The sequence below is a fragment of the Faecalibacterium sp. IP-1-18 genome (assembly GCF_023347355.1).
Classification (GTDB): domain Bacteria; phylum Bacillota; class Clostridia; order Oscillospirales; family Ruminococcaceae; genus Faecalibacterium; species Faecalibacterium prausnitzii.
The window spans coordinates 1949323-2006993 of sequence record NZ_CP094472.1; the positions used below are offsets into that span (position 1 = coordinate 1949323).

Sequence of the window (57671 nt, forward strand, 5' to 3'; positions counted from 1 at the left end):
GCCAGTGCGGCGGCAGCGGTCAGCCAGCCGGCATTGCGGCCCATGATCTCCACCACGGTAACGTACTTGGTGCCGTACACGGTGGCATCGCGGATGATCTCTTTCATCACAACGCCAATGTACTTGGCGGCAGAGCCGTAGCCGGGGGTGTGGTCGGTGACCATCAGGTCGTTGTCGATGGTCTTGGGCACACCCATAAAGCGAATGTCACTGCCAACGCGCTGGCCATAGTCAGCCAACTTGCCGATGGTGTCCATGGAGTCGTTGCCGCCGATATAGAAGAAGTAACCGATGTTCAGCTTTTCCAGAATGGCGAACAGCTTTTTGTACACCGCCTCGTCATCCCGCCAGTCGGGAAGCTTATAGCGGCAGCTGCCCAGAAAGCTGGACGGGGTGCGCTTGAGCAGCTCGATGTCCAAGTCATCGGTCAGCAGGGTGGAAAGATCCACCACCCGCTCCTCCAGCAGACCGGCAACACCGTTGCACATACCGTACACGATGTCTGCGCCGCGGTTCTTGCAGCTTTCAAAGACACCCGCCAGACTGGCATTGATGACAGAGGTGGGGCCGCCGGACTGACCGACGATTGCATTTTTTCCCATGATGATTTCTCCTTTTTTGTTTTTTCTGTTTCGGCTATAAAAACGTGCAGTCGCACGAAAACAGACGCGGAAGGGAAAGGCAGATCACAGACGGATGTGGCGGGGGGTACCGTTCACATACACGGGGGTCACCTCATCCAAAATCAGCGGACGGGCGTACTCCTCAAAAGCTTCGGTCACCTGCATCCCGTCCGGAGTGATCCATTCCAGCGGAACCTTCTTTTCCAGATTTGCCACCTGCTGCACATCCACAGACTCGGTGATGCACTGGTACGGGTAGTTGGAGACCCGCTTGAGGGCGATCATGCGGCCGCTCTCGCCTGCAAAGGCAGCAGCGGCGGCGGCACCGCCAACGGCGTAGGCCTCGTTCACATCCGTGCGGCTGGCCAAATGGCTGGCGCAGCGCTGCAGGGTGGAGAACTCGATGGCACGGCTCTTGCACTGCAGCTTGTCGTGGATGAGCTCCGAAAGGTAACGGCTGGTGCCGCTGAGGATGGCCTTGTGGCCAAAAGCGTCCAGCTGGCCGGCGGTGGACACCAGATCGCACAGGTAAGTACCGTCTGCGGTCTTTACGCCCTCGCTGGCTGCGATGATAACGTTGGACTTTACCCGCTGCAGCTCGTCCACCCGGGCAAGGAACTTGTCCTGATCAAAGGGCACTTCTGGCAGCAGGATCAGGTCGGGGCCTTCGCAGTCCTCGCCGCCCGCCAGACAGGCCGCACCGGCCAGCCAGCCTGCGTGACGGCCCATGATCTCGGCCACCGTCACGCTGCGGATGTTATACACCGAGGAGTCGCGGATGACTTCCTTTAAGATGGTAGCAATGTACTTTGCGGCAGAACCGTAGCCGGGGGTGTGGTCGGTGAGGCACAGGTCGTTGTCGATAGTCTTGGGCACACCGATAAACCGCACATTGCTGCCCACCTGCTGCCCATAGCGGGACAGTTTTGCGATGGTATCCATCGAGTCGTTGCCGCCGATGTAGAACACGGCACAGATGTCGTACTTGTCAAACAGGGTGAACAGCTTGACGAACGGGGTGGCATCGGTGTCCGGGTCGGGCAGCTTGAAGCGGCAGCTGCCCAGATAGCTGGACGGAGTACGCTTGAGCAGCTCGATGCTCATGCGGTCGTCCAGCAGGACGTTGAGCTCCAGCAGCTCTTCCTTGAGCAGACCCTCGATGCCGTACTTCATGCCGTACACCTTGTCTGCACCCAGACTGCGGGCGGCTTTGTATACGCCCGCAAGGCTGGAGTTGATCACGGCGGTAGGGCCGCCGCTCTGACCAATGATGATATTCTTGGCCATGGAAACCTCCTTCAGATCATATAAAATGTGTCCGCTGCCGGGCAAACGGCTTTCCGCACCGTCCGGTAAAGTGGTCTGTCGGCCCTGCACTGCCAACGGACCGGGACGGCAAAACAGCCATCTGCCGCAACTGACACAAAAATATTTGCAGCTTGTGTATTTGCTTTTTGTAAAATGTGCAAAATAAGCTGCAATTCTATTGTACCCGTTTTGCCTGTTGTATGCAAGACCCAATTGGTTGCACAGGCAAAAAAAATATGATAAAATGGGTGCGCACTCCAAAATTACCGGGCAGAAGCACCTGCCTGTTGGGATAAATGCAGAAAGCTGGACAGAGAATATGGGCATTTCACACGAGTATCATTCGGCACCCCGGCGGCGCACACGCGGGGGCATCGGCGGCAAGCTGCGGCTGGTGGGGGTCATTGTGGCCATCCTGCTGGTCGCCTATGCGGTGACCGCTATCTTGGAAAAAGGAACCGTTGAAGAGGACAGCACCCCGCAGACCGGCGCAGGCGGCATTGCACAGAACATTCTGGCACCGCTGCCCATGCAGGGCGAGGCGGCTTCCGGCAGCGGCAGCGAGGGTGCAGCCGATAGCAGCGGCACGGCGCAGGCGGTACAGCTGGAAAGCTTCGGCCCTGCCCGGCAGACCGACGGTGCCTATACCATTAAGGCTTACGACGCCAGCGTCATCCGGCAGCCGGCCTGCGGTCAGGTAGACCTGAGCTATTTTTCGGACGCCGCCTTTCTGGGCGACAGCCTGACGGTGGGCTTCTCGGACTATCAGATCAATCTGAGCGGCGCGCTCATCTGCGGCTATACGGGTGTGGGGCCGGACGCCATCGTCAACCGCGCCGCCGTCAAGAGCCCCACCCGCGGGCAGGAGATAGCGCTGGATGTGCTGGCAGCGGCGCAGCCCAAAAAGCTGTATATCCTGCTGGGCACCAACACCTTGACCACCTTGGGCGCCGCCGACCGTTTTCTGGCCTACTACGGCCAGATGCTGGACGAGCTGCGCCAGACGCTGGGCGAGGACTGCATTATTTATGTGCAGTCCATCCCGCCGGTACGGCCTGCGGCAGCGGAAAAGAAGCCGGGGCTTGCCTCGGACGTGCTGCGCGGCGTGAACGAGCAGCTGGCACAGCTGGCCGCCAGCAAGGGCTGCGTTTATCTGGACCTGTGGGAGGCGCTGGCTGACGGCGAGGGCAACCTGAAGGAGATGATTGCCGCACCGGACGGCGTACACCTTTCGGCCGGCAACGGCTACGGTGCATGGGTCACCTACCTGCGCAACCACGCAAAATATTCCGCAAGTAACCCGTGGATCATGGGCAGCGCTTACAGCGCAGAATAAAAAACAAAAAGCAAGTGCACCACATCTTCATCAAAAGCGTTGGCTTTTGAAAAGGTGGTGCACTTGCTTTTTTATTACTTTTTATCTTTATCCTGTGGGTCATCCAGCCCTTTGAACATCACCATGCCCAGACTTGCAAAGCTGGCGCCCAGCGCAAAACCGACTGTTCCCAGCGACACGCTGAACAAAACGCCCATGGCAACGCCGAACAGGATGCCCGCGAGCTGACTTTTCTTCATTTTACTGCTCTGCCTTTCCGTACCATGCAACGGACAGCCGCCACGAGGCAGCATACAGCGCCAGCGCCGCCGCCAGCACGACCACTCCCACCAGCGCAGAGCCATGGGCGGGTAGGATGCTGTTCAGCAGAATCCCACCGGAGGACACCGTAATGCCCATCAAGGCTCCCAGCATACCAATGCAAAGATAATACACATATTTTGCCTTCTCGTAGCCAAAGCGGTAGGTCAACGGCAGCAGGATGATGTTGCCCAGCAGGGTCAGCATCGCCACCTGAAGCAGAGTCGCCACGGTGAGCTTCACCGTCACTGTACCCCAGAGCAGCTGTGCTGCTGCCAGCGCCGCCATACTCAGCAGCTCCGCCAGCGCCATACCGCACAGACCAATGAGGTATTTGCCGCCCACCAGCTGCTCTTTTGTCACCGGCAGGGCGGCACTGCAAACGCTGAACCGGCTGCTCTGGTCGTAAGCCAGTAAGGACATTGGCGACAGCCCCAGCAAAAGCCCGCCGTACAGCATAAAGAAATTAGAGCCTTCCTTCATGAAAAACGTTCCCATCAAGATCATGGCTACCGATGCCAGAATGATCCATCTGGTGTAGCTCCACATCTGATAGGCATCCTTTAATAGCAGACCCTTCATTGCACATCCTCCCCTTTCACCATCAACACAAACAATTCCTCAATGCTTACCGGGGCAAGCTCTGCTCCGGCGGGCATTGCGTCCCGGCGCACAAGCGCCTCTGCCCCGTAGGGGGTGACCCGCTTGCCGTACACCCGTACATCCAGTGCCGCCAGCTGCGCCGCCGTGCCGTGCCACAAGGCATATTCTTCCCGCAAAGCATCTTTTTCTTCGCACAGCAGCAGCCTGCCCTTGTGCAGGAATGCAATGGTATCGCACAGCTTTTCCAGGTCGCTGACAATGTGGGAGGAAATGAGGATGGAGCGTTCTTCATCCCGGGCAAAATCCAGCAGGATATCCACCACTTCATCCCGCACCACCGGGTCCAGCCCATTGGTGGCTTCATCCAGCAGCAGCAGCTTTGCGTGGTGGGAAAGCGCCACCGCAATGCACAGCTTCCTCTGCATTCCAGCGGAGTAATCCTTATACTTTTTGTCCGGCGGCAGGTCAAATTTCCGGCAAAACGCCGTGTAGTCACCAGCGTCCCAGTTGCGGTAGATGCCCGCCATCACCTTGCCCACCTCCACAGCGTTCAGGCACTGCGGAATGCCATCGCTGCCCAGCACCACGCCGATCTCCTCCTTGGCACGGACAGAAGCGGTGCGGCTGTCCCTGCCAAGAATGGTCACGGTGCCGCCGTCCCGCTGCACCATGTCCAGGATCAGCCGGATGGTGGTGCTTTTGCCCGCCCCGTTTTCGCCGATCAGGCCACAGATGGTGCCGCCGGGCAAGGTCAGGTCCAGCGGCCCAAGGGTAAAGTCCTTATAGTGCTTTGTAAGCCCCTGCAGTTCCAGTGCGTTCATATTCAGCCCTCCCATAGCAGTTCCAGCATCTCCCGCAGTTCTTCCCTGCTCAGCCCGCAGGATGCGGACAGGCGGACGGCCTCGGTAAGATGTTCTTCAATCTTTTTCAGGTTTTCTTCCCGCAGCAGCTCGGTGTTTTTCGGGGCTACAAAAAAGCCCTTTGCCGGTACTGCGTAAAGAAAGCCCTCTTTTTCCAGTTCATCGTAGGCGCGCTTGGTGGTAATGACGCTGATGCGCAGATCCCGTGCCAGCCCCCGGATGGAGGGCATAGCTTCGTCCGGCTGCAAAGCCCCGCTGATGATCTGCTGCTTGATCTGATTGTAGATCTGGTCATAGATGGGCGCGCCGCTTTTGTTGTTGATAAACAGTTCCATCGGCTGCTCCTTTGACACTTGTGTTTCGTCTGTATATGCACAGTATATACAGTAGATACGGATTTGTCAAGAGGGTGCGCAAAAAAAATACACCCGCCGCCCAAAACGGACAGCGGGTGCTATTTTTATAGGTTTTACAGTGCTTTAATAGCGGTCTTGATGCGCTCGGCGGCAAGCTTGGTCTTTTCCGCATCGCCGAAGGCGGTCAGGCGGAAGTAGCCCTCGCCGCACTCGCCAAAGCCCACACCGGGGGTGCCCACCACGCCGCAATTTTCCAGCAGCCAGTCGAAGAACTCCCAGCTCTTCATGTTGCCGGGGCAGCGCAGCCAGATGTAGGGGCTGTTCTTGCCGCCGCAGTACCACACGCCGCACTCGTCCAGTGCATCGGCGATCACCTTTGCGTTGCGGCGGTAGTAATCCAGATTGGACTGGATCTCGGCCATGCCGCTCTCGGTGAACACGGCGGCAGCGGCGCGCTGCACCACATAGGGCACGCCGTTGAACTTGGTGGTCTGGCGGCGCAGCCACAGCTTGTTGATGCTCATCCCCTCGCGCTCCAGTTCCTTGGGCACTACGGTGTAGCCGCAGCGGGTGCCGGTAAAGCCTGCGATCTTGGAGAAGGAGCAGATCTCCACAGCACACTCGCGTGCACCCTCGATTTCGAAGATGCTGCGGGCCAGCTCGCCGTCCGAGATAAAGCACTCGTAAGCGGCATCGTACAGGATGATAGCATCATTCTTGCGGGCGTAATCCACCCATGCCTTCAGCTGTGCGCGGGTGTAGGCAGCGCCGGTGGGGTTGTTGGGGCTGCAGATATAGATGATATCTGCCTTCACGTCCTCGTCCGGCATCCCGAGGAAGCCATTTTCCTGCCCCGTGCGGCTGTAAATGATCTTGCGGCCATCGGTGACGTTATCGTCCACATAGGTGGGATACACGGGATCCGGTACCAGCACGGTGTTGTCCACATCGAACAGACCCAGCAGGTTTGCAAGGTCGCTCTTTGCGCCGTCCGAGATAAAGATCTCGTCCTCGGCAAGCTGGGTGCCGCGGCTGGCGTAGTAGCCCTGAATAGCCTGCTTGAGGAAGGGGTAGCCCTGCTCCGGGCCGTAGCCGTGGAAGCCCTCTTTGGTGCCCATCTCCTCGGCGGCGTCGCGCATAGCCTGCACCACGCACTTCGCCAGCGGCTGGGTCACATCGCCGATGCCCAGACGGATGATCTCCTTTTCCGGGTGTGCTTCCTGATATGCAGCCACCTTGTGGGCAATGTCCACGAACAGGTAGCTGGCCTTCAGCTCGTTGTAATGCTTGTTCATCTTCATGATACTTTCCCTCGCTTCTATATTGTGGAACCCTCTCAGTCATCTCGCATCCGCTCGATGCCAGCTCCCCCGAGGGGGGAGCTTTTCATTTTGAAGGGAAACTTTTCCTCTTGATGCAGAAAAGCTCGCCCTTCGGGAGAGCTGTCGCCGTCAGGCGACTGAGAGGGTTCTTATTTACACTTCGGTCGTGCCCTCGCACACGGTCTCGGCAGCGCCGGTCATCAACAGCTGCTTGCCGGGCAGCACCCGGATGGTCAGCTCGCCGCCGCGCAGCTGCACATGGACATCCTCCCCGGCGGGGCAGATGCCCAGCTCGGTCAGGGCTGCCACAGTGGCACAGGTGCCGGTGCCGCAGGCCCATGTCTCGCCGCTGCCGCGCTCCCACACACGCATTTTCAGGTGGGTGGCGTCCACCACCTGCACAAACTCGGTGTTGATGCGCTCCGGGAAGTTTTCGTGGTGCTCAAAGCCCGGGCCGATCTGCTCCAGCTTCAGGCTGTCCACATCCGGCACAATGGTCACACAATGGGGATTGCCCACGCTGATACAGGTCACCCGCCACAGGTTCTCTTCCACCTGCAGGGGTAGGTCTACCAGCGGTCCTTCGCCCATGTTCACGGCGGGCAGCGCCGCTGCCATGGCGGTGTAGGTGCCCATCTCTACCTGCCACAGACCTTCGCCCATGCGTGCAACGGTCTTTAAGCCGCTCAGGGTGTCGATGGCAAGCTTCGGCTTTGCCGTGCCGTGGGTGTACAACCACTCGGCCACGCAGCGGATGCCGTTGCCGCACATCTTGCCCTCGCTGCCATCCGCATTAAAGATGCGCATCATGGCGTCTGCCCCGGCTGTGACCGGTGCGCAGATGCAGATAATGCCGTCCGCCCCGATGGAAAAGTGCCGCCGGGACAGCCGCTGTGAAAGCGCCGCGATATCCTCCGGCACGCCGGAGGTGCGGCAGTCCAGATAGATATAATCGTTGGCGCAGCCCTGCATTTTGGTGAATGAAAGCTTCATGCTTATCGCTCCTTATAAAAGGGACCGGTCAGTCCCCGTAAACTCATTACTTTATAATGATAAAAAAACCGGCACGAGATGTCAAGGGAAAAAGCAGCTTTCAGACAATTTTCTTCAGTTGCTGCAAAACAGGGCTTGACAATACGCACTGCATGGGATATAAAAAAAGAGAGCGCTTTGTACAGCAGGCAAGGCCGTGCCGGATACCGGAAGTTTTTCCGGGGCACGGCGGGCTGTACGCGTATGCAATACAACTGCAAAAAGGAGACCACAGGAATGGATACTTTTGAGAAAATCCGTGCATTGCTGGCTGAGCAGCTGGACGTTGACCCGGCAAAGATCACGCTGGAAAGCGATATCATGAGCGATTTCGAGGCTGACAGTCTGGATATCGTAGATATGGTGATGACGCTGGAGGACGAGTTTGGCATCGAGGTGCCGGACGACGCCATCGAGTCCCTGCGCACCGTAGGCGATGTGGTAAACTTTGTGGACAGCCACGCGCAGAACTGATTCTTTTAGGCAAAAGCCCCGCCTTTGCAGTGCGGCACACGGCCGTGCAGGCAGGCGGGGCTTTATTATGGTTCGTGCGGAACGCACAGCGTTTGGCGCACGGCCTTGGGAGGATAAAACAAAATGGCAAAAGACAACAAGAAGCTCGTGCAGGCGATCACCAGTCAGGAAGAAAACTTTGCACAGTGGTACACCGATATCTGCGTGAAGGCAGAGCTGGTGGAGTATTCCAGTGTGAAGGGCTTTATCATCCTGCGCCCCTATGGTCAGGCCATCTGGGAGCTGATCCAGAAGGATCTGGACACCCGGTTCAAGGCTACCGGCCATGAGAATGTGGCTATGCCGGTGCTGATCCCGGAGAGCCTGCTGCAGAAGGAAGGCGAGCTTGTCAATGGCTTCGCGCCGGAGGTGGCGTGGGTCACGATGGGCGGCTCCGACAAGCTGGAAGAGCGTCTGGCAGTGCGTCCCACCAGCGAGACCATGTTCTGCGACCACTGGTCCCGCGTGCTGCACAGCTACCGCGAGCTTCCCATGAAGTACAACCAGTGGTGCAGCGTAGTGCGCTGGGAAAAGACCACCCGTCCCTTCCTGCGCAGCCGCGAGTTCTGGTGGCAGGAGGGTCACACCATCCACGAGACCGCTGCCGAGGCCGAGGCTGAGACCCAGCAGCAGCTGAACTGCTATGCAGACACCTGCGAGCAGGATCTGGCGATCCCCGTGGTGAAGGGCCGCAAAACCGACAAGGAAAAGTTTGCCGGTGCCGAGGCCACCTACACCATCGAAGCCATGATGAAGGACGGCAAGGCACTGCAGAGCGGCACCAGCCACTACTTTGGCGATAAGTTCAGCAAGGCTTACGATGTCACCTTTACCGGCCGCGACAACCAGCTGCATCATCCGTTCCAGACCAGCTGGGGCGTTTCCACCCGTCTGGTGGGTGCCATCATCATGACCCACGGCGATGACGACGGCCTGATCCTGCCCCCGGCCATTGCCCCCATTCAGGTGGTGGTGGTGCCCATTGCCGCCCACAAGCCCGGCGTTTCCGAAAAGGCTGCCGAGCTGGCCGAGAAGATCAGCAAGTACGCCCGCGTGAAGCTGGACGACAGCGACAACGCCCCCGGCTGGAAGTTTGCCCAGTGGGAGATGAAGGGCGTGCCCCTGCGCCTTGAGATCGGCCCCAAGGATCTGGAAAAGAACCAGTGCGTTCTGGTGCGCCGCGACACCCGTGAGAAGGTCTTTGTAAGCTTGGACGAGCTGGAGACCGCCATCCCCGCCCAGCTGGAGGCTCTGCGCAAGGATCTGTACCAGCGTGCGCTGGAAAACCGCGAAAAGCGCACCTGGGCTGCCACCACCATGGACGAGGTGAAGGAGCTGGCCAAGGCTAACACCGGCTACATTAAGACCATGTGGTGCGGCGATCTGGCCTGCGAGATGAAGATGAAGGAAGAGGCTGGACTTTCCAGCCGTTGCATGCCCTTTGAGCAGGAACAGCTCAGCGATGTGTGCCCCTGCTGCGGCAAGCCCGCCAAGGCCATGGTCTACTGGGGCGTTGCTTACTAAGCAATCGCTTCTCTGAGCCTTTGCGCGGGACGATCTGAAATGGCCGCCGCGTGCGCTTTGGCCATCTTCAGCGGAAAGAATATTTTATAGTTCGGGACAGCGAAACGCCTGCTGGCGTTCCGCTGTCCCCTTTTTACAGGAGGGGTCACAGAGGGAAACAGCTGCCCTATTGCTGACAACCTGCACATTCTCTGCTGTGGCACTCTCAGCAAAAAAGAACCGTCACCCTGACCGGTGACGGTTCTTAGTTTTTAAGACGGTTCATCAAAAGGGCTGATTGCTTGTCGCAGTGCCTTTTCTATTTACAATATACACACTTTTGAGGTTTCTGTCAAGAGCACGCCGTTTCGTTTCTGCGTGCTTTTTTCTTACCGGTCAAAGGTGGTGCTAAGGGTGGTCTGCCAGCTTTCGCCGGGGGCAAGGCAGGCGGCTGCGGCGCGCTGCTCCCAGTCCTGCGGGTCGGTGGCAGCGGCGGGCAGGCTGTGCCACGGCTCAATGCACACAAAGCGCACCGGCTTTGCGGGAGCTGACCAGATGAGCGAATAGGGGTAGCCCTCCACCCGGCAGGTGATATTGCGGCCGGTGTCCTTTTCGCAGATGCCGATGGTGCCAGTGCGCAGGCCTGCCATGCAGAAGCTGTCGTTGGCAAACAGATCATCGGTCAGCGGGATGGCCTGCTGGTTCTTCCACTGGTAATAGCTCTTACCGCTCAACAGGCCGTTGGGGCGGGCATCGAGGATGACCGGGCTTTCCGGCCGGTCAAAACGGAACTCGTAGTCGGTGGTGGTGTGCTTGGCATCGAACGGCACATTGAACGCCGGGTGGAAGCCGATGCCGAAGCGCAGCTCCTCCGTGCCGGGGTTCGTTACCTGCAAAGTATGGTGCACGGTCTTGCCCTCCAGACGGAAGGTGCTGGTGAGCACAAAGTCATAGGGGAAGCGCTCTGCCTTGATAGCATCGTCTGCCCGCAGCTCCAGCTGGATGGTGTCCCCTTCTGCCCGCAGCAGGGTATGCTCCAGATCCCGGGCAAAGCCGTGCTGACCGCCCTTCCATGTTTTGCCTTTGGCGGTAAAGCTGCCGTCCACCAGCTTGCCCGTCCACGGGAACAGGATGGGTGCGTGGCGCTTCCAGATGGCAGGGTCAGCCTGCCAGAGCAGCTCTTCGCCTGCGGTGTTCTTCAGGCTGACGGCCTCTGCACCGTGGGTGTCCACGGTCAGGGTCAGGAATTCGTTGTGAATGGTTGCCTGCATTTTCAGTATCTCCTTTGTCCTTCTTATTTTCCGGGGGCTTCTGCTTCCAGTATACTCTCCCGTATGCCAAAAATAAAGCCCCAGTCCGCCCGGTTTCAACAGGGCTGTGCCAGCGGCAGGGTGACGGCAAAGGTAGTGCCGTTTTCGCTGCTGCTCTCCACGGTCACGCTGCCGCCGTGCAGCACGGCGATTTCCCGCACAAGGGCAAGGCCAAGCCCCACGCCGCCCATTTCCCGGCTGCGGGACTTATCCACCCGGAAAAAGGGCTGGAAGATGCTGTCCCGGCAGTCCGCAGGGATGCCCGGGCCGGTATCCGCAACGCGCAGCACGGCGGCCTGCTTTTCCTGCCGCAGGGTAACGCGCACCGCACCGCCGGGGCGGTTATACTTGATACCGTTTTCCACCAGATTGAACACCAGCCGGTAGATCAGTGCATCGCTGCCCACCATGCCAAGCTCCGCGCAGTCCTGCTGCAAGGAGATGTTGTTTTTCTGGGCAAGCGGGGTCAGGTCGGTCAAAATCTCCTCCACCAGCGGCGCAAGGGCAATGTGGTCGGTGCGGGAGACCGATTGCAGATTGCTCATTTCCAGCAAAGTGCGCACAAGGGCAGTCAGACGGTCCAGCTGCTCCCGCAGGGAGCTGACCAGCCCGGCGGTCTCGGCGTCCATGGCCGGGTGCTCCTCTGCAAACAGTTCCAGCTTTGTCTGCAAAATGGCCAATGGAGTGCGCAGCTCGTGGGCGGCGTTGCCCGCAAACTGCCGCTGCAATTCAAAGGATTGCGCCAAGCCATCCAGCATCCGGTTCACCGACCGGCTCAGCTGCCCGAATTCCTGCACGGTATCTTCGTCCAGACGGACGGTGGCGATGCTGTCCTGATCGACCCGCTGCGCCTGCTGCGCAAGCTGCTGCAAAGGCTTCAGCGCTCTGCCGCTGACAAAATAAGCGATGGCTGCGCTGAGGATGGTGACCACGGCAGTGATACACCAGCCCTTGCGGCCAAAAACCACCTTTGCATCGTAGACTTCCTGTGAAAAATGCGCCAGCAGGCTGGACATTTCCTCCTGCGGGATCTCGATGGTCAACGAATCCGCACTGCCGGGCTGATACTGCATCATAAAGCCGTTGAGGGCATCCATGCCGGTAACGCCGGTGCGATACAAAAGCAGATTCATGCACACGCAGGCGCAGGCGATGAGCAGCGCCGTCAGCAGGGTGATGCGCCATTGCAGGGATAAACGCTTCATTGTGCCTCGCCTCCGATCTCGTAGCCTTCCCCGATGCGGTTGCGGATGGGGTCGTAGCCCAGCGCCGCCCGCAGCTTTTTGCGCAGGGCAGAGATATGTACCCGGATGGAGTTGCTGAAGCTGTCCACGCTGCCGTCCCAGACGTGCTCAATCAGCTCTTCCTGACTGACCGGGCGTCCCTGATGCAGCAGCAAATATTCCAGTACGCCGCTCTCCTTCCGCGTCAGCGCAAGGGTCTGGCTATCCACCGTGGCAACGCGGCTGCGGGTGTTGAAGCTCAGCCGCCCGCAGCACAGGCAGACGTCCTGCTGGATGAACTTGCGCCGGGTCAGGCTGCGCACCCGGGCTTCCAGCTCTGCAAGGTGGAAAGGCTTGGAAAGATAATCGTTCGCTCCGGCATCCAGTCCCTCCACCTTATCCGCGATCTCGCTGCGCGCCGATAAGATCAGCACACAGGTCTCAAGGTCGTGCTGCCGTAAGCTGCGCAGCACCTGCATCCCGTCCACCTTGGGCAGGTTGAGGTCCAGCAGTACAAGGTCGTACCGCTCTGCCGCCAGTGCTTCCAGCGCGGCTTCGCCATCTGCACAGGCATCCACCTCGTACCCGGACAGCCGCAGCTTCCGGGCAATGTCCTCCCGCAGGGAGTGCTCGTCCTCTACCACCAAAAGACGCATCTTGTGTTCCACCCTTCCCATAAAAATTGCGTTTTTTTCATTATAACAGATTATAGCAGACGGTGTTAAGATTCGTGTTAAGATTTTCTTAGCAGAAATTTTATCCCGCATGGTGTATACTGGTGCCATCAAACAACAGGAGGCTATGATGTTCATGACAAAAAAACAGGCGCAGCTGCTTTTGCTTGCCGCCGGGGTGCTGATGCTGCTGTTCGGCGTGTGGCGGGGCGAGGCAGACACCGTATTTTCAAAGGCCATCCGGCTGTGTATGGAGTGTGTAGGCATTGGATAAGAAAAAATTAAATCCCCTTGCTCGCTTCCGGGGCTTTATACAGGCCGGGGCGACCCTTTTAACCAACCTCCACCTGCCCAACTTTGCCAAAGGGACACTGTATCAGGGCAGTGGCAAATACGTCTGCGTACCGGGGCTGAACTGCTATTCCTGCCCGGGCGCTGCCGGTGCCTGCCCGGTGGGAGCGTTTCAAGCGGTGATAGGCTCCTCCAAATTCCGCTTTTCCTACTACATCACCGGCATCCTGATTCTCTTCGGGGTGCTGCTGGGGCGGTTCATCTGCGGTTTCCTCTGCCCGTTCGGGTGGTTTCAAGAGCTTTTGCACAAGATTCCCTCCCCCAAGCTTTCCACCAAGAAGCTGAAGCCGCTGCGCTATTTAAAGTATGCTGTGCTCCTGGTCATGGTGGTGCTGCTGCCATTGCTGGCGGTCAACGAGCTGGGCATGGGCGACCCGTTCTTCTGCAAATACCTCTGCCCGCAGGGCGTGCTGGAAGGTGCCATTCCCCTCTCCCTGACCAATGCGGGCATCCGCGCCTCGCTGGGCAAACTGTTCACATGGAAAGCCTGCATTCTGCTGGCAGTCATTGTGGGCAGCGTGGTGTTCTACCGCCCCTTCTGCAAGTGGCTGTGCCCGCTGGGCGCTTTCTATGCGCTGCTGAACAAGGTCTCGCTGTTCCAGATGCGCGTAGACACCCACAAATGCGTCTCCTGCGGTGCCTGTGCAAGGGCCTGCAAGATGGACGTAGACATTACCAAGACCCCCAACCACGCCGAATGTATCCGCTGCGGGATGTGCATGAAAGCCTGTCCTACGGATGCCATCCAGTACAAGTTCGGGTTGGGAGACAAATCAAACACTGAAGCAACAAAGGAGTAAAACCATGAAGCTTAACCGTGTAACCGCACTTTCGCTCAGCCTTGTGCTGGCTTTCAGCCTTGCCGCCTGCGGGCAGGGCGCATCCTCTGCATCTTCTGCATCCTCTTCTTCCGCTTCCTCTGCGGCAGCGGAAAGCAAGACCGAGGAGCAGCTGCTGGCCGAGGAAAACGAGATCCTTTCCGCAAACGATGCCCTTTGGGAGAAGGTGTTCACTTCCATGGACAAAAACGTGACCGAGACCACCCTCAGCACGAACTACGGCGATTTTCTGCGCAATGCCGTAGAAAAGGCAAAGGATCAGTTCTCGGACGAGGAGTACAAGACCTTGACCGCCGATGCAGAAAAGATCCGTGCCATTGAGGAACAAATTGCTGCTCTTGCCCCTGCGGACGCGGCTGCTTCCAGTGCCGCCGCACAGGGCACTGCTTTCCCCCAGTTTGAGGGCAGCGATTTAGAGGGCAACCCGGTGGACAACAGCCTGTTTGCGGGCAACGCCTTTACGGTGGTGAACTTCTGGTTCAACGGCTGCAAGCCCTGTGTAGAGGAGCTGGACGACCTGAACGCCCTGAATGAAAAGGTCAAGGCACAGGGCGGCGAGGTGGTCGGCATCAACACCGAGACGCTGGATGGCAGCCAGCAGGGCATCGAAGCCGCCAAAAAGCTGCTGGCTGCAAAGGGCGCAAGCTACCGCAACATCTACTTTGCCTCCGGCAGCGAGGCCGGCAAGTTTGCACTGAACATCATGGCCTTCCCCACCACCTACGTCTTTGACCGGGACGGCAATGTTGTAGGCCAGCCCCTGCTGGGCGGCATTGACAAGGAAGAAAACCTTGCCGCCCTGCAAAAAAATATTGACGCCGCCCTTGCCAAGGACAGCGCCAAATAAGCTATTCTCCCCTGCCGCCTACGGGCGGCTTTTTTTGTTTGCCGCGGACATTGCCATGCACGCCCGGGCACCGGACGGAATACGCTGGGGCAGAAGCATACTTTTACCAGCAAAGGAGCGTATCTCCATGAAAAACACCGGAACTCTCCGCATCCAGACCTTTGCGGCACGCCAGTCTGCCCCCGTGGAGGGGGTGACCGTTGCGGTGCAGGGGGACGGCTTTACCCTGCACTGCATCACTGATGCCACCGGCAGCGCCGCCGACATTCCCGTTGAAGCCCCCGCCTGCGCCCTGTCGCTGGACGAGGACAACACCACCCGCCCCTATGCCATTGTCAGCCTGACCGCCGCAAAGCCCGGCTACCGCACCGTGCGCATTGAGGGCATCCAGATCTTTGCCGGGCAGGTAACGCTGGCGCAGCTCCAGATGCTGCCCGACACCGAGGAGGGCCGGGACATCCCGAACGCACCCATCGTCATCCCGCCGCACGCCCTGTTTGCCGGCAGCGGCGGCAGCGGCCCGCAGCCGGCGCTGCACTGCACGCCCCGGGTGCTGGATCAGGTCATCATCCCCAAAAATATCACGGTGCATCTGGGCAAACCGGCAGCTGCCGCCCGCAACGTGACAGTCTCCTTCCGGGATTATATTGCCAACGTAGCCTCCAGCGAGGTGTATCCCACATGGCCGGAGCAGGCACTGCGGGCGAATATCCACTGCCAGATCTCGTTGGCGCTGAACCGCATCTATACCGAGTGGTACCCCAGCAAGGGCTACACCTTCAACATCACCAACTCCACCAGCTACGACCAGTACTACGTCCACGGACGCACGGTGTTTGAGGTGATGGTGCGCATCACGGACGACATCTTCAACACCTATCTGCGCAAAAGCGGCACGGTGAACCCCTATTATTCCGAGTACTGCGATGGCAAGTCGGTCACCTGCCCCGGGCTCAAGCAGTGGGGCACGGTAACGCTGGCCAACAACGGGCGCAGCGCCTTGCAGATCTTACGCTACTACTACGGCAGCAGCATCGAGATCGTGCGCACCAAAAATATCCGCTCTATCCCGCAAAGCTACCCCGGCACGCCGCTGCGGCAGGGCAGCCGCGGCACGGCGGTTTTCACCCTGCAAAGGCAGCTGAACCGCATCACCAAGGACTATCCCTTCCTTGGCAAACTGACGGTAGACGGCGTATTCGGCAGCCGGATGGCCGCCACGGTGCGGGCGTTCCAGAAGCAGTTCAATCTGACCGCCGACGGCGTGGTGGGGCGGCAGACATGGTACAAGATCAGCTACATCTATGTATCGGTAAAGGACCTCGCCGAGCTGACCAGCGAGGGCGAGACTTCCACCGGCACCCTGTCCAACGGCACATGGAACGGCACGGTGCTGAGCACCGGTGCTTCCGGCAGCGCGGTGGAGCAGGTACAGTTCTGGCTGAACACGCTGGCGCAGTACGACAGCGCCATTCCATCCGTAAAAGTGGACGGCGTATTCGGCACCGCCACCGCCAATGCGGTACGCGCCTTCCAACGCAAATACGGCCTTACAGTGGACGGCATAGTGGGCCAGACCACTTGGAAAGAACTGTACGACGAGTTTTTGAGCATCCAGTCCGACAATGGCACCCCCAACGCCTACCCCGGCACGCCGCTGCGGGAGGGTTCCTCCGGGCAGAATGTGAGGCTGGTGCAGTTCTGGCTGAAGATTGCCCGCACCGTGTACACGAGCCTTGAAAGCGTGACTGTGGACGGAAAATTCGGCGCGGGCACGGCGGCAGCTGTTCGGCGTTTTCAGCGGTACTTCGGGCTGACAGCAGACGGCGTGGTGGGGCGCACCACATGGCAAAAGCTGTACGAGGTGTACAACGATATCGCCAACCGGCTGCTCTCCTCTTCCCTGCGCCCCGGCGAGTACCCGGGCGTGCTGCGCAGCGGCTCCACCGGCACGCCGGTGCGGGAACTTCAGTTTTACCTCTACCTCATGAGTGCCTACGAAAGCAGTATCCCGCCGGTAAGCATTGACGGCAAGTTCGGCGCAGATACCGAGCGGGCGGTGCGGGCGTACCAGCGGTTTGCAGGGCTTACCGTGGACGGCGTAGTGGGGCGCACCACATGGAACTCCCTTTATGGCCGCGCCAGCCAGCTGCGCTCTTCCGGCCCGGTGGTCACCTTAAAGCGTCTGCCCTACCCCGGCACCCCGCTGACGGTGGGCAGCAGCGGCAAGGCGGTGCTGTACTACAATCTGCTTTTGCTGCGCATCGCCTATTATTTTTCCAGTGTGGAAGCCCCGCCCCTTGCCGACCGTTATACCGACGAAACTGCCACAGCCACCCGCAGCGCCCAGCAGCTATTAGGGCTGGAGCAGACCGGCATTGCCGATGCCGACACATGGACGGCGGTGGAAGCGCTGAGTTTGCAGCTGGCCGCCCATGCCCCGAACCCCGATAGAGACACACCATCCGGCACCGCCTACCCGGGGCGCGCCATCGCCGAGGGCAGCGCCGGGCAGGAGGTAGGACAGGTGGAGCGCTGGATCAACCGCCGGGCACAGCTTTCCTGCGGCGAGGGCTATGTGGCCGATAACAACCGCTTTGGCGCGTCAGACGCCGCTGCCGTGCGGGCTGTCCAGCAGCAGGCGGGGCTGCAGCCGGTAAACGGCATCGTGTACCGCGAAACATGGCACGCCTTGCAAGCCCAGTGTACCGACCCCTGCGGCTGCGAGAAGGAGGAATGAGGGATGGCACGCCTTTTGATCTATGACGCCTACGAAAACAAGGTATACACCTACGCAAACCTGAACGAGAACGACCCCATGCCTTACAGCACCCTGACCACCCTGCGGCTGCGGGAGTTCCGGGGCAAATCGGCCAGCCCTACCCTATGGACCACCATTGCAGCCATGGAAGCGTGGAACCTGACCCGCCGCAAATACGGCAGGGGCATCCCGGTAGGGTACGCTTTCCGCCGCATCTGGGAGGGTGGCCACGGCACCCGCAGCCAGCACTACGCGGGGGTAGCGTTCGATGTGGGGCAAAGCCTTGACCAGCGCCAGCGCACCGCCATTTACAACGCTGCCCGCACTTCCGGCGCATGGGGCTATGTGGAGCCGCTGAGCCAGACCCCCACATGGGTGCACTTTGACCGCCGCTACGGCACCCCGGCGTGCAGCGGCACCACCGCCGGTTACCCCACCCTGCGCCGGGGCAGCCGGGGCTGCTATGTCATGATTTTGCAGGATGCGCTTTCCACCCTTGGCTACCAGACCGGCAGCCGTATCGACGGCATCTTTGGTGCCCGCACCGAGCAGGCTCTGCGCGGCTACCAGAAGCGCACCAGCCTGCGGGTGGACGGCGTGTGCGGCTGCGACAGCTGGAAAAAGATCTCCACCGCCGTCATCGGCATCGGGCGCACCAAAACCACCATTGACTAACGTTTGTCCTATATAGCTTATACAGAAAGAGCGACCGCACAAAACAATGTGCGGTCGCTCTTTTTCACTCACTTTACGGCCTGCTTCAGCTGTTCCAGATCTGCGGCATCCGGGTGGGAGAGCGCCTTATCGAAGTTTTCGATCAGGGCATCCAGATTGGGGATGTGCAAAGGCTTTGCCTTCATGGCCTCGTACCGCTGCCGGACGGACACCGGCATTTTGCCCTGACACATAAAGCTGCCAATGACGGTGTTGCTGCCGTCCAGCGCCTTCCGGGTGGCGGCAAGAATCTTTTCGAAGTAGGGCGCACTGCCGCCAAAGCCTGCGGTGCCAAACAGGAACACCCGCTTGCCGTGCAGCTGCTGCAAGAAATCCAGCGTGTCGGCGTCCGCCTTGCCCTTGTCTGTCCAGAAACCCACATACAGGGTGTCTGCTGCCAGCGCGGCAGCGTCCGGTGCGCCGAAATAGCAGCAGTCTGCCTGCGGCAGCTGCTCCTGCAGGGTCTGTGCCAGCAGTGCGGTGTTGCCGGTTTTGCTGCTGAATACGATGGCGTAACTCATTTTTACCTCCCTCAGAGCAGCGGCAAAGCTGCCGGATGCTCTTGTGCATACGTTATTTTTACGGCAGTTCCTTTGCCGGGAGAGCCTGAAATCATGGAACAGTATAGTACAGTGCCCTGCCAAAATCAAGGGTTGACGATATTCTCGCCTTTCCCGGCCAGAAAGCTGCGCAGGTTGCCGGTGGTGATATCCATCAGCCGCTGCAATGCTTCCTTGGTGGTCCATGCGATATGCGGGGTGAGCACCGCGCCCGGCAGACTGCGCAACCGGCTTTGGGGCGGCAGCGGCTCGGTGGCAAAAGCATCTGCACCGTAAAAGGCAAGCTTGCCGCTTTCCAGCGCATCGGCTACGGCCTCCTCGTCCACCAGTGCGCCCCGGGCAGTGTTCAGCAAAATAGCGCCGGGCTTCATTTTTGCAAGGGCTTCCCGGCTGACCAGCCCGCGGGTTTCCGGGGTGGCCGGGCAGTGCAGGCTGAGCACATCGCTGCGGGCAAGCAGGGTGTCAAAGTCCACGAACTCCACCCCATCGGCGGCGTACTCCGGGCGCACCGTGCGGGTGCACACCAGAACCTCCATGCCAAAGGCCCTTGCAATGCGGGCGGTCTGGCGGCCGATGCTGCCGTAGCCGTAGATGCCAAAGGTCTTGCCCAGCAGCTCCACCTGCGGCAGCAGACCGTACTCTGCCGGGATGCCCAGCTGCCAGTATCCGGCCTTTACTGCCCGGTCGTACCGCTGGGCGCACTGGCAGATGGCCAGCAGCAGGCTAAAAGTCATCTGGGCCACGCTATAAGTAGAGTACCCTGGCACGTTGGCCACTGCCACCCCATGGCGGCGGCAGGCTTCAAGGTCGATATTATCCGTACCGGTGGCGATGATGCCCACCCACTTGAGGTTCGGGCACTGCGCCAATATTGCCTCGTCAATGCGGCACTTGTTGATGAGCACCAGTTCTGCATCCCCGATGCGGGGCGCGATGTCGGCGTAGTCGGTGCGCACATAGCTGGTGGTGTCCGGCACCAGTGCCTTTACCCCGGACCAGTCCAAGTCCCCTTCTTCCATCACATAGCTTTCCAGAATCACTGCCTTCATAATTTCCCATTCCCTCTCTGGTTTACGTTATTCCGTTTCTTTCAGCGGATAGAGCGCCAGTGCAAGACTGCCGCCGTAGGGGCGGCTGTCCAGTGCAGCATAGCCCTTTGCCAGCAGCAGCGCCAGCTGTACCCTGTCCTCCAGCGGCACCCACACCGGCGCGGTGCGGGCGGGCACGCAGCCGGTGCGCAGCAAAAAGCAGGGCGCAAGACTTTCCAACGGGCGCAGCGCCCGCAGTCCGAAGCCCTGCCGAAAATACAGCGGCAACAGCGCTGCCGCCGTTTCGGTGCACTCTACCACCGCCCATGCCGTGCCCTTGCGGCGCAGCCGGTCTGCCCGGGCTGCGGCAATTTCCACCAGCCGGGCGGGCAGCTCCTCGCCGGTATTTACCGGCGGGGTGAGCAGGCAGCCGCCCTCCAGCTGCCGACGTCCCAGCCAGTTGCGCAGTGCCGCTGCGGCGGCGGTATCGGCGGTAAGGGGTAGCACCAGCAGCGCTGCCCCGGCTGTGCCCCACGCCTCGCCTGCGGTCAGCATCCGCAGCACCTCGGAGCGGGGACGGTAAAACCCCGCCCCGCCGCAGCGCACCAATGTAAAAAATTCCTCGGCGGAAAGCCGCCGTACCTGCCGCTGACGCGGCGGGTCGCATACCTGGATCATTTGCAGTTCCTCCGTTCTGTCGTTCTTTCCATCAGCATACGGAAAACTGCGTGCGAACCGGCGCGAAACAGCGCGCCTTACAGTGCAAAAATCAGTCCAGCGAGATGTCCTCGCTCAGCACCTGCCCGATGGGCTTTGCGATGCACAGGTCGGCAGAGGCATCCGCTCCGGTGGGCTGCATGTTGATGACCACCAAATTATCGCCCCGGAAATACCGGATGAGCCCGGCGGCGGGGTACACCACCAGACTGGTGCCGCCGATGATAAGGGTATCGGCATGGCGGATGGCATCCACCGCGCCGGACAGCACCTCCTCGTCCAAGCCCTCTTCGTAAAGCACCACGTCCGGCTTTACGATGCCGCCGCACTCGGTGCAGCGGGGCACACCGGTGCTGTTTGCGATGAAATCCACATCGTAGAACTTTCCGCAGCGGGTGCAGTAGTTGCGCAGGGTGCTGCCGTGCAGCTCGTACACGGTTTTGCTGCCCGCCGCCTGATGCAGGCCGTCAATGTTCTGGGTGACCACTGCCCGCAGCTTGCCCTGCTGCTCCAGCTTTGCCAGCCGCAGATGGGCGGCGTTGGGCTTTGCACCCTTTACGATCAGCTTGTCGCGGTAAAAACGGTAAAATTCCTCCGGTTTTTTCTCCCAGAAGGTATGGCTGAGGATGGTTTCGGGCGGGTAGTCGTATTTCTGGTGGTACAGCCCGTCCACGCTGCGGAAATCCGGGATGCCGCTCTCCGTAGAAACGCCCGCGCCGCCAAAAAAGACGATGCTGCTGCTTTTTGCAATGATGTCTTCCAGTGCCTTGACCATAGTTGAAACGCCCCTTTCCTCATGGAAGCTTTTGTGTTAAGATAATACCAGTATAGCACATTCTTACAGGAAAGGAAGAGGCCGGTTTTGAACGTCTGGTACATCAACAGCATCCTTGGTGCCATCTGTCTGGAGGAGGAGAACGACGCGCTGTGCGGGGTACATTTTTGCCCGGACGGTGCGCCGGAGCTGGAGCCGCTGCCACGCAGGGTGGTGGAAACGCCCCTGCTGCAGGAGGCAGAGGAGCAGCTGAACGAATATTTTGCCGGGGTGCGCCGGGAGTTCGACCTGCCGCTGGCAGCAAAGGGCACGCCCTTTCAGCAGGCGGTATGGGCGCAGCTGCACAAGATTCCCTACGGGGAGGTGCGCACCTACGGCCAGCTGGCGGCGGCGCTGGGCAAACCCAAGGCAAGCCGCGCCGTGGGCAGCGCCTGCCACCGCAACCCGCTGTGCATCGTGGTGCCTTGCCACCGGGTCATCGGCGCAGACGGCAGCCTGACCGGCTACGCCGAGGGACTGGAGATCAAGGAATATCTGCTGGAACTGGAACGATTTTAAGAGAATGATAAAGGCTGCTGCGCATCGTTTGCGCAGCAGCCTTTGGTGTTTTATGCAGTTTTAAAAGCCCGTGGGCGGGACGTAATAGCTTGGAATAGACCCGCTTTTGGGCGTAGCTGCGGCCTGCTGGCGCAGCGCCGAGCGGGTAACCTCTGCCCAGGAATACTGGGTCATATACTCGCCCCGGTAGGCGTTGAAAGCCGAGCGGTCTCCCCGCAGGAAGTTATAATAATCGCAGTCCACCTTGCTGGTATCCAGCGCCAAGGTGCTGCGGCCGCGTACCAGCAGCCCGTTGACCCCTGCATCCTCCAGCGTATGGCTGAGGTCAAAGATCAAATTGCGCAGATGGCTGTGCAGCGAGGCGGTGTCGGGCTTATCCTCCCACAGGACAGCCAGCATCTCGCCGTTGGTACAGGTGGCGCCGTTGCGGTCCACAAGGTAGGCCAGCAGCTCCTTGCTTTTGCTGCGCTTGAAGGAGAGCGGACGTCCGCCCACAAAGATCTCGAAGTTGCCGAAGCACTGGATCTTGATGCCCACAGGTGCCGTTTCCGGCGGGTAGCGCAGATTTTCCAGCACATTGCGCACGTCCGCCTCGTTGGCGGGCTTGAGCAGAAAACCGCTGACGAAGATCTGCAATGCTTCCAGTGCATACTCCGGGTGCTCGGTGACCACGATGATATTGCAGCGGGGCTGCAATTTCTGGATCATGCGGGCAAGGGCAAGGCCATTCATGCCCGGCATTTCCAGGTTCAAAAAGGCAGCATCCATTGGGCCCTGCCGCATCCACGTCAGGGCATCGTCAGTCGTCATGGCACTGATATAGTCACAGTCCGGTGCCACCCGGCACAGGATGCGGATCAGCGAATTGATCGCAAGCTGACCGTCATCCACAACCAGTATTTTCATAGCTTCATCCCCCTATCTGCTTACGCAAAACAATTCCCCGCTGTTAGTTTAGCACGCTGCAAACTTTTAGGCAAGTTTTTTTCCGGAAAAGCCCAAAAAAGAAACGTTTTCGCCCAGATATCTGTCCATCTTCTCCTGTCTCTTCAAGTCATTTCCGCAGCTTCGGTCGCCTTTTTCGACGAAATACCGGAGCATTGCGCGCTCAATTGATATATCAAATCAGCGCTCATTTGTCCCCGCTTCCCGCCGGAAGGCACGGCTTTTCCCCGACAAACACAAGGCCGCTGCACCGGTCTTGTGCAGCGGCCTTGTGAATAATTTGCGTTTGGCGTGCTCTGCGGCGCGCTCCAAACGTTTTTTCACGGGTTCTTCAATGGAGATCCAGCTCCGGCGGGACATCCAGCTGGTCGGAGACATATTTCCCATTCTTTTTGCGCTGACGCACACACTCGGTAAGCAGATATTCGATCTGCCCGTTCACCGAGCGGAAGTCATCCTCTGCCCAAGCGGCAAGGGCATCGTAGAGCTTGGCGTTCAGGCGCAGGGGCACCTGTTTTTTCGGCTCGGCCATCAGTACAGGCTACCGCTGTTCACGATGGGCTGGGCATCGCGGTTGCCGCACAGCACCACCAGCAGATTGGATACCATTGCCGCCTTGCGCTCATCGTCCAGTTCCACTACCTTGTTCTCGTTCAGACGATCCAGCGCCATTTCCACCATGCCCACAGCGCCGTCCACGATCATCTTGCGGGCGTCAATGATGGCGCTGGCCTGCTGGCGCTGCAGCATGACCGCTGCAATTTCCGGTGCATAGGCCAGATAGGTGATGCGGGCCTCCACCACCTCGATACCTGCCTCTGCCACGTTCTTCTGGATCTCGTCTCGGATGCGGGCAGCCACCACCTCAGAAGAGCCGCGCAGGCTGCCCTCATCGGCTACGCCGTCGCCGGTGGTGTCCACGTTGGGAGAAACATCATAGGGGTACACCCGCACCACGTTGCGCAGGGCGCTGTCGCACTGCAGGGAGAGGTATTCCTTATAGTTATCCACGTTGAACACAGCCTTGGCGGTATCGGTCACGCGCCAGATGACTGCAATGCCGATCTCCACCGGATTACCCAGACAATCGTTGATTTTCTGGCGGGAGTTGTTCAGGGTCATCATCTTGAGGGAGATCTTTTTGCTCATGGACTCGACGCTCATCTGAGCATTCTGGCCGTTATTGCCAAACAGCGCAGCCACGCTGTTCTCCTTGCTGTTCACGTCTCCGCTCTGGCTCAGGCGGGTACCGGCGGCAGGGTTGACGGCGGTGCAGAAGGGGTTCACCCAGTAAAAGCCCTGTCCCTTCAGGGTGCCGATGTAATCACCAAACAGGGTGAGCACCAGCGCCTCCTGCGGCTTTAACACCTTAAGGCCGCAGAACAGGAAAATGCCTGCGATCCAATACGCAATGGACAAAATCAGCAGCGGCACGCCCAGAAGCATCCGGTCTGCATTCAGCAGAGTGATGCTGTAAATGAACAGGGCGATGGATGCCACATAGCCCAGCAGGGTGAGCAGCAACATAGCCATACCGTTTTTGCGGGTATTCAAAATTTTCTCTTCCATAACAAGTCCCTCCTTATCAGGGTCGGAAACGTTTCTTTGTGATATCAAAATCATATCATTTTATAAAAAAATTGTCAAGTACTTCCAACAAAAAATCCCCGCCTGCCCGGATACTGCGGACAAAGCGGGGTCAAGCATTATGGGTGCGCCGGGCAGACAGAGTTTCAGGCGTCTGCCTGCGCTTCTCCCCCGATCAGCACCACGGCAACATCATTGACGTTGGTACCAGTAGCGCCTGTGATAATAAGCCCCTCCACCGCCTGCAAGGCGTGGTAGGCATCGTTGTTTTGCAGGGTGTCGAACACGTTCCGACCCGCTGCTGCCAGTGCTGCGGCGGTGTCGCCGTCCACATAGCCGCCGGCGGCATCGGTGGGGCCGTCGGTGCCGTCACTGCCCACGGAGAACACTGCGGCGTTCTGTCCCGCCAGCGCCGGGGCTGCGGCCAGCGCCAGTTCCTGATTGCGTCCGCCCAGCCCTTTGCCGGTCAGGTGCACCACGGTTTCCCCGCCCGCGATAAAGGCCAGCTTTTTCCCCTGCCCCGCATGGGTGCGGGCGATGGCACTCAGAAAGCTGCCTGCCTCCTTGGCTTCGCAACAGAGCCGGTCGGTGAGGAGGATGGGCTCATATCCCAGCTCCCGGCAGGCTTTAGCGGCAGCAGTGCACAGCTCTCGGACGCTGCCGGTGATATGAGTGGTCACGTTGTCAAGGGCTTTCGGCGTTTCCTGTGCCAGCAGCGCCTTCGCCTGTTCCGACAGGTTCAGGTGGTATTTCTCCGCAATGGCAAGCGCTTGTGCACAGGTGGAGGAATCCGGCACCGCCGGGCCACTGGCGATCATATCCAGCGGGTCACCCAGAATATCGCTGAGCACGATGCTGAACACCCTTGCAGGCACGCAGTGCTGCGCGAACCGCCCGCCCTTGACTCCGGACAGCCGCTTGCGGATGGTATTCATCTCCACGATATCGGCTCCGCTGGCAAGGAGCTGATTGGTGATGTCCTGCAATTCCCCGCCGGGGACAAGCGGCTTTTCAAACAGGGCGCTGCCGCCGCCGGAAAGCAAAAACAGCACCGTGTCCTCTGCGGTCAGCCCCTGTACCAGCGCCAAAGCTTTTTCGGTGGCTGCAAAGCCGTTGGCATCCGGTACGGGATGACCTGCCTCATAACAATTTACACCGGGGATTCTGCCTTTTACATGGCCGTACTTGGTCACCACCACGCCGCCGTCCACGCGCCCCAGTGTCTGCACGGCGGCGTATGCCATCTGCCAAGCGGCCTTGCCTGCCGCCACCAGCAGCACTCTGCCGCCTCCGGGCTGAAAGTCCTCCAGCGCGCGGCACACGGCTTTATCCGGCAGAACCGCCTGAATGCTGGAACAGATGATCTCATCCGCATCCCGCCGCAATGTGGTATTCATAATACAGTCCTCCTAACAGAGTTTGCCCATTCTCGATCCGAATGACCTGCTGCGCAATTTCCGAGTGATGCAGGGCTTTACGCGGTCAGGTCTTTTTTGCCGGGGTTCAGGACGAGCCACACGCCCTCGCCTTCACGGTTGCGGTTTTCGTGGCTGCCATAGTAGACATAGAGCTTGCTCAGGGATACCGCACCGATCTCTTCCGCAGTGGGGGCGGCGGCAGTCAGGGCTTCGGCGGTGACTGCGCCGTTCTCGGCTTCGCTCACGTCTGCCCATGCGGTCTCGTTGGCAGTCGTCAGTTCATTCACCTCGGCACGGCCCATGTATGCCGGAATATGTTCCGGGTCAAGGCCGATAGCTTCCGTAAAAGACGCCACAGCCTCGGTGTAGTTCAGCTCGGTCAGGTATTTCCGTCCCAACTCGATCTTATCCGCTGCCGTAACCGCTTTTTTGCTTTTTTCAGTTGCTACATTTTGTATTCCTCCAAAGCGCAACCCCAAAGTTATGCTTCAAACATTTTCCAGCTGACACAGCCGTCCAGCCAGAATTTTCCGTTTCCAGAGGTCATGCGCACCTTATTCTGTGCATCCAGATCGTTAAAGTGCCACCACTCCGAGGCCAGCGGTGTCATGCCTGCATTGGTACAGTACCCCTGCAGCCGCCGCGCACCGTCTGTCATGGATGCCGATGCAGTGGCCCGCTTCCATGCGGTGGCCGAATTAGAAGTTACCGGGCCGGTAAAGCAGGCCGCCGCACTGCTCAGCTCGTGCATGGCAGAGGGCATGGCGTATTCCTCACCGGTCACCTGTACAAAGGGACACCCCGCCATGCTGTGCTCTGTCTGCTCAGTGATGCGCAGCAGGGTCGTGTCCATTGCCACACCGCGCTGATGGTTGGAAAGAGACGTTGCAATAAACCAGCCGATATTCCACGCGCCCTTGTTCAGCGCCGTCATCAGTTCCTTGTCCATCCTTGCCTTGGCGTACACCGCATCCTTTACCAGCATCTGCACCTCATAGGGTCGGAATGTCTCTATGATCTTCAGGCAATCGCCCTCCTTCAAAGCATTTTTCTGCGCTGCACCAACCTTTTTTGCCATAGCGTAATTGATAGGCATTAGATACTCATCCCGCCCAAGGCGCTGGTTGTAGAACAGGCCGTCATACAGTTTCTGTCCCGTAATGCCTTCAATATCCTTTCCGCAGGTTTTAAAGATCGATGCCTTGGCATTGGGGTTTTCGTATACGATGGAAGGCAGAACATCGGGCAGATTGATCATACACAGTTCATTTTCCAACCAGCCCACGGTGCCGTCCAGCAGGCAGACCTGCCAATATGCGCCAGACTCCTGCCGGATATAAAACATATCTCCCGCTGCAAGTCTGCGCAGTACCGTACTGGCCCCATCCGGTCTCTCGTACAGCAGCATCACAGCCGCCCCTGCAAAGCCTGTTGAACCTTCCAACGGCAGTTCGAAGTTCTGGGGAACGCGGATACCATCCCGCAGAACCGCATTGTCGTCCAGTGCTGCATTCCACATCGGTCCGGTTTCAGAGACCGGATCACTGACTTCCTGCTGCTGCCAGCTGACAGCCCGCTCTTCCACTGTGGGGTTCTGGCAGCCCGTCAGAAGCCATGCGCATGCCATGGCCGAAAGGCACAGAAAATCACGTCTTGTTGTTTTCATGTATTTTCCGTCCCTTCTTCCTGCTGTTCCTGTGCCGGAGTTTCCGGCGCTGTCGGTGCCTTCAATGCGGTCTCCTGCTCTGCCGCCGATCCCTCCGGCGACTGCGTCGGCTGTTGTGCCGCCGGGGCAGTCTGCCCCGCTTCCGTTGTTTCGGTCTGTGTCGGCTGCGCTTCCAGCAGTTCTTCCTCCGGCGGTTCGCCCTCTGCATCCTTTGCAAGATCGTCCTCCGGTGCCTGATCCCCAACCGGCTGAACACTGCCGCTGCCGTTCAGGTTGCTGCTAAGTGCGCCCTCCCCGAATGTGCCCGACTGACTGACGCCGTTGATAAAATAGTAGCTTTTTTCATGGGAATGATCCCATCCCTGCTTCGGTTCTCCATTTGTCCCAAAAGCATAGGGCTGGCCATCGATCACACACCACCCGGTCATCTGATTTCCGTTGCCGTCCAAATAGCGCGTGCCCGCATCCGTTTCAACCCAGCCGGCCTGACTGACACCGTCCACAAAGAAATAATCCTTTCCATCGATCTCTGTCCAGCCCTGTGCCGGTGCGCCGCTGTTGTCGTAGTATTTCAGGACGCCGTCCGTTTTTTTCCAACCGTTCAGTCGGTTTTTGACCCGTCCATCGCTATCCAGTTCCCAGACCTTTCCGTCCTCCTGATAAGTACCGGTGCGCGGATGTCCGGTTTCGTCAAAGCAGTACTGCACTCCGTCCAGCATGATCCAGCCGGTGTACAACTGTCCGGTCTCCGGTTGGAAATAGTAGTATTTTCCGTCTATCTTCGCTTCGCCCTGGGTGAGCTCTCCATCTGCGTTGGCATAGCCGACATAGCCGTTCTCTTCAATCCAGCCGACCTTCAAAAAGTTGTTGCTGCCAAAATAGTAGAGCTTATAGTTGATCTCATACAGCCCCTGCGCACGGGTGCCGGTAGTCGGCGAGATATAGTAGCGATGCAGTCCTTCGCCGTGCCACCCCGTAGTCTTACTCTGGATCACATTGTAAACTCCAAAAGCGGCCCCTGTGAGCAGACACAGGCACACCAGTACTACACCGACGGCTTTCAGCGGCGTTGCCGCCCTTCTTCTGCGCGTATTCTGCGTCACGCTAAACCGATATCGTTTGATCTTCTGGCGTTTCATTCTCATCTTCCCATATAAAGATTCAGCCCCCGGTGGAATGCCAGAGGCCGAATTTCATGTTTAATAGGCGTCCTGTACCGTCTCTTTACCGTTTTCACGGTAGGTCGTCACAGTAAAGCCGTTGTAATACAGCAGGCCATCCTCGCCATCACCGATGCAGCTGGAAGCATACTCCGAACTGTTCGGCTTGCCAATAGCGGCATACAGCTTGGAAACGTCTTTGCCCACATACTTCAGGGCAGTTTCCAGGCTGGCAGTTTCTGCCGGAGCAGTTTCTGTAACGGGCTTGCTTTCCACAGGCTCCGTCTTTTCTTCTTTGGAGGAAGCAGCCGTCTCCTGCTTTGCAGGCTTAGATTTTGCCGCAGTCTCGGCCTTGGATTCGGCCTTGGATTCGGCCTTCGACTCTGCCTTGGATTCGGCCGGTTTCTCCGATGCCGCCTCGCTTACCGCAGAAGAAGCTTCAGAAACTGCCTCCGAGACAGCCTCGCTTTCCGGCACAGCCTCCGACGAAGCAGCCTCCAATGCCACAACGGAAACCGATTCGGATTCCACAGCCGAGGAAGCGGTCGTTTCTGCTTTTGCCCCGCATCCCGATGCCAGAAGCATCGCACCGCAGAGCACTACACCCATCATCTTATAGTTTACATTCATTTTGTTTGTTCCTTCTTTCTATTCTTTCAGTCAGTCGGCCAAGGCGCAGAAGACCCATTCACCGTCCGACAGAAATGCTGCTTTTAGTTGCTGCTCCCGCACATTCTGCGGAAGATACGCCGTAAACGGCTGTGTTCCCTCTCCGCAGGGGGAGGCTTCGTAGGTTCCGGTCTCTGCCAGAATGTAGATCGGAGAGTCGTCATCCACACGCTGCCCGCTCAGATCGCCTGTCAGGCAGAAAGTTTCCTCCATTCGGCTGTCCTTCCGTTGTGCCTTCGCACTTGTACCGGTATCTGCTGCCGGGACTGCCGTGCGTTCCGGAGCAGGCATTTCCGGGGCGCGTTCCAGCAGCCAGTTCAGGTTGCGTTCCACCAGTTCCACCAGCAGCACATCGGGATGCTCTTCTGTAACAGCCGTCAAAAGGTAGGGCATATTCCGGGAGAAACAGGCATTGCCGTAGCTCTGTGCCAGAAAAGGATGCAGATTGATGCCAAAGGAATCGCGGTATACAAAAATGCTTTCGTCTGCCGCCGAATTTTCCGTGTGGATCGTGATATCATCTGCCGAGTGGAATTTTTCGTCATACTGATAGGTAAAGTCGTATGCCGTATCCTGTTCCGTCTCGTTTCCGGCAGGGTACACCATCTCATACAGATCGCCGGTATGCGGGGATGTTTTTCCATTGATGCAGGAATCAAACTCCGCTTCAGAGCCTTTCAGTTCTTTCAGCAAAGTCTGTGCTGCCAGCTGTGCGCCCCGCATATTCCAGTGGCTGTCCCGACGGTAATACAGCTGCTCTTCGTGGTCAGACAGTGTTTTGAACAGATCCACATACCGGACATTCTGCTGTTCCATCTGCTGCTGAAGCAGTTGGGCGTTCCGTACGGAGGCTGCCGTATACCGTGTCGGCATCTGACCGCCATACAGGGAATTTTTATTGGGTGCGATGGTAAAGCAGAACCCAATGCCGTTCTCTTCGCAGTATTCCTGCATCAGACCCAGTACATGAGCGGCCGCATAACTCTGCCGGGCTGTAAAGGGTTCTGCGCCGGTATAGTCCGCAAGGGTGCTTTTATAGAACAGCCAATCGTCTTTTCCCAACAGCACACTGCTGCTGTCCAGCGTTTTGAGCACGGTTCCGGTAAGCTGATCGTTCAAGGTGATCATCTCATGACGGAGCCCGAAATGATCCGCAAAATAATCCGAAAACTCATTCAGGATACCGGTATTGAAGCTGCCATCCTCTTTCCGTAATTCAGGAAAGGATGCAAGCTGCTCATTGCCCACCGCTTTTTCCGTCTGCCAAGGCATCACAGCCACAGGCAAAATGCAAATTGTGGCAATGACCCCCACAAACAGGATATATCCTAATTTTTTCACTTGCATTTTTCCACCTCAGAACTGGAAATAGATAAAAGGCACATAGGATGCAGCCGACAGATGCAGGATATCCACCAGCAAAAGCGCCAGCGCCCCTGCATAACTCAGTGCCTGAAGGCATGCATACACGCTTCCGGTCTGCTGCTCTGCTTTACGGCAGACCAGCGGCAAAACCGGCGTACTGCCCACAAGGCCAACCGCCAGTGCAAACAGGGTCAGCGGGGTCAGACACTGCGCCAGCAGCAGCCCTGTCTGCGCAGAGGCAGAGCCCCCGGAAAACATGGCTCCTATCATTGAGAAGGCCTGCCCCATGTTGTCTGCACGGAAGATCACAAAGCCAACCAGCACCACAAGCAGGGTGTACAAATGTTTCAGCACCGCACACGCAGGGTTCCGCCCGCCTTTGCCATGTTTTTCCAGTCCGAACAGCTTTTTAACGGCGTCCTCTGCCACGATAAAGAAGCCATGCCATAGGCCCCAGACGATAAAGGTCCAGTTTGCACCATGCCACAGCCCCGTGCAGAAAAACACGATCAGCTTGTTCCAGTAAGTCTTTGCCTTGCCCTTCCGGTTGCCGCCCAATGGGATATACAGGTATTCCCGGAACCAGGTGGAAAGGGAGATATGCCATCTGCGCCAGAATTCCTGAATACTGGCCGAGATGTACGGATAGTTAAAGTTTTCCTTGAAGTGGAACCCAAAGCACAAGCCCAGGCCGATGGCCATATCGCTGTATCCGCTGAAGTCGAAATAGATCTGCATCAGATAGCACACCGCGGCCAGCCAAGCCGTCCGGCTGTCCAGCACAGAGCGGTCGGCGTTGTAGATCAGTGCTACAACATTGCCGCAGATATCGGCGATCAGCAGCTTCTTGCTCAGGCCCACAATAAACCGGCGCAGGCCTTTTGCCAGCTGCTCCAGCGTATTTCGGCGGCTATGTATCTCATCTGCCACGTCCTCATAGCGGATGATCGGTCCTGCCACCAACTGTGGAAACAGAGCAATGTACAGCAGTACATCCCGGAAATGAGTGCTCTTCAGGCGTTCATTCCGGTATACATCGATCACATAACTCAGCCCTTGAAAGGTGAAGAACAAGATACCCACCGGCAGAACGATGGAAGGCACCGGGATCGTCACGCCCGGCAGCCGGTCTACTGTCTGTACCAGAAAAGTCAGATACTTGAAAATACCCAAGATTCCCAGATTAACGGCCACAGCGGCATAGAGCACGCTCTTTCGCCCGGAGACGAACAGACCGGCCAGATAATTGCAGAACACAGAGAACAACAGCAGCAGAACATACCACAGCCCGCTGAAGGCATAGAACAGCAGACTGGCTGCGACGAGCCAGAGATTTTTTGCTTCCCGCCCGGGCAAAAGATAATAGCATCCCAGCACGATGGGCAAAAACAGAAACAAGAAAATTACGGAACTAAAAACCATTTTTCGGCTACCTCAGCAATCACGGAAACTGGTAGCTGAACACCGTTTTATTCAGCGGCATTTTATACATATTATATTCTGCATGGCCGTATCTGCCGGCACGATAGCCCCACTCCAGTTCCACATCATAGATATAGGGAACTCCGTTCTCGCAGATCATGACCCATGCATGGTCCGAGTCCTTGCGGCCCACACCGCCAGACACTACATAGGCATTGTAGCCCAGCCGCCGGGCCATATAAAGGAACTGGCCTGCAAAGCAGTAGCAGTTGCCCTTTTTGTGTTCAAACATGAACAAAGCGCTCTCTTCTGCCCAAGCCGTTGTGCCTCTTGCCTGATGCGGACGGGCAAGGTATGCGCCGTGATCCCGGACATACAAATAGGCGGCGCGCAGCTTTTGCGCCTTCGTCATGCCAGAGTTTGTGCACGCAGCCAGTGCCTGATCCACATAGCTGTCCAGCGTTGCATTGCCAGAGGTATAGCGGCCATTCGCATCAAAAGTAAGGTATTCTACCGCGCTGTTCGTCAGGAACGAGCCATCCTCTTTGACATAGTACATTCCTCCGTCGATCTCGTGCAAACCCTTGGCGTACCGATCGATGGCATAGCCATTCTTCGAAACATGATACAGCTTGCCGTCAATCGTCACAAAGCCACCTGTGCCGGTGCGTCTACTGACTGCACCGCGTATGCAGTCGGCACCAGAAGCATGGCCGACATTGCAAGAATAACAGCCGTTACACTAAGTTTTTTCAGCATTTTTTCATACCCCTTAATCGATTGATTTTTATTGATACTCGTTCCAGATCTGTTCCTTCAGCTTTTTTTCCTGCTGCGCAGGATCCATGCTGAAACGACTGCCGCAACAGCCGAAACGATCATGCCAACGATTCCAACCACAAAAAAGATCTGTCCGGTAGACGCAGGTATTCCCTCCTTATTTGAGCCATCCGCTGGTGCGGAGCTGGTCGATCAGAAGATAGGCCATCTGCATATCAAAACGATAATCCGATGGATACTGCTCCTGCAGATCTTTCAAAACCTTTTCAGCTTCACTGTACTGATCCAATGCCTGCAGTACAGTTGCCAGATTCAACCGGGTGGCAATAGTATCGTAGCCGCTGTCCACCAGTTCCTCCAGCAGTTGCTGCGCTTCAGCATAGTATTCTTCTGCATTTTCTTTGTCAGATGCTGCCTGCTGCATCATAAGATCCGCAAGCATCTCCTTTTGAAGCACAGCCTGACCTTCCGGAAGGTTCTGGCATCCCTGTTTCAGAATGCGCACAGCCTTTTCCATATCGTCCTGATTCAGCGCTGCATTTGCGGCTGACAGGTAAGCATGGCTCAGGAGCTGCGGGTCCTCCACCTCATTGAACACTTTTATGTAAAGCGCAAGCGCCTGATCATAGTTCTTTTGCAAGGACAGAATCTCTGCCGCAACCAGATCACAGTCACCGAAGGAAGCGCCTTTTTTCTGCAATGTATCCAGCTCCTGCTGTGCCTCTTCCAGCTTTCCATCATTGGCAAGTGCAATAGCAAGACCCCCGATAGCTTTCAGTACCTGCTCCCTGTAACCGGACGGCCGCCTGCAGTTCCAGCACCGCATTGGCGTAATCCTTATCATAATACTTAAAGATCGAGCAGATCGTAGAGTACCCCACTCTACAGCCACTATTCTTTTTTAGATTTTACAGCTAATTCCGCAATCGGTCAATGAAAAACACTCCAAAATCCAATTTTTTTGGGGGGAAAAATTGTTTGACGCAATCGACAGTATTGCCCAAAACCCGACAATTTGATTGTATGCTCCGTCAAACAGGCCCATTAAACAAAAAGAATTGTATCGCCGATGCAGGCGTTGGGCGTGGATATCCAGACCATCCAGAGCATCGTAGGCCATGCCGATACCGAGATGACTGAGCATGATCTCCATGTTCAGGAATCCATTCGGCAGAGTGCGGTCCAGTTGTTCAGCGAGGCGTTTTCGGCCTGAAAATTGGACGGAACGGCACGAATTATCGCGAGCCAGCTTTTCAAATCGTTGGCATCAACGCTGGCTCGCATATCGCAGCAGATGATGTTGCGTCAAAAAAGCCCACTTGCCCCTGCGATTGACCAGATAAAATCTTTGGCATTGTGGTCAAAATTGTGGTCAAAGCCAAATGAGGCCAGCCTATAAACAAAAAAGTCCAACGATTTCTAACGTGAAATCGTTGGACTTATGGTCCGAGTGGCGAGAATCGAACTCACGGCCTCTTGAACCCCATTCAAGCGCGCTACCAAAACTGCGCTACACCCGGATATCTGTTTGCTTTTGCCGCTCACAGCTTGATTAGTATACCCGACTTTGTCCGTTTTGTCAAGCGCTTTTTCCAAATTTCTGATGCAGTTTTTACATTTTACTGTCCCGGCTTTTGCCCGCCAAAAGGATGCGCGAAAGAGCGTTATTTTCAAAAATCGCGATACACATCTTCCTCATCGTCCTCATGGATGGGGGTGGTGTCGTCCGGCGGTGCGCCAAACTCCACCGTGGCAAAGGCCAGCGCGAATACGCTGTCTGCCCCGGCGTGAAGCAGTGCCTGCGCGCAGGCGGCAGCTGTTGTGCCGGTGGTGATGACGTCATCCACCAACAGGATGCGCTTGCCCTCCAGCTGCTGCGGCTGTGCCGCCCGGAAAGCACCTGCCACGTTGGCTATGCGCTGTTCCAGCGGCAGACCGGCCTGATGCCGTTTGGCGCGGGTGCGCTCCAGTGCCTGCGGTGCCAACGGCACCTCCATAGCCTTGGCCAGCGGCAGCGCCATCAGTTCCGGCACATTGTAGCCGCGCCTTTTACCGGAGGCCGGCACCGGTACGATCAGGTCGTACCCGATGGCCGCCCACGGCACCGGCTGCGGGAGCAGCTCGCCGTACTGCACGGTCAGTTCACCGCCAAAGGCCAGCTGTACCAGACGGTTGCCCATCTCCACAGCCCGCCACGGCTTGCCCTGATACTTTGCGTTCAGGATGCCGCGCCGCACACAGCCGCTGTAACGGTAGGGCGCAGCCGCACCGGCCAGATTGCTGATATAGTGCTGCGCCGGGTCCAGCCGGATGCCCGGCTTGCGACGCAGCGTTTCCAGCTGCACTGCACAGTCCGGGCAATCTCGTACATCCCCCAGCACCCGGCCGCAGAAGGGGCACTCGCGCGGGTAGAGCAGCTGCCGTACCGCCCGCAGCGCCCTGCGCCGGGGGTCATAGTAGTCCATCAGTCCTTTTTGACCGCCACGATCACCCGCACGCGCTTGCCTGCTGCGCAGCCAAAGTTATCGTACCAGCCGGTCAGGTAGTAGCCCTCAGAGTTCACCTCAGAGAGCTTGGTGGCGTAATACTGCCCCTTGTACCATAGGTACACCTGCATATCGTCAGCCGTCTCGTAGCGGGTGCCGTTGCTCATCACCGAGGCTGCACCCACCTGATCGATCTTCATGGGCATCAGCTGGATCATGGCCTTTACCGTGCCGTTCACGTTTTGCCGCACTGCCAAACCGCCCGCCAGCACCGGATACTTGATGGAGGTGGAAAAGCTGGCCTGACTGCCGTTGACGTAGCAGATGTAGGTAGCGCCGCCGCCCACAAAATTGAGGATGGTGCTCATAGGCTGGCCGGTAATGTTGGCCAGCTGCTTGAGACCGATGCTCAGCAGCGAGCCGGAACTGCTGGTGATGCGGTTCCAGACCGTGCTCAGCAGCGAGCCGTCGATCACGCCCCACAGGATCTCGCTAGTGGTGGGCACCAGCACACTGCGCAGATCGTCCACCACGGTGGTGGTGGTGGTGCCGCCGGTAGAGCCGGAACCGGAGGAGCCGTCCCCGGTGGAACCACTGCCGGAGCCGGAAGAACCGTTCCCGGAAGAGCTATCCCCCGAGCCAGAGGAGCCACTGCCGGTCAGGGTGCCCAGAATGGAACTGGCGTTGAAGGCCAGATTCTTCACATCGTCCAGCACGCCGTATTTCCACAGATCGCCGGTGACATCGTTCAGGATCAGGCGGTCGATCTGTCCCTGCTCATTCAGCGTATAGTAACGCACAGCCAGCGTGTTCAGCTTTGTCCCCGCTATTCGGCTGGGACGAACCGTCCCAGCCAACCCCTCCGATGTCGTATCCAGAATTTGTACGTCATCGGCCAGAGTATAGTCCCCCAGCGCGGTGGCGGTGTCGTTGATGGTGCCGCTGACCGATTTGGACTCGATGGCGGTCACCTGTTCCCCTTCGGGGGTCACGCTGATCTCCACCAGCCAGCCGGTGGGGTAGTTCAGGCTTTTGTCGATATTCACAGTGCGGGTAATGCCGTCGGTGCACATCACCGAGATCTTTTGCAGCACGTCTGCGCCGTTATCCTCTACAAGGCTGCGGGTAGCGGTCTGCACCACGCCATAGAACACGCTGTCGGCTTCCTCGCCGGTGATCACATCGGCTACCTCGTTGTCCATGCCCAGCAGCAGGGTGACCACTTCGCCCACGCCGCCGCCGTTCAGGGAGGAGATCTTGGACGCCACGGCAGAGCTGCCCAGCGTGTAATTGCTGCCCGCCACGGTCAGCGCGGTAGGCGCGCTGGCGCTGGGCGATACTGCCGTGATGCGGCCTGCGGCGCGGCGGGTGTAGATCCACACCGTCTGCAGGCTCTCGCTGTAATAGTACACGTCGTACTTGTTCAGCTCTGCCGAAGCAGAGGCCTTATCGTTGCGGTAGACGCTCACCGGCGTAAAGGGCAGCTGGGTGCCCTCTTCTGCTACAAAGGGACCCTTGCGGCTCTTGAGCAGCACCGAAGAGGTATCCACCTGACCGTTGGACACCGTAAAGCCCAGCGAGCTGCCGTAAGCGCTGCCGCTGGCGGTGTTGGCGCGCAGGGCGTTGTACAGCAGCAGGGTGCTCTGCTCGTAGGTCATGGCCTGTCCCTGCGTGCAGGTCAGCTGATCCCGCAGACCGATCTGCTGCGCCTTGTTCAGCTGTGCCTGCGGGAAGGAGCCGGTCATGTCGGTGGTCTTATAGCTCAGCAGCTTCAGCACCGCCGCACAGGCTTCCTCCAGCGTGACGGTGTTGTCCGGGCGGAAGGAGCCGTCGGTGTAACCGTTCATCCAGCCCTGCTGCACCGCAATGCGGATGTAGGGTGCCCACTGGGAGCTGCCGGGCACATCCCGGTACAAAGTGCCCACCGTGCCCTGTGCGCCTACGCTCTCCCGGTAGGTGGAAAAGGACACCAGCATTTTGGCAAAAGCGCCGCGGGTAATGTTGGCGCTAAGCTCCTGACCGGTGGGCACAGCGCCCAGAGTAATAGCCGTCTGCAGGGCCGTGTTGTTGATGCTGGCCGCCGAGACCGGCAGCACCAGCACCGACACCGCAATGCTGACCGCCAGCAGAAATGCGAGAATCCGTTTTTTCATTGGTCGTACCTCTTGTTCTTTGTTTATCACGCCGCCGCGATCAATCGTAGCGCAATGCTTCAATGGGGTTCAGCCGGGCTGCGCGCCGCGCCGGCAGATAGCCGAACAGCACGCCGATGCCCACCGAGATGCCAAAGGCCACCACAATGGAGTTGAAGGAGGGGCTTACCGTAACAGTGGTATCGGTCATGAACATGGGCAGCACCTTGTTTGCCGCCATGGACACCGCATAGCCCAGCGCAATGCCTAAAACGCCGCCCAGCGCCGAGGTAGTGGCTGCTTCCACCACAAACTGCGCCAGAATGGTGCGCTCCTTTGCGCCCAGCGCCTTGCGGATGCCGATCTCGCGGGTGCGCTCGGTCACAGACACCAGCATGATGTTCATAATGCCGATGCCGCCCACCAGCAGCGAGATGCTGGCAATGCCGGTAAGTATCACGATGACCATGTTGATCATCTTGTTCATTTCCTCCAGCCACTCGCTGGCGCTGTACACATAGTAGCCGTTTTCGGTCTTGAGGATCGACATCAATTCCTCTTCCATCGTGCTCTTGGCCTCGTTGGCAAGGCTTTCGTCGGCCATCATGGCGGTGTAGCAGTCCACCATGCTTTGGCTGGAAAGCCGCATCACGGTGGTGTAGGGCAGGTAAACGCAATCGTCATCGCTGCCCTGCTGCATAGTGGGGTCGCTGACTTTGGCAGACAGCACACCTACGACGCGGAACTTGTTGGCACCGATCTTGAGCGTCTGCCCCACACCGTTGCCGCCAAAGGCTACGCGGTTGAGGTAATCGCCGATGACGCAGACCTGCTTGTTGTCCTGCATATCCATGTATTGCAGGCCGCGCCCCTGAACGATCTGGTAATTCTTCATTTCGGTAAAGTTTTCGTCCACACCGCTCATGTTGGACCAGCGGTAGCTGGTGGTACCGATCTTCAGCGTACCGCTGGCTTTGCCGCTGAAGTTGACCTGCGGCGACACCGCCTTGATCAGGTCGGAATGCCGCTGGCAGATATCATACATCTCCTCCACCGACACGGAGCGGGAGCCGTAGCCCCACACCTGAATGCTGAGGGTGTTGGTGCCCAGTGCGGAAAAGCTGTCCCGCATGCTCTTGGTCATGCCGTTGCCCAGACCCACGATGACGATGACCGCCATCACGCCGATGATGATGCCCAGCATGGTCAGAAAGGTGCGCAGCTTGTTGCTCCACACGTTCTGGATGGCCTGCCGGAAGGTTTCAAAGATCATGCCTGTTCCTCCTTTTCCGGCGTTTCGGGCAGCAGGGTGGGCTGCACCATGGCCTCCGGTGCGTGGGAGTCGCCGTCATACACCACCTGACCGTCCTCCAGCCGGATGATGCGGTCGGCCTGCACGGCAATGGAATTGTCGTGGGTGATCAGCACTACGGTGTGTCCCTGCTTGTGCAGCTGCTGCAAAAGCCCCAGCACCTCGCGGCCGGTATGGGAGTCCAGCGCGCCGGTGGGCTCGTCCGCCAGAATGACCGGCGGGTTGCGCACCAGTGCCCGCGCAATGGACACGCGCTGCTGCTGGCCGCCGGAAAGCTGGTTGGGGCGGTTTTTCAGCTTGTCGCCAAGCCCCACCTGCTCCAGCACCTCCCGGGCGCGGATGTGGCGCTCGGCGCGGGAGATGCCCGCATACACCAGCGGCACCTCCACGTTTTCCATCAGGTTCAGCCTGGGCAGCAAATTGTATTGCTGGAAGATAAAGCCCAGCATCTCGTTGCGGACAGCGGCCAGCTCGTTGCGGTTCATCTTGCCCACATCCCGGCCATTGAGCCGGTAGGTGCCGTAGGTAGGCACATCCAGACAGCCGATGATGTTCATGCAGGTGGATTTGCCCGAACCGGACTGACCCACGATGGCCACGAACTCGCCTTTTTCGATTTTCATGGTGATGTGGTCGGCAGCCTTTACCGTGGTATCGCCCATCTGGTAATATTTGCAGACTTCATCAAACTCGATCAGAGCGCTCATTCATCCCTCCTGCGTCAATCCACCACGACTGCGCCGGCCTCGGCGGGGTCGATGCCCTCTGCGGGCTCTTCAGCGTCCGCTGCGGGGGCTTCACCGTTTTCCGTCTCCTCCGGCAGCGTCTCCTCGCCGCCCTCGGCAAGGTCTGCATTGTTTCCGGCGCCGCCGATCACTTCGCCGTCCATATCGTCATAGCCGCCGTCGTCATAGTAGCTGTCGCTGCTCACGGAGCTGGGGTCGTAGGCGATGGTATCACTCTCGGACAGGCCGCTGGTCACCTGCGTATAGTTGTCGTCGCTGACACCGGTCTTGACCTTGACATACACATAGCCCTCCGGTGCGCTCATGGAATCATCGGCGTTCACGGCGCTGGGAGAATCCTGCCGCACCAGCACATAACCGCCCCGCACAATGGCGGCATTGGGCACGGTGAGCGCATTTTTCGCCTGCGCCACCACGATCTCGGCGTTGGCATTCATGCCCGGGCGCAGACCATCGGTCTCGTCAATGCGCACGGTCACCGGGTAGGTGGTGGTACCGCCGCTGGTATCACCCTTCATGGACACACGGGTGACCAAGCCCTCGTAGGTCTTATCCTTCACGGCATCTGCGGTCACCTGTACGGACTGCCCCACCTTCAGGCTGCTGACCTGCAGCTCGTCCACGTTGATGGTCATTTCCAGATAACTCAGGTCGTAGATGGTGCACAGGTCGCTGCCGGTGCTCAGGGCATCGCCCACCTTGGCATTTTTCTCGATGATGGTGCCGCTGATGGGCGAGGTGATGGTGTAGTTATCCATGGCGTCCTGCATATTTTGCATGGACAGTTCCGCGCCGCGCAGGGTCTCGGAGGCAGACTGGATGGACTCTGTCAGTTCCTCACCGCTGAGGGTCAGGATGATATCGTCCTTGTTCACGCTGCCGCCCTCCCGCACATTGATGGCGGTGACGGTACCGGAAGCCAGCGCAGTCAGGGTACGCTCGGCCTGATACTGGAAGTTGGCTGCTGCAATGGAGCTCACCCCGTTGATAGTAGCCGTTGCAGCCTGTGCCGTGGTCAGACCACCCGCATTGGACACCGAGAGGGTCACAGTGCGGGTGAGCAGGTTGCCCGTGCTCAGGGCATCGGTGCCGGTCACAGCGGTAATAGTGCCGGGCAGCACCTCAAAAGTACCGTCCAGCGTCACCTGGGCGGTCTGCCCCGCCGAGAAGTTAGCAGCATCCGCAGCCGGGAACTCCAGCACCAGATTCATCTTGGAGCTGTCCCGCACCACGGCCACCTCCTGACCGCTCTTTACCTCATCGCCCTTGTTCACCTTCAGGCTGCTGACGACGCCCGCCACCTCGGCACGCACATACTGATGGTCGGCGGTCTTGTCGTAGCTGCGCTGCGCCTGCTGCAGGGTGATGGCTGCCTGCTCCACCTTGGTGGTTGCATCGGAGGAATCCACCGTGTAGAGCACAGTGCCCTCCTCCACGATATCGCCCTCCTCAAAGCCGCCGGTCAGCACCTTGCCGGGCACCAGCGATTTGACGCTGTAAGTATTGGCAGGCTTCAGCGTACCAGTGCCGCTGAGCGTGTTGGAGACATCCCGGGTCTCCGGCACTGCTTCTGTATAGGAAGTATCCACGTTGGCGGGCTTTGCACCCTTGGGCTTCAGCAGCCACCAGCCGCCTGCCAGCACCACGATGGCCACCGGCACCAGCCACTTCCAGTTCTTTTGGGCAAAGGCTGCTGCACCGCCTTTTTTGGGTGCAGCCGCTGCGTCCTGCTGCGGGTCGGCGGGCTGTTTAGACTTGTTCCAGATCATTCTTGCCGTTCCTCCTAGGTTCTTTTATGACAAGGTGCTTTTTGCAAAAGCACCCGTCAGAAACTCTTATTTGTAGTGTATCGCATTTTGCCCCGATAAACAAGCGTCCAATTTTCGTTTCACGGCATTTCCACAAAGTTTCAGACTTTTTTAACAAAGAATGGCTTTCTTTGTGCGCCGCTGAGCAGTTGCTTATCTTTATATAATACGATTCAAACTGCCTCTCCTCTGCTCTCCTTCCTGTGAAAAAGGGTTCTGAAAAGCCCGCAGGCTTTTCAGAATCTCAGATGGGGGAGATTCTCTGCAACTATCGGCTCACGCCAAAAAGCTCCCCCTTCGGGGGAGTTGGCATCGCACAGCGATGCCTGAGAGGGTTCTTTTGCCGTTTTTCCCTCAAAAAGAAAATCAGCCGGACCCGAAGGCCCGGCTGATTTATTCTTTTTTACCCTGCGTCTGTGATGGGCTCTACCACCACATACACCCCTGCGGGCACACAGGCGGCCCATGCGCCGTCCTTGTCCAGCCAGCCGAATTGCTCACAGACATGGTCCGGGCACTGACTGTCCAAAAACGCGATGGCACCATCCTTCACCTGCAGATGCACGATGTAGTCCCCTACCTCGTACAGGTAATCATGATCCTGCGCAAGGGGCAGGGTCTCGGTAACGCCGTCACCGAAATCCACAACGGCCTGTAAGCCGCTGCCCTTGGCGGGGTGCTGCGCCCGCACCGCAAGAAAAATACCTGCGGCCAGTGCCAGCACCACCAGTGCAAAGATCACATTTTTCTTCCACGCGCTGCCCTTGGGGGCGGCGGTGTCAGAATTTTTTTGCTTTATGCTCATGCAGCGTACTTGCTGGCAGCTGCACCGGCAATGCGGCCAAAGACGGTAAAGTCGGCCACAGCGTTGCCGCCCAGACGGTTTGCACCGTGCACGCCGCCGGTCACCTCACCTGCTGCGAACAGGCCGGGGATCACAGAGCCGTCAGCCTTCAGCACCTCGGTGTTGGTGTTGATCTTCAGGCCGCCCATGGTGTGGTGCACACCTGCGGTGACCTTGATAGCATAGTAGGGAGCAGTATCCAGAGCCTTTGCAAAGCTGGTGCGGCCAAAGTCGGGGTCGTTCTTGGCGGCAACGTAGCCGTTCCAAGTCTTCATGGTCTCGGCAAAAGCAGCCTCGTCCACGCCCATAGCCTTTGCCAGTTCCTCGTAGGTCTGGCCGGTCACGGTGTAGCCCTTCTTGATGTAGCCCTGAATGACGCTGGAGGCATCGACCATAGCCTGATCCACCACCAGCCAGCTGTAGCTGCCGGTCTGAGCGATCTCGGCAGCAGAAACCACGTCACGGGTGCCCACTTCATCGATGAAGCGCTTGCCCTCGGCGTTGATCAGCACAGCGCCGTCGCCGCGCAGACCCTCGGTGATCAGAGCAGCGGTGTTAGCCTCCACGGTGGGGTGGATCTGGATCTGATCCATGTCCACAGTGTCAGCGCCCACAGCGGTAGCCATCTCAATGCCCTGACCCTGTGCGCCTGCGGCATTGGTGGTCATAAAGCCCTTCAGCTCGGGCTTGTACTCGGTGACCATGTCCAGATTTGCGCCGAAGCCGCCGGTGGTCAGCACCACAGCCTTGGCATTCACGGTGATGGTCTCGCCGGTGGAACCGGTAGCCTTCACGCCCACAACAGCGCCGTTTGCATCGGTCAGCAGCTCGGTAGCGGTGGTGTTCAGCAGGGTCTGCACGCCGGCCTTGTCGCAGTTCTCCTGCAGCAGGGGGATCATGTAAGAGCCCACAGAAAGGGTCTTGCCCTCAGCATCCACGGGGCGATGGATACGCTTGACGGATGCGCCGCCGAAGCTGGAAACGCTGTGCAGAGTGATGCCGTGCTCGTCCAGCCAGTCGATGGCGTCAGCGCTGTTAGAGCACAGAGTCTCCACCAGAGCGGGGTCGTTGATGCCCTTGCCGCCGATCATGGTGTCCAGCTCCATCAGCTCCACAGAGTCGAAGTAGCCCTTGGGGTCTGCCTGATAAGCTGCCCACTGCTCAGAGACGGTCTTTGCCAAAGCGGTGATGGTGGCGTTGTCGGCGTACTTTTCAGCAGCGGTCTTCAGGGTCTTTTCCACGCCTGCGGACTCGCCGAACTCGTTCTCATCCTGATACACGGTCTTGCCGGCGTTCATGCCGCCGGTAGCGCGCACGGAGTTGCCGCCCACCATGGGCTGGCTTTCCAGAATGACCACGCTCTTGCCCTCGGCAGCAGCAGTGATGGCAGCAGTCATGCCTGCACCGCCTGCACCCACGATGGCAATGTCTGCATCAATGGTGGAGTCCTCGGCCTTGTTTTCCTCGGCCTTGACCTCGGTCTTGTAGTCATCAGCGTTCAGGCCGGCTGCGACCAGAGCGGCAGCAGCAGCCTCCTTGATGGCGTCGGAGGTGATGGTTGCGGTGGCCACGCCGTCCACGGCAATGCTGCCGCTCTCGGCAATGGCGCCGGGCAGCTGCTCCAGAGCCATGGTGCCGATGCCGGGGGTCTCATCCTTGCCCTCGGCGGTGCAGCCGGTGATCTTGCCGTCGGTCAGGGTCAGGGTGACGGTAACATCGCCGCCCATGCCCTTGGCTGTACCGGTGAACTCGCCGGACACGCCTGCGGTGGAGGAGGCAGACTTGCTGCCGCAGCCGTAGCCCAACAGGCTGACGCTTACAACAGCCGCCATGGCCAGCGCAGCCACGCTCTTGCGGATCTGATTCTTTTTCATTGTTTCATCCTTCTTGTTTTGGGTTGCTTGTGTTCGGATATCTATCAGCAAAAAAGGGGAAGCTGCTCATTCGGAAAGCAGCTCCCCCTCGCTGAAACTTAGGAAAGACTTAGGCGTTGGCCTGAGCTGCAGCAACAGCGCAGGCAACGGTGGCGCCGACCATGGGGTTGTTGCCCATGCCGATCAGACCCATCATCTCAACGTGTGCGGGCACAGAAGAGGAGCCTGCGAACTGAGCATCACCGTGCACGCGGCCCAGAGAGTCGGTCAGGCCGTAGCTTGCGGGGCCTGCAGCCACGTTATCGGGGTGCAGGGTACGGCCGGTGCCGCCGCCGGAAGCGACGGAGAAGTACTTCTTGCCGTTCTCGATAGCCCACTTCTTGTAGGTGCCGGCAACCAGATGCTGGAAGCGGACGGGGTTGGTGGAGTTACCGGTGATGGAGCACTGCACGTCCTCCTTCTTCATGATGGCAACGCCTTCCATAACGTCGTTAGCGCCGTAGCACTTAACGGCTGCACGCTCACCCTCGGAGAAGGGGATCTCCTTGACCACAGTCAGGGTCTGGGTGGGGATATCGTACTCGGTCTGCACATAGGTGAAGCCGTTGATACGGGAAATGATGTAAGCTGCGTCCTTGCCCAAGCCGTTCAGGATGACGCGCAGGGGGGTCTTGCGGACCTTGTTTGCGGTGCGTGCGATGCCGATAGCACCCTCAGCAGCAGCAAAGGACTCGTGGCCTGCCAGGAAAGCGAAGCAGGTGGTGTCCTCGCTCAGCAGACGAGCGCCCAGGTTGCCGTGACCCAGACCGACCTGACGCTGCTCAGCAACAGAGCCGGGGATGGTGAAAGCTTCCAGACCCTCACCGATAGCAGCTGCGCACTCGGCAGCGTCGGTCAGGCCGCGCTTCACAGCGATAGCAGTGCCCAGAGTGTAAGCCCAGACAGCGTTATCAAAGCAGATGGGCTGCACGCCGCGGACGATCTTGTCGCAGTCGATGCCCTTGGTGAGGAGCATCTCGTTGCAAGCGTCCAGAGACTCCAGACCGTTAGCCTTCAGGCATGCCTCGATTTTAGGCATACGGCGATCCATAGATTCAAAAGTTGCCATTGAGTTGTTCCTCCTCTCTTATTCCTCACGCGGGTCGATGTACTTCACAGCGCCCTGCTCCTTGCTGAAGCGGCCGTAAGTACCCACATTCTTCTCGTAAGCCTCGTTGGGGGTCTTGCCGTGACGGATATCCTCCATCATCTTGCCCAGCTTAACGAACTGATAGCCGATGACCTCATCGTTAGCGTCCACTGCCAGCTTGTTGATGTAGCCCTCGGTCAGCTCCAGATAGCGCACGCCCTTCTCCTTGGTGGAGAAGATGGTGCCGGTCATGGAGCGCAGACCCTTGCCCAGGTCGTCCAGACCTGCGCCGATGGGCAGACCGTCCTCAGAGAAAGCGGTCTGGCTGCGGCCGTAGACAATCTGCAGGAACAGCTCGCGCATAGCCACGTTGATAGCGTCGCACACCAGGTCGGTGTTCAGAGCTTCCAGAATGGTCTTGCCGGGCAGGATCTCGCCTGCCATAGCAGCAGAGTGGGTCATGCCGGAGCAGCCGATGGTCTCCACCAGAGCCTCTTCGATGACGCCGTTCTTGATGTTCAGGGACAGCTTGCAGGTGCCCTGCTGGGGTGCACACCAGCCCACACCATGGGTGTAGCCGCTGATGTCCTTGATCTCATAGGCCTTGACCCATGCGCCCTCTTCGGGGATGGGAGCCGGACCATGCTTAGGACCTTTGGTGATCGGGCACATATTCTGTACTTGCTGCGAATAGGTCATAATCATACTCTCCTTTTGACAAATGTCGCTTTGGCAGCACAAAACCGCCGCCGCGCCCTGCCGGCACAGCTGCTGCTCCATACTGCTTGCATCCGAACCGGGTGCGCTGCTCTCTTTCAGCGCCTGCACCGGTACTACCACGCATGATTTTATTATAGAGAAAACGGACGAATTTTGCAAGTCATTTCCTGCAAAAAGTACAGTCGGCTTTTACGGTCATGCAGAGCTAACTGGCATTTCCACCGCTTTACACAAATCAGTCGTCAAGTTTTTGTCAATTCTGCCGTAAGCACCGGCAAACTTTTTGCACCCTTTTCTTTTTGCGCGTTTCAGCGCGGGTCTTTCTGCACCGGATGCAGCGCCCAGATGGCTGCAAAACCCGCCGCCGCACCGGCCATGGCAAGCAGGTGCCGCCCGTTCTCCAGCGCCAGCAAGTTGGCTGCAAAGGGGAACGCAAGACTGCCCACGCTCTGCCCCAGCGCCAGAAAGCCGTAGTTCACCCCCGCGTGGGGCAGGCCGAACAGGTCGGTGGAAAGGGCGGGCAGCACCGCAGCCAGCGCCGAGTAGCAGAAGGTGAGCCCAGCGTAGCACACCACCACCCACCAGCCCCGCGCCGCCCAGAACGCCGCCGACAGCCCAAGCGAAGCCGCAAACAGCCCAAGGTCGGTGGCGCGGCGGCCGATGTGGTCGCTGAGCATGGGCATCAGCATCCGTCCCGCAGCGCTGCCCACGCTGCCCAGTACGATGCTCCACAGCGCAGCAGTCTCGTCCAGCCCGCGTTCCATGCCCAGCTTTAAGATGATGGGACTGAACAGCAGCACCGCCGGAGTGGAAAAGCATACCGCGCCCGCACACAACCAGTACTGCTTTGTGCGCAGCATCTGCCCCGGAGAAAGGTCGAGGGTGTTTTTGCCGCTTGGCTGCTGTTTTTTCTGCGGCGGGTCGCTGAGCACCGCGCTGCCCGCAAGGCACACCGGCAAAGTAAGCGCACCCAGTGCCCAAAAGGCGCCCCGGATGCCCTGTACCGGGCCAAATCCCCGCAGCGCCGCCCGAACGAACAGGGTAAGGAACGCGCCGGAAAGTCCCACCGCTCCGCCGATGACCCCGGTCGCCAGCCCCTTGCGCCCCGCGTACCACTTTTGGGCGCAGGACTGGATAGAGGGGTACAAAAAGGCTGTGCCCAGCCCCGCCGGGATGCTGAAGGCCAGAAAGAACCCCCACCCTGCCCAGCCCGGCAGAAAGGCCGCTGCAAAAAAACCGCCGCAGAGCAGGGCTGTGCCCCACAATGCTGCGCAGCGCGGGCCCTTTTTATCCTGTAAAAAACCGCCCAGCACACACCCCACCCCAAAGGCGGCAATAAGCAGGGCAAAGGCGTAACCCGCCCCCTGCTCCGAAAGGCCGTATTCCTCCATGACCGGCTGCTGAAAAACGCCCCAAGCCGCCGGTAAGCCGGTAAGCACCTGAATGGCTGCCCCCGCAGCCAGAATGGTCCACGGATGTTTTGCTGCAAACTGCTGCTTCATACTTTCACCTCAAAGATTTGTGCAATTTGCGATAGTGTGCCCATTTGGATTGACAATCCGGCATTATCCTTTATAATGGTAAAGTACTGAGTTAAAAAACGCTCCCGCCCCTTTTCAGGCATCGAGGGCGGGTACAATTTACAGATAGAGAGGAATTACTATTATGAAAACACAGGCTTTGAAGGGTATGCGGGACCTGCTGCCCGCCGAACAGACCCTGCGCGATTACATTCAGGGCAAGATTCTGGAGACCTACCGCTCTGCCGGTTTTGAGCGGATCTCCACCCCCATGCTGGAGGATATGGAAAATCTGGACAAATCCGAGGGCGGCGACAACCTGAACCTGATCTTCAAGGTGCTCAAGCGCGGTGATAAGCTGACCGCTGCCCTGAACACCGGCGACCCCAAGCAGCTGTCCGACATGGGTCTGCGCTACGACCTCACCCTGCCGCTGAGCCGCTACTACGCCGCCAACAAGGACAAGCTGCCCAACCCCTTCAAGGTGATCCAGACCGACCGGGTGTTCCGCGCTGAGCGCCCGCAGAAGGGCCGTCTGCGGGAGTTCGTGCAGTGCGATATCGACATTCTGGGCGACGCTTCCCCCAACGCCGAGGTGGAGCTGATCGACGTGACCACCCGCGCTTTGCTGAACATCGGCTTTACCGGCTTTACCGTCAACATCAACGACCGCCGCATCCTGCGCGGGATGCTGGAGAGCATGGGCTTTGCTGCCGACACGCTGGATTCCGTCTGCATCACCTTTGACAAGATGGACAAGATCGGTGCCGAGGGCGTGAAGGCTGAGCTGACCGAGAAGCAGCTGCCGGAAAGCGCCATCCAAGCACTGGCCGACTTCATCGCCGCCGGGGACGTGACGCTGGACGCCGTAGCCGCCCGCTGCGCCGACCCCGCCATTGCCGATGACCTGAAGTATGTTCTGGCTACCGCCAACACGCTGGCTGCCGGCCGCTATCAGGTGGCCTACTGCCCCAGTCTGGTGCGCGGTCAGGGCTACTACACCGGCATGGTGTTCGAGGTGACCTGCCCGCAGTTCAGCGGTGCTGTGGCCGGCGGCGGCCGCTACGACAACATGGTGGGCAAGTTCCTTGGCGTACAGGTGCCCGCCGTGGGCTTCTCCATCGGCTTTGAGCGGGTGTGCGGCATTCTGCTGGAGCAGGGCTACCAGATCCCCGGTGCAAAGCAGAAGATCGCCCTGCTGTACGGCAAGGACACCGACTTCCCTGCCGTGCTGAGCAAGGCCGCTGCGCTGCGCGAGCAGTACAACGTCACCGTGCTGCCGCAGGGCAAAAAGCTGGGCAAGCAGCTGGGTCAGCTGGAAGCCGCAGGCTTCGCGGGTGCCGCCTTTATGGACAAGGACGAGGTAAAGATCTTTGCCCAGCAGTAACCCGCCCGCCTGACGATTTTAGAGTTTTGTGGGTCAGAAACGTCTGCGGACGTTTCTGACCCACTTTTTTCAGCCGTCACGACACTAAAAAAGCAGCCCTGCCGGTGCTCCGGCGGGGCTGCTTTTGCGTAACAGTGTATTTTTTAGAACTCGATCTTGCTCTCGATGTAGCTCTTCAGCTCGCTGATGGGCATACGCACCTGCTCCATGGTGTCGCGGTCACGGACGGTGACGCAGTTGTCGGCAGCAATGCCCTTGGCCTCATCGCCCACAGTGTCAAAGTCCACAGTGATGCAGAACGGGGTGCCGATCTCGTCCTCACGGCGGTAACGCTTGCCGATGGAACCGGTATCGTCGTAGTCCACCATGAAGTACTTGCTCAGCTCGTTGCGGATCTCCATAGCCTTCTCGCCCAGCTTCTTGCTCAGGGGCAGCACAGCGCACTTGTAGGGAGCCAGAGCCGGATGCAGATGCAGCACGGTGCGGATATCCTCCTTGCCCTTGCTGTCGGTCAGGTGCTCCTCGTCGTAGGCCTCGCACAGGAAGGCCAGCGCCACACGGTCGCAGCCCAGAGAGGGCTCGATGACGTAGGGGATGTAGTGCTCGTTGGTCTCGCTGTCGAAGTACTCCAAGCTCTTGCCGGAAGCCTCCTGATGGCGGGTCAGGTCGTAGTTGGTACGGTCTGCAATGCCCCACAGCTCGCCCCAGTCGGTGAACGGGAAGGCATACTCGATATCGGTGGTAGCGCGGCTGTAGAAGGCCAGTTCTGCGGGCTCGTGGTCACGCAGACGCAGGTGCTCCTTCTTGATGCCAAGGCTCAGCAGCCAGTTCTCGCAGTAGTCCTTCCAGTAGGCGAACCAGTCCAGATCGGTGCCGGGCTTGCAGAAGAACTCGCACTCCATCTGCTCAAACTCGCGGGTGCGGAAGGTGAAGTTGCCCGGGGTGATCTCGTTGCGGAAAGCCTTGCCCACCTGGCACACACCGAAGGGCAGCTTGCGGCGGGTGGTGCGCTGGATGTTGGCAAAGTTGACAAAGATGCCCTGTGCAGTCTCGGGACGCAGATAGCAGGTGGAGGAGCTATCCTCAGTCACGCCGATGGCAGTCTTGAACATCAGGTTGAACTTGCGGATGGGGGTAAAATCGTGCTTGCCGCACACGGGGCAGACGATATCCTCGTGCTCTGCGATGAAAGCGTCCATCTCGTCAAAGCTCATGGCGTCCACATTCACCTCGGGGTGCTCCTCACCGATCAGCTTGTCGGCGCGGTGGCGTGCCTTGCAGGCGCGGCAGTCCAGCAGGGGGTCCGAGAAGCTGGACACATGGCCGGTGGTCACCCAGGTCTGCGGGTTCATGATGATGGCAGCATCCAAACCCACGTTATAGGGGCTTTCCTGCACAAACTTTTTCAGCCATGCCTTTTTGACGTTGTTCTTGAACTCCACGCCAAGGGGGCCGTAGTCCCAGCTGTTGGCCAGACCGCCGTAGATCTCGGAACCGGGGAACACATAACCACGGTTCTTGCAAAGATTGACGATCATGTCAAGGGTCTTTTCGCTCTGTTCCATTGTAGTACATCCTTTCCGTCCGCGGCTGGTTTGCCGTGTCGTATCGTGTTGTGTGCCGACGGCTTTCCCACCGCCGGGCGTGCTTGCGGCTTGCACAAGCACAGTATATTTACTGTACCATGTTTTGCCCCGCTTGTAAAGCCCGGCAAAGAGTTCAGCTGCGCTCTGTCAGGTATTTTACCAGCAGGCGGTACAGGGTATCCGGGTCGATGGGCTTTGACAGATGCTCGTTCATACCGGCCTGCAGCGCTTTCAGGCGGTCCTCCGCAAAGGCGTTTGCCGTCATGGCAAAGATGGGGATGCTCTTTGCGTCCGGGCGGTCCATGGCGCGGATGGCGCGGGTGGCCTCGTGGCCGTCCCGCACCGGCATCATCACGTCCATCAGGATGGCGTCAAAGCCGCCCACCGGCGAGGCTGCAAAGGCCTCCACCGCCTGCTGTCCGTCGGCGGCTTTTGTCACCTTTATGCCCACATCGTTCAGCAAAAACTCTATGATCTCCATGTTCAGGGCGTTGTCCTCGGCCAGCAGCACCTGCCGCCCACGCAGCACAGTAAGGTCTGTCTGCTGCCGCTCCGGCTCTTCGGTTGCAGTATTGTCGATAGCAAAGGGCAGGGTGATGGTGTAGGTGGTGCCTACGCCCTGCTTGCTTTCCACCCCGATGGTACCGCCCATCTTATCCACAAGGCTTTTGGTGATGGACATGACAAGGCCGGTGCCGCCGTATACCGAGCGCGCCCCGGCGTTTTCCTGCGTAAAGGGCTCGAACATCCGCTGCTGGAACTCCTCGCTCATGCCGATGCCGGTATCCGCGCAGACAAAGCAGATCTGCACCTTGTCCCCGGTACAGCTCAGTTCAAAGCAGTCCAGCATCACGCGCCCCTTCTCCCGGTTATACTTGATGGCATTGCTGAGCACATTCATCAGCAGCCGCTTGACGTGCAGCGGGCTGCCCACCAGCCGGGGATGCGGCAGCCTGCCGTATTCCCGGTGCAGCACAATACCGCGCTCTTCCGCCTGTTTTTCCAGCACATCCGTGATCTCGTGTATCAGCTCGGGCAGATCAAAGGGCACATTTTCCAGCACCACCTCGCCGGACTCCAGCTTGCCCATATCCAGCACCTCGTTCACCAGTTCCAGCAGCAGGGTGGAGGCCTCCCAGATCTTTTTGCGGCAATCGGCCTGCCGCGCCATATCCTCCGGGCAGCGGTCGCCGATCTCCACCATACCCCGGATGCCGTTGATGGGGGTGCGGATATCGTGGCTCATGCGCTGCAAAAACTCGGTCTTGGCAAGGTTTGCGCTCTCTGCCTTCAGCGCAGCCGCCTTGAGGGTCTTCTGGTACTCCTGCTCCCGGCGCAGCTGCTGCTCCCGGTAGCGCCGGGCAGTCTTGCCGCGCAGCAATTGCAAAAGGAACAGCACGACCATGTAAGCAAAGGCCGCCATGCTCACATTGCGCATGGTAGAGGCATACACCTCCTGCTCCGGGCGGTAAACATAGATATAAAAGCTGCGTCCCTGCCCCACAATACCGTAGGCGTACTGCTGCCCGGTGGTGCTGTGCACATGGATCATGCCGCCGTCTGTGCTGCGCGCTTTTAAGGCAGAAAGGGTGGGGTTTTCGTCCACAGTGGTATCCAGCAAAGAGGTATCGTTGCTGGCCACGATGCGGTCGCCCCGGGTCACCACGATAATGCCGTCCACAGCGGGGTTATAGCCCTGTACGCAGTTCTGATAGGACAGACTGTAATTGCGCACATATTCTGCCGTGGTGCGGTAGTACACCACGAGCACCCCGTCCCCATCTTTCCGGGCACAGGCTGCGGTGTCCACATAGGAGCTGTCCTCCTTTTCCGTCCGCCCGGCATAGACCTGCTGGGGGTGGTCGGCCACCTTCAGCACGATAGAACCGGCCAGTTCCTTTTCCATCTGTTCCCGGACCTGCGGGTCAGCCACCCGGCCATCCTGTGAGGCACCGCACAAAATTTTGCCCTCTGCCGAAAGCACAAGGATGCCGCTGAGGGTATAATCCTGCAAATATTCTTCCATAGCGGCATCGTCCAGCACCCGCCCGGGGTTCTCCTGCTGGTCCCGGGCGATCTCGCTGCACAGATGCTGCGCGTTTTCCATCACCCGCATCAGGCTTTTGGCCTCGGTGGCAAGGTTCAGGTTATCGTAGCTGGTGCACTGCTCCTTAACATAGCTGATGGTATCCTCAAACTGCTTTTCTGCATTTTGCAGGTCGCTGTGGGCCGAAAGCCCCAGCACACCGCCCAGTATCAGCAACCCAGCAAGCGCACAGATCAGAATGTGCTGCTTCCGGCTGATAACCAGTGACCCTTTTTCCATTCCGTCATGCATGGGCGCTGTCCTCCAGTCCATCCAGATAGTGCCCGGGGTCGTCCAGATAGCGGCTCACGATCTGCCGGACGGTGCCATCTGCCAGCATCTCCCGAAAAACCTCCGTCAGCTGCTGCGGCAGGTCATCGCCGCGCTCTTTGGCAAAGGCAACGCCCAGCCGCGCCGTCATCAGCGGCTCGTCCAGAATGCGGTATTCAACGCTGTAATCCTTCATGAACTGCCGGATGGCGCTTTCGTGGGCGGCTAAGGCGTCCGCGTAGCCTTTGAGCAGGGTGGTGTAGAGCAGATCCCGATTCTGCAGGGAATACAGCCTGCGCAGCCGGGGCAGACCGTTCTGCTCCGCATTCAAAAACAGTTCCTCCGGCTTTGTGGTGGACTGCACCGCCACCACCTTACCGGCCAGATCCTGCAGAGTGCGAATGTCGCTATCGGAGCGCACCGCCACCACCTGACGGCTGTACAGATAAGGCCCTGCCCATTGGTATTCTTCCTCGCGGCCATCCATGGAAAAGCTGCCCCAGATGCAGTCGATGGTGTCGTTTTCCACCAGTTCCTTCTTCTTTTCCCAGTCGATGGTCACAAATTTCACCCGGTAGCCCAGCCGCCCGAACGCCTCAGTGGCCAGTTCCACGTCAATGCCGGTGGGTGCGCCGTCTGTGCCCATATAGTTGAAGGGCGGGTAGTTATCGCTGCCCACCACGATGACCGGCATCGCTGCCGTATAGCTGTCGGCTTTTCCGGGATGCAGGCAGCTGCAAAGCAGCACCGCACACGTTGCCAGTGCCAGCAGGCAGGCCGCCAGCCGCAGTCCTCTTCTGTATTTTTTCATGGTTCTTCCATCCTGTATTTTTTGCTGTATTTTACAGCAGATCGCTCCATGTTATCAGTATAATAAAATCTGTTCCAAAAGAAAAGCCAAAAATCACTTTTCCGGCAGTTTTTACGCTTTTCTGTAAAAAGAGCTCCCGGAGCGTTCGCAGACGTTCCGGGAGCCAAAATAAAACTTTTTACTTGTGGTACTTCATGCCCGCATTGATAGTGCAGGCGCGGTAGATCTGCTCGGTGAGCACCAGCCGTGCCAGCTGATGGGGCATGGTGATGCGCCCCATGCTGAACTTGAGGGCAGCGGCCTTTTTCACCTCATCGGACAGGCCGTGGGACGAGCCGATGACAAAGGCCACATCCCCTGCCCCGCTGCCGGCGCGCTGTGCCAGAAACTGCGCCAGTTCATCGGAAGAGATCTGCTTGCCCTCGATGCACATAGCCACGATAGCAGCACCCTTGCGCACACTGGAAAGGATGGCTTTTCCCTCTTTATCCAGCGCCTTTTTCACCACAGCGTCCGAGGCGTTTTTCTCCTCGATCTTTTCCTCCGGCAGCTCAAGGATGCGGAAAGCGGCAAAAGCCGCCAGACGCTTCTGGTACTCTGCCACGCCCTCGGCAAAATATTTGGCGTTCAGCTTGCCCACACAGATCAGGTCGATATTTTGCATGACTGCTTCCTCTTTTCAGGATAAACGATTTAAAATTGTCTCCGCTTCGCTCTGACAATAACAGCGGAAAATTTTTTATAATTTGTAACTCCGAAACGACTGCGGTCGTTTCGGAGTTACTTTTTCACGGGAGGGGACTTTTCGGAAAGGCGGCGGGGAGTTTCCTGAGCAAATTCCGGCGAAGTGGGGCCCCGGTGCGCAGCACTGGGGCGGAACAGGGGGTTCCGGACTCATTTGCGAAGGAAAGTTCTCCGCCGCCTGCCATCACAGCAGGCTCATCTGCTCGCCCTCGTCCTCGGCGCGGATCAGCGCACCGGTGGCGGGCAGGCTGCGCACGCGATAGCGGTGTGGGTTGGCCAGCTCTAAAGTGTCGGCCGGTACCACCGAGGCGATGGTCTGGTTCTTTTTCAGGGTGACCACCGCCACACCCTGACTGTCGCGGGTGGTCTTGGCGGCGATCTGCGCCGTACCCACCAGCAGCATCCGGCTGGCACTGGTGCGGATGGCAAGCTCGGTCTCCTCCGGCTGGTAAAGCATCATGGCAAGCGGTTCCTTATCGCTGTACGCCTTCAGCAGTTTGCGACGGTTCTGCTTGGTGGCGTAGGAGCTGAGGGGGATCTTTGCGCACTTGCCGCTGGCAAAGAAGAACAGCATAAAGCCGCTGTAATCGCCGGTAATGACCATGCTCAACACGTTTTCGCCCTCGTCCATGCCCAGCCGTCCCGGGATGAAGATGCCCATCTGGGCCACCTTGCCGTCCTCCAGCTCTGCCAGACGCACCTTGTACACCTGCTGCTTGTCGGTAAAGAACAGCGCCTCCACGTTGTTGCGGGTCTCCAGCTGCTGGATGATCTCGTCCCCCTCCTTCAGCTTGTGCGCACCGGCGGTGCGCAGGCTCTGGGGCGGGATCTTTTTAAAGTAGCCCTCCCGGGTAAAGAACACGGTCACCGGGTAGTCCGGCACAGCTTCTTCCTCGGCGGCGGCGTCCTCCTCGGGCAGATCGTACAGGATCTCGCTGCAGCGGGGCTTGCCGTATTTTTTCGCTACATCGTTCAGTTCGTTGATGATGATGCGGCGGATGCGGGCGGGCTTTGCCAGCACATCGTTCAGGTCGGCAATGTCCTTTTCCAGCTGCTCGATCTCGCCGGTGCGCTTGAGGATGTATTCCCGGTTCAGGTGTCGCAGCTTGATCTCTGCCACATAGTCGGCCTGCACCTCGTCAATGCCAAAGCCGATCATCAGGTTGGGCACCACCTCGGTCTCCTCCTCAGTAGTGCGGATGATACGGATCGCCTTGTCGATATCCAGCAGGATGGCGGCAAGACCCTGCAACAGGTGCAGCCGCTTTTCCTTGCCGTGCAGGTCGTAGTAGGTGCGGCGGCGCACACACTCAATGCGGAATGCCGTCCACTCCTTTAAAATCTCCCGCACACCCATGACCCGGGGCTGACCGGACACCAGAATGTTGAAGTTGCAGCTGAAGCTGTCCTCCAGCGGGGTGGCCTTGAACAGTTTTGCCATCAGCTTGTCGGCATCCACGCCGCGCTTGAGGTCCAGCGTCAGCTTCAGACCGTTCAGGTCGGTCTCGTCACGCATATCGCTGATCTCCTTGACCTTGCCGGTCTTGACCAGTTCCGCGATCTTGTCCATGATGGCCTCCACCGTGGTGGTGGGCGGGATCTGGGTGACCTCGATCATATTTTCGCCGGGCACTGCATTGTAGCGGGCGCGCACCTTTACGCTGCCGCGGCCATTCTCGTAAATTTCACGCATCTGCGCTTCATCATACACGATCTGGCCGCCGCCCACAAAGTCCGGGGCGGGCATGGTGGTGCCGATATCGTGGTGCTCGTCCTTCATCAGTGCCACGGTGGTGGCACACAGCTCCGCCAGATTGAAGGAGCAGATGTTGCAGGCCATGCCCACCGCAATGCCCAGCGTGTTGTTGGCCAGAATGGTGGGGAAGGTGACCGGCAACAGGGTGGGCTCGGTGGTGGTGCTGTCGTAGTTGGGCACAAAGTCCACAGTCTCCTTGTCGATATCCCGGAACAGCTCCTCGCACACGCTTTCCAGCTTTGCCTCGGTGTAACGGGCAGCGGCGCAGGACATATCGCGGCTGTACGCCTTGCCAAAGTTGCCCTTGCTGTCCACAAAGGGCACCAGCAGGCTTTCGTTGCCGCGGCCCATGCGCACCATGGTGTCGTAGATGGCGGCGTCGCCGTGGGGATTCAGGTGCATGGTGCTGCCCACGATGTTGGCAGATTTGGTGCGTGCGCCCTTGAGCAGACCCATCTCGTACATGGTGTACAGCAGCTTGCGGTGCGCCGGCTTGAAGCCGTCGATCTCCGGCAGCGCGCGGCTGACGATGACGCTCATGGCGTAGGGCATATAGTTGGTTTCCAGCGTACGGGTAATGGGATCCTCCAGCACGCTGCCTGCGTTTAAAATTTCAACGCCGTCACCCAGCTGCGGGCGCACCGGCTTTAAGGTTTTCTTGGTCGATTTTTTTGCCATTACAGTTCCTCTCCATAGGGAAAAACCCTCTCAGGCTACTGCGCAGCCAGCTCCCCCGAGGGGGGAGCTTTTGGGGTCGTCCCGCAAAGTTTCCCTCTTGTGCCAAGCCTCTCCCCTTCGGGAGAGGTGGCATCGCGTCAGCGATGACGGAGAGGGTTCTCAGCTCACGTCCAGATCATCCAGATACTCTGCGCCGTGCTGAGCGATATGCTCCTTGCGGCCTGCTAGATTGTCGCCCAGCAGGATATCGAACACCTGCGCGGTCTGCACCACATCGGTGGGCATTACTTTGATCAGGCGGCGGCTTTCCGGGTTCATAGTGGTCAGCCACATCATCTCAGGGTCGTTCTCACCCAAGCCTTTGGAGCGCTGGATGGTGTATTTTTTGTCCCCGATCTTTTGCAGAAAAGCGGCCTTTTCCGACTCGGTATAAGCAAAATAAGTGCGGTCTTTCGTGGTGATCTCGTACAAAGGCGACTCTGCGATATACACATAGCCCTTGTTGATCAGGGTGGGGGTAAGGCGGTAAAGCATGGTCAGCACAAGGGTGCGGATCTGGTAGCCGTCCACGTCGGCATCGGTACAGATGACGATCTTATTGAACCGCAGATTGTCGAGGTTAAAGGTAGCCAATTCCTTATTATGCTTTCCGCCCAG

The 57671-nt window shown here is 58.7% G+C and carries 54 protein-coding genes and 1 tRNA gene (2 of these 55 only partly in view); 11 read left to right on the forward strand and 44 right to left on the reverse strand.

Annotated features, from left to right (window positions below; all coding sequences use genetic code 11):
- Both MTP43_RS09170 and MTP43_RS09175 read right to left on the reverse strand, forming a co-directional pair.
- A protein-coding gene (locus MTP43_RS09170) for a 6-phosphofructokinase (RefSeq protein ID WP_005922005.1) crosses the window boundary here: on the reverse strand, positions 1–602 show its beginning. The gene continues 631 nt to the left of window position 1, outside the view; 602 of the gene's 1233 nt are visible here — the first part of the coding sequence; it begins with the start codon at positions 600–602; its stop codon lies beyond the left edge, outside the window.
- Between the two features lie 84 nt (positions 603–686).
- A complete protein-coding gene (locus MTP43_RS09175; protein ID WP_044959951.1) occupies positions 687–1910 on the reverse strand; it encodes a 6-phosphofructokinase in 1224 nt (407 codons plus the stop codon).
- Between the two features lie 340 nt (positions 1911–2250).
- On the opposite strand from MTP43_RS09175, the gene MTP43_RS09180 reads away from it, so the two are divergent.
- Positions 2251–3267 carry a GDSL-type esterase/lipase family protein gene (locus tag MTP43_RS09180; RefSeq protein ID WP_249234765.1) on the forward strand — a complete coding sequence of 339 codons (1017 nt, stop codon included), beginning with the start codon at positions 2251–2253 and terminating at the stop codon, positions 3265–3267.
- Between the two features lie 74 nt (positions 3268–3341).
- Here MTP43_RS09180 and MTP43_RS09185 read toward each other — a convergent pair whose 3' ends face one another.
- The 6 genes from MTP43_RS09185 to dapF form a co-directional block, all read right to left on the reverse strand.
- Entirely contained in the window at positions 3342–3506 is a 165-nt protein-coding gene (locus tag MTP43_RS09185; protein WP_179860568.1) for a hypothetical protein, read from the reverse strand.
- Between the two features lies 1 nt (position 3507).
- Positions 3508–4149 (reverse strand): ABC-2 transporter permease, encoded by a 642-nt coding sequence (locus MTP43_RS09190; RefSeq protein WP_097785861.1) that lies wholly within the window; start codon positions 4147–4149, stop codon positions 3508–3510.
- Positions 4146–4991: an ABC transporter ATP-binding protein gene (locus MTP43_RS09195; RefSeq protein WP_249234766.1), complete on the reverse strand. Its 846-nt coding sequence runs from the start codon at positions 4989–4991 to the stop codon at positions 4146–4148. The genes MTP43_RS09190 and MTP43_RS09195 overlap by 4 nt, the downstream gene beginning before the upstream one ends.
- A gap of 2 nt (positions 4992–4993) precedes the next feature.
- On the reverse strand, positions 4994–5413 hold the full coding sequence (locus tag MTP43_RS09200) for a GntR family transcriptional regulator (RefSeq protein ID WP_330221012.1): 420 nt from the start codon (positions 5411–5413) through the stop codon (positions 4994–4996).
- An 86-nt stretch (positions 5414–5499) separates the two neighbouring features.
- Complete coding sequence (locus tag MTP43_RS09205; protein WP_249234767.1) at positions 5500–6687, reverse strand: LL-diaminopimelate aminotransferase; 1188 nt, start codon at positions 6685–6687, stop codon at positions 5500–5502.
- A 174-nt stretch (positions 6688–6861) separates the two neighbouring features.
- Positions 6862–7701 carry a diaminopimelate epimerase gene (dapF, locus tag MTP43_RS09210; protein ID WP_249234768.1) on the reverse strand — a complete coding sequence of 280 codons (840 nt, stop codon included), beginning with the start codon at positions 7699–7701 and terminating at the stop codon, positions 6862–6864.
- Between the two features lie 276 nt (positions 7702–7977).
- Between dapF and acpP the strand changes: the two genes are divergently transcribed.
- Positions 7978–8214 (forward strand): acyl carrier protein, encoded by a 237-nt coding sequence (gene acpP, locus MTP43_RS09215; protein WP_015537798.1) that lies wholly within the window; start codon positions 7978–7980, stop codon positions 8212–8214.
- Positions 8215–8337: 123 nt separating this feature from the next.
- A complete protein-coding gene (proS, locus tag MTP43_RS09220; RefSeq protein ID WP_249234769.1) occupies positions 8338–9777 on the forward strand; it encodes a proline--tRNA ligase in 1440 nt (479 codons plus the stop codon).
- Positions 9778–10145: 368 nt separating this feature from the next.
- Here the strand turns inward: proS and MTP43_RS09225 are convergent, their stop codons facing one another.
- The 3 genes from MTP43_RS09225 to MTP43_RS09235 form a co-directional block, all read right to left on the reverse strand.
- On the reverse strand, positions 10146–11027 hold the full coding sequence (locus MTP43_RS09225) for an aldose 1-epimerase family protein (protein ID WP_249234770.1): 882 nt from the start codon (positions 11025–11027) through the stop codon (positions 10146–10148).
- Positions 11028–11122: 95 nt separating this feature from the next.
- On the reverse strand, positions 11123–12271 hold the full coding sequence (locus MTP43_RS09230; protein ID WP_249234771.1) for a sensor histidine kinase: 1149 nt from the start codon (positions 12269–12271) through the stop codon (positions 11123–11125).
- Positions 12268–12945 (reverse strand): response regulator transcription factor, encoded by a 678-nt coding sequence (locus tag MTP43_RS09235; RefSeq protein ID WP_044959958.1) that lies wholly within the window; start codon positions 12943–12945, stop codon positions 12268–12270. The genes MTP43_RS09230 and MTP43_RS09235 overlap by 4 nt, the downstream gene beginning before the upstream one ends.
- A gap of 148 nt (positions 12946–13093) precedes the next feature.
- On the opposite strand from MTP43_RS09235, the gene MTP43_RS09240 reads away from it, so the two are divergent.
- The 5 genes from MTP43_RS09240 (at position 13094) to MTP43_RS09260 (ending at position 18436) form a co-directional block, all read left to right on the forward strand.
- On the forward strand, positions 13094–13237 hold the full coding sequence (locus MTP43_RS09240; protein ID WP_333490614.1) for a CD1871A family CXXC motif-containing protein: 144 nt from the start codon (positions 13094–13096) through the stop codon (positions 13235–13237).
- Positions 13230–14114 carry a 4Fe-4S binding protein gene (locus tag MTP43_RS09245; RefSeq protein ID WP_249234772.1) on the forward strand — a complete coding sequence of 295 codons (885 nt, stop codon included), beginning with the start codon at positions 13230–13232 and terminating at the stop codon, positions 14112–14114. Before MTP43_RS09240 ends, MTP43_RS09245 begins: the two co-directional genes overlap by 8 nt.
- Positions 14115–14118: 4 nt before the next feature.
- A complete protein-coding gene (locus MTP43_RS09250; RefSeq protein ID WP_249234773.1) occupies positions 14119–15000 on the forward strand; it encodes a TlpA family protein disulfide reductase in 882 nt (293 codons plus the stop codon).
- Positions 15001–15127: 127 nt separating this feature from the next.
- On the forward strand, positions 15128–17740 hold the full coding sequence (locus MTP43_RS09255; protein WP_249234774.1) for a peptidoglycan-binding domain-containing protein: 2613 nt from the start codon (positions 15128–15130) through the stop codon (positions 17738–17740).
- 3 nt (positions 17741–17743) lie between these two features.
- On the forward strand, positions 17744–18436 hold the full coding sequence (locus MTP43_RS09260; protein ID WP_015537792.1) for a peptidoglycan-binding domain-containing protein: 693 nt from the start codon (positions 17744–17746) through the stop codon (positions 18434–18436).
- Positions 18437–18504: 68 nt separating this feature from the next.
- On the opposite strand, the gene bilS is transcribed toward MTP43_RS09260, so the two are convergent.
- The 4 genes from bilS to MTP43_RS09280 form a co-directional block, all read right to left on the reverse strand.
- Positions 18505–18996, reverse strand: a complete 492-nt coding sequence (bilS, locus tag MTP43_RS09265; protein WP_015537791.1) for a flavodoxin family protein BilS — start codon at positions 18994–18996, stop codon at positions 18505–18507.
- 125 nt (positions 18997–19121) lie between these two features.
- The gene (locus MTP43_RS09270) at positions 19122–20084 is read right to left on the reverse strand and encodes a D-2-hydroxyacid dehydrogenase (RefSeq protein WP_015537790.1); all 963 of its coding nucleotides are present in this window, start codon (positions 20082–20084) and stop codon (positions 19122–19124) included.
- Between the two features lie 27 nt (positions 20085–20111).
- Positions 20112–20741, reverse strand: coding sequence for a hypothetical protein (locus MTP43_RS09275; protein WP_113621191.1), 630 nt, complete (start codon positions 20739–20741; stop codon positions 20112–20114).
- 91 nt (positions 20742–20832) lie between these two features.
- A complete protein-coding gene (locus MTP43_RS09280) occupies positions 20833–21555 on the reverse strand; it encodes an NAD-dependent protein deacylase (protein WP_117527408.1) in 723 nt (240 codons plus the stop codon).
- Between the two features lie 87 nt (positions 21556–21642).
- On the opposite strand from MTP43_RS09280, the gene MTP43_RS09285 reads away from it, so the two are divergent.
- The gene (locus MTP43_RS09285) at positions 21643–22113 is read left to right on the forward strand and encodes a methylated-DNA--[protein]-cysteine S-methyltransferase (protein WP_117527406.1); all 471 of its coding nucleotides are present in this window, start codon (positions 21643–21645) and stop codon (positions 22111–22113) included.
- 60 nt (positions 22114–22173) lie between these two features.
- Here the strand turns inward: MTP43_RS09285 and MTP43_RS09290 are convergent, their stop codons facing one another.
- The 12 genes from MTP43_RS09290 to MTP43_RS09345 form a co-directional block, all read right to left on the reverse strand.
- Positions 22174–23019, reverse strand: a complete 846-nt coding sequence (locus MTP43_RS09290; RefSeq protein ID WP_005922055.1) for a response regulator — start codon at positions 23017–23019, stop codon at positions 22174–22176.
- Between the two features lie 370 nt (positions 23020–23389).
- Positions 23390–23590, reverse strand: coding sequence for a hypothetical protein (locus tag MTP43_RS09295; RefSeq protein WP_015537787.1), 201 nt, complete (start codon positions 23588–23590; stop codon positions 23390–23392).
- Complete coding sequence (locus MTP43_RS09300; protein WP_015537786.1) at positions 23590–24627, reverse strand: SPFH domain-containing protein; 1038 nt, start codon at positions 24625–24627, stop codon at positions 23590–23592. The genes MTP43_RS09295 and MTP43_RS09300 overlap by 1 nt, the downstream gene beginning before the upstream one ends.
- A 164-nt stretch (positions 24628–24791) precedes the next feature.
- Positions 24792–26042: a glycerate kinase type-2 family protein gene (locus tag MTP43_RS09305; RefSeq protein ID WP_005922060.1), complete on the reverse strand. Its 1251-nt coding sequence runs from the start codon at positions 26040–26042 to the stop codon at positions 24792–24794.
- A gap of 77 nt (positions 26043–26119) precedes the next feature.
- A complete protein-coding gene (locus tag MTP43_RS09310; RefSeq protein ID WP_117527402.1) occupies positions 26120–26461 on the reverse strand; it encodes a hypothetical protein in 342 nt (113 codons plus the stop codon).
- A gap of 83 nt (positions 26462–26544) precedes the next feature.
- On the reverse strand, positions 26545–27729 hold the full coding sequence (locus MTP43_RS09315; RefSeq protein ID WP_117527400.1) for a M15 family metallopeptidase: 1185 nt from the start codon (positions 27727–27729) through the stop codon (positions 26545–26547).
- Complete coding sequence (locus MTP43_RS09320; RefSeq protein WP_117529510.1) at positions 27726–28724, reverse strand: N-acetylmuramoyl-L-alanine amidase family protein; 999 nt, start codon at positions 28722–28724, stop codon at positions 27726–27728. Before MTP43_RS09320 ends, MTP43_RS09315 begins: the two co-directional genes overlap by 4 nt.
- A gap of 204 nt (positions 28725–28928) precedes the next feature.
- Positions 28929–29519: a hypothetical protein gene (locus MTP43_RS09325; RefSeq protein ID WP_015537783.1), complete on the reverse strand. Its 591-nt coding sequence runs from the start codon at positions 29517–29519 to the stop codon at positions 28929–28931.
- Positions 29520–29549: 30 nt separating this feature from the next.
- Positions 29550–30899 (reverse strand): alginate O-acetyltransferase AlgX-related protein, encoded by a 1350-nt coding sequence (locus MTP43_RS09330; RefSeq protein WP_173016277.1) that lies wholly within the window; start codon positions 30897–30899, stop codon positions 29550–29552.
- A 15-nt stretch (positions 30900–30914) separates the two neighbouring features.
- Positions 30915–32345: an MBOAT family O-acyltransferase gene (locus MTP43_RS09335; RefSeq protein WP_015537782.1), complete on the reverse strand. Its 1431-nt coding sequence runs from the start codon at positions 32343–32345 to the stop codon at positions 30915–30917.
- Between the two features lie 19 nt (positions 32346–32364).
- On the reverse strand, positions 32365–32994 hold the full coding sequence (locus MTP43_RS09340; protein ID WP_097783515.1) for a transglutaminase-like domain-containing protein: 630 nt from the start codon (positions 32992–32994) through the stop codon (positions 32365–32367).
- 288 nt (positions 32995–33282) lie between these two features.
- A complete protein-coding gene (locus MTP43_RS09345) occupies positions 33283–33951 on the reverse strand; it encodes a tetratricopeptide repeat protein (RefSeq protein WP_112121922.1) in 669 nt (222 codons plus the stop codon).
- Positions 33952–34194: 243 nt separating this feature from the next.
- On the opposite strand from MTP43_RS09345, the gene MTP43_RS09350 reads away from it, so the two are divergent.
- Positions 34195–34338: a hypothetical protein gene (locus MTP43_RS09350; protein WP_005922075.1), complete on the forward strand. Its 144-nt coding sequence runs from the start codon at positions 34195–34197 to the stop codon at positions 34336–34338.
- A gap of 229 nt (positions 34339–34567) precedes the next feature.
- On the opposite strand, the gene MTP43_RS09355 is transcribed toward MTP43_RS09350, so the two are convergent.
- The 11 genes from MTP43_RS09355 to MTP43_RS09405 all read right to left on the reverse strand — a co-directional run bounded on the left by MTP43_RS09355 (position 34568) and on the right by MTP43_RS09405 (position 47678).
- A tRNA-Pro gene (locus tag MTP43_RS09355) sits at positions 34568–34645 on the reverse strand.
- Positions 34646–34795: 150 nt separating this feature from the next.
- A complete protein-coding gene (locus tag MTP43_RS09360; protein ID WP_005922078.1) occupies positions 34796–35590 on the reverse strand; it encodes a ComF family protein in 795 nt (264 codons plus the stop codon).
- Positions 35590–37764 (reverse strand): S-layer homology domain-containing protein, encoded by a 2175-nt coding sequence (locus tag MTP43_RS09365; RefSeq protein WP_113620932.1) that lies wholly within the window; start codon positions 37762–37764, stop codon positions 35590–35592. The genes MTP43_RS09360 and MTP43_RS09365 overlap by 1 nt, the downstream gene beginning before the upstream one ends.
- Before the next feature lie 40 nt (positions 37765–37804).
- The gene (locus MTP43_RS09370; RefSeq protein WP_005922082.1) at positions 37805–39016 is read right to left on the reverse strand and encodes an ABC transporter permease; all 1212 of its coding nucleotides are present in this window, start codon (positions 39014–39016) and stop codon (positions 37805–37807) included.
- A complete protein-coding gene (locus tag MTP43_RS09375) occupies positions 39013–39762 on the reverse strand; it encodes an ABC transporter ATP-binding protein (RefSeq protein WP_005922084.1) in 750 nt (249 codons plus the stop codon). The genes MTP43_RS09370 and MTP43_RS09375 overlap by 4 nt, the downstream gene beginning before the upstream one ends.
- Before the next feature lie 14 nt (positions 39763–39776).
- Positions 39777–41570, reverse strand: a complete 1794-nt coding sequence (locus MTP43_RS09380; protein ID WP_005922086.1) for an HlyD family efflux transporter periplasmic adaptor subunit — start codon at positions 41568–41570, stop codon at positions 39777–39779.
- A gap of 442 nt (positions 41571–42012) precedes the next feature.
- Entirely contained in the window at positions 42013–42414 is a 402-nt protein-coding gene (locus tag MTP43_RS09385; protein ID WP_005922088.1) for a NusG domain II-containing protein, read from the reverse strand.
- Complete coding sequence (locus tag MTP43_RS09390; RefSeq protein ID WP_044959967.1) at positions 42411–44327, reverse strand: flavocytochrome c; 1917 nt, start codon at positions 44325–44327, stop codon at positions 42411–42413. Before MTP43_RS09390 ends, MTP43_RS09385 begins: the two co-directional genes overlap by 4 nt.
- Before the next feature lie 109 nt (positions 44328–44436).
- A complete protein-coding gene (locus MTP43_RS09395) occupies positions 44437–45435 on the reverse strand; it encodes a GGGtGRT protein (protein ID WP_005922092.1) in 999 nt (332 codons plus the stop codon).
- Between the two features lie 18 nt (positions 45436–45453).
- Positions 45454–46155: an iron-sulfur cluster assembly scaffold protein gene (locus tag MTP43_RS09400; RefSeq protein WP_015537775.1), complete on the reverse strand. Its 702-nt coding sequence runs from the start codon at positions 46153–46155 to the stop codon at positions 45454–45456.
- Between the two features lie 329 nt (positions 46156–46484).
- A complete protein-coding gene (locus tag MTP43_RS09405; protein ID WP_005922096.1) occupies positions 46485–47678 on the reverse strand; it encodes an MFS transporter in 1194 nt (397 codons plus the stop codon).
- A gap of 163 nt (positions 47679–47841) precedes the next feature.
- Here MTP43_RS09405 and hisS point away from each other — a divergent pair, with 163 nt between their 5' ends.
- A complete protein-coding gene (gene hisS, locus MTP43_RS09410; protein WP_005922099.1) occupies positions 47842–49083 on the forward strand; it encodes a histidine--tRNA ligase in 1242 nt (413 codons plus the stop codon).
- Positions 49084–49226: 143 nt separating this feature from the next.
- Here the strand turns inward: hisS and MTP43_RS09415 are convergent, their stop codons facing one another.
- The 6 genes from MTP43_RS09415 to MTP43_RS09440 all read right to left on the reverse strand — a co-directional run.
- Complete coding sequence (locus MTP43_RS09415) at positions 49227–50648, reverse strand: glycine--tRNA ligase (RefSeq protein WP_005922101.1); 1422 nt, start codon at positions 50646–50648, stop codon at positions 49227–49229.
- A 154-nt stretch (positions 50649–50802) separates the two neighbouring features.
- Positions 50803–53007 (reverse strand): response regulator, encoded by a 2205-nt coding sequence (locus MTP43_RS09420; RefSeq protein WP_249234775.1) that lies wholly within the window; start codon positions 53005–53007, stop codon positions 50803–50805.
- Positions 53000–53836 (reverse strand): substrate-binding periplasmic protein, encoded by an 837-nt coding sequence (locus MTP43_RS09425; RefSeq protein WP_005922106.1) that lies wholly within the window; start codon positions 53834–53836, stop codon positions 53000–53002. The genes MTP43_RS09420 and MTP43_RS09425 overlap by 8 nt, the downstream gene beginning before the upstream one ends.
- 178 nt (positions 53837–54014) lie before the next feature.
- The gene (gene rlmH, locus MTP43_RS09430; RefSeq protein WP_005922107.1) at positions 54015–54500 is read right to left on the reverse strand and encodes a 23S rRNA (pseudouridine(1915)-N(3))-methyltransferase RlmH; all 486 of its coding nucleotides are present in this window, start codon (positions 54498–54500) and stop codon (positions 54015–54017) included.
- 264 nt (positions 54501–54764) lie between these two features.
- Complete coding sequence (locus MTP43_RS09435; RefSeq protein WP_005922109.1) at positions 54765–57014, reverse strand: DNA gyrase subunit A; 2250 nt, start codon at positions 57012–57014, stop codon at positions 54765–54767.
- Between the two features lie 159 nt (positions 57015–57173).
- Positions 57174–57671, reverse strand: partial view of a DNA gyrase/topoisomerase IV subunit B gene (locus MTP43_RS09440; protein WP_044959971.1) — the end only. 1494 nt of this gene lie beyond the right edge of the window; the window shows 498 of its 1992 coding nt (coding positions 1495–1992); its start codon lies off the right edge, out of view; its stop codon occupies positions 57174–57176.

Coding starts and splice junctions, on each gene's coding strand:
- MTP43_RS09175 (WP_044959951.1), bottom strand. CDS start 1,910: ATGGCCAAGAATATCATCATTGGTCAGAGCGGCGGCCCTACCGCCGTG.
- MTP43_RS09180 (WP_249234765.1), top strand. CDS start 2,251: ATGGGCATTTCACACGAGTATCATTCGGCACCCCGGCGGCGCACACGC.
- MTP43_RS09185 (WP_179860568.1), bottom strand. CDS start 3,506: ATGAAGAAAAGTCAGCTCGCGGGCATCCTGTTCGGCGTTGCCATGGGC.
- MTP43_RS09190 (WP_097785861.1), bottom strand. CDS start 4,149: ATGAAGGGTCTGCTATTAAAGGATGCCTATCAGATGTGGAGCTACACC.
- MTP43_RS09195 (WP_249234766.1), bottom strand. CDS start 4,991: ATGAACGCACTGGAACTGCAGGGGCTTACAAAGCACTATAAGGACTTT.
- MTP43_RS09205 (WP_249234767.1), bottom strand. CDS start 6,687: ATGAAGATGAACAAGCATTACAACGAGCTGAAGGCCAGCTACCTGTTC.
- dapF (WP_249234768.1), bottom strand. CDS start 7,701: ATGAAGCTTTCATTCACCAAAATGCAGGGCTGCGCCAACGATTATATC.
- acpP (WP_015537798.1), top strand. CDS start 7,978: ATGGATACTTTTGAGAAAATCCGTGCATTGCTGGCTGAGCAGCTGGAC.
- proS (WP_249234769.1), top strand. CDS start 8,338: ATGGCAAAAGACAACAAGAAGCTCGTGCAGGCGATCACCAGTCAGGAA.
- MTP43_RS09225 (WP_249234770.1), bottom strand. CDS start 11,027: ATGCAGGCAACCATTCACAACGAATTCCTGACCCTGACCGTGGACACC.
- MTP43_RS09230 (WP_249234771.1), bottom strand. CDS start 12,271: ATGAAGCGTTTATCCCTGCAATGGCGCATCACCCTGCTGACGGCGCTG.
- MTP43_RS09235 (WP_044959958.1), bottom strand. CDS start 12,945: ATGCGTCTTTTGGTGGTAGAGGACGAGCACTCCCTGCGGGAGGACATT.
- MTP43_RS09240 (WP_333490614.1), top strand. CDS start 13,094: ATGTTCATGACAAAAAAACAGGCGCAGCTGCTTTTGCTTGCCGCCGGG.
- MTP43_RS09250 (WP_249234773.1), top strand. CDS start 14,119: ATGAAGCTTAACCGTGTAACCGCACTTTCGCTCAGCCTTGTGCTGGCT.
- MTP43_RS09255 (WP_249234774.1), top strand. CDS start 15,128: ATGAAAAACACCGGAACTCTCCGCATCCAGACCTTTGCGGCACGCCAG.
- MTP43_RS09260 (WP_015537792.1), top strand. CDS start 17,744: ATGGCACGCCTTTTGATCTATGACGCCTACGAAAACAAGGTATACACC.
- bilS (WP_015537791.1), bottom strand. CDS start 18,996: ATGAGTTACGCCATCGTATTCAGCAGCAAAACCGGCAACACCGCACTG.
- MTP43_RS09270 (WP_015537790.1), bottom strand. CDS start 20,084: ATGAAGGCAGTGATTCTGGAAAGCTATGTGATGGAAGAAGGGGACTTG.
- MTP43_RS09275 (WP_113621191.1), bottom strand. CDS start 20,741: ATGATCCAGGTATGCGACCCGCCGCGTCAGCGGCAGGTACGGCGGCTT.
- MTP43_RS09280 (WP_117527408.1), bottom strand. CDS start 21,555: ATGGTCAAGGCACTGGAAGACATCATTGCAAAAAGCAGCAGCATCGTC.
- MTP43_RS09290 (WP_005922055.1), bottom strand. CDS start 23,019: ATGAAAATACTGGTTGTGGATGACGGTCAGCTTGCGATCAATTCGCTG.
- MTP43_RS09295 (WP_015537787.1), bottom strand. CDS start 23,590: ATGGCCGAGCCGAAAAAACAGGTGCCCCTGCGCCTGAACGCCAAGCTC.
- MTP43_RS09300 (WP_015537786.1), bottom strand. CDS start 24,627: ATGGAAGAGAAAATTTTGAATACCCGCAAAAACGGTATGGCTATGTTG.
- MTP43_RS09305 (WP_005922060.1), bottom strand. CDS start 26,042: ATGAATACCACATTGCGGCGGGATGCGGATGAGATCATCTGTTCCAGC.
- MTP43_RS09315 (WP_117527400.1), bottom strand. CDS start 27,729: ATGAAAACAACAAGACGTGATTTTCTGTGCCTTTCGGCCATGGCATGC.
- MTP43_RS09325 (WP_015537783.1), bottom strand. CDS start 29,519: ATGAATGTAAACTATAAGATGATGGGTGTAGTGCTCTGCGGTGCGATG.
- MTP43_RS09335 (WP_015537782.1), bottom strand. CDS start 32,345: ATGGTTTTTAGTTCCGTAATTTTCTTGTTTCTGTTTTTGCCCATCGTG.
- MTP43_RS09345 (WP_112121922.1), bottom strand. CDS start 33,951: ATGCGGTGCTGGAACTGCAGGCGGCCGTCCGGTTACAGGGAGCAGGTA.
- MTP43_RS09350 (WP_005922075.1), top strand. CDS start 34,195: ATGCAGGCGTTGGGCGTGGATATCCAGACCATCCAGAGCATCGTAGGC.
- MTP43_RS09360 (WP_005922078.1), bottom strand. CDS start 35,590: ATGGACTACTATGACCCCCGGCGCAGGGCGCTGCGGGCGGTACGGCAG.
- MTP43_RS09365 (WP_113620932.1), bottom strand. CDS start 37,764: ATGAAAAAACGGATTCTCGCATTTCTGCTGGCGGTCAGCATTGCGGTG.
- MTP43_RS09370 (WP_005922082.1), bottom strand. CDS start 39,016: ATGATCTTTGAAACCTTCCGGCAGGCCATCCAGAACGTGTGGAGCAAC.
- MTP43_RS09375 (WP_005922084.1), bottom strand. CDS start 39,762: ATGAGCGCTCTGATCGAGTTTGATGAAGTCTGCAAATATTACCAGATG.
- MTP43_RS09380 (WP_005922086.1), bottom strand. CDS start 41,570: ATGATCTGGAACAAGTCTAAACAGCCCGCCGACCCGCAGCAGGACGCA.
- MTP43_RS09385 (WP_005922088.1), bottom strand. CDS start 42,414: ATGAGCATAAAGCAAAAAAATTCTGACACCGCCGCCCCCAAGGGCAGC.
- MTP43_RS09390 (WP_044959967.1), bottom strand. CDS start 44,327: ATGAAAAAGAATCAGATCCGCAAGAGCGTGGCTGCGCTGGCCATGGCG.
- MTP43_RS09395 (WP_005922092.1), bottom strand. CDS start 45,435: ATGGCAACTTTTGAATCTATGGATCGCCGTATGCCTAAAATCGAGGCA.
- MTP43_RS09400 (WP_015537775.1), bottom strand. CDS start 46,155: ATGACCTATTCGCAGCAAGTACAGAATATGTGCCCGATCACCAAAGGT.
- MTP43_RS09405 (WP_005922096.1), bottom strand. CDS start 47,678: ATGAAGCAGCAGTTTGCAGCAAAACATCCGTGGACCATTCTGGCTGCG.
- hisS (WP_005922099.1), top strand. CDS start 47,842: ATGAAAACACAGGCTTTGAAGGGTATGCGGGACCTGCTGCCCGCCGAA.
- MTP43_RS09415 (WP_005922101.1), bottom strand. CDS start 50,648: ATGGAACAGAGCGAAAAGACCCTTGACATGATCGTCAATCTTTGCAAG.
- MTP43_RS09420 (WP_249234775.1), bottom strand. CDS start 53,007: ATGCATGACGGAATGGAAAAAGGGTCACTGGTTATCAGCCGGAAGCAG.
- MTP43_RS09425 (WP_005922106.1), bottom strand. CDS start 53,836: ATGAAAAAATACAGAAGAGGACTGCGGCTGGCGGCCTGCCTGCTGGCA.
- rlmH (WP_005922107.1), bottom strand. CDS start 54,500: ATGCAAAATATCGACCTGATCTGTGTGGGCAAGCTGAACGCCAAATAT.
- MTP43_RS09435 (WP_005922109.1), bottom strand. CDS start 57,014: ATGGCAAAAAAATCGACCAAGAAAACCTTAAAGCCGGTGCGCCCGCAG.